The sequence below is a fragment of the Rhodococcus sp. MS16 genome (assembly GCF_013277795.1).
In the GTDB taxonomy this organism is placed as follows: Bacteria; Actinomycetota; Actinomycetes; order Mycobacteriales; family Mycobacteriaceae; genus Rhodococcus_F; species Rhodococcus_F globerula.
The window spans coordinates 1-42,812 of record NZ_VBTM01000028.1 but is presented as its reverse complement, the minus strand read 5'-3'; the positions used below and the strand labels follow the sequence as shown (position 1 = coordinate 42,812).

34 protein-coding genes and 3 pseudogenes are annotated in these 42,812 nt (G+C 61.3%); 13 read left to right on the top strand and 24 right to left on the bottom strand.

Annotation, left to right across the window (positions count from 1 at the left end):
- Positions 1-359 precede the first annotated feature (359 nt).
- Genes FEZ60_RS31795 through FEZ60_RS33235 form a run of 3 tightly spaced genes read right to left on the bottom strand, consistent with a single transcriptional unit; the run spans position 360 to position 4,118 of the window.
- Positions 360-1,937: an AMP-binding protein gene (locus FEZ60_RS31795; RefSeq protein ID WP_275942487.1), complete on the bottom strand. Its 1,578-nt coding sequence runs from the start codon at positions 1,935-1,937 to the stop codon at positions 360-362.
- Positions 1,930-2,973, bottom strand: a complete 1,044-nt coding sequence (locus FEZ60_RS31790; protein ID WP_172937906.1) for a hypothetical protein — start codon at positions 2,971-2,973, stop codon at positions 1,930-1,932. The genes FEZ60_RS31795 and FEZ60_RS31790 overlap by 8 nt, the downstream gene beginning before the upstream one ends.
- The gene (locus FEZ60_RS33235) at positions 2,973-4,118 is read right to left on the bottom strand and encodes an acyl-CoA dehydrogenase family protein (protein ID WP_172937905.1); all 1,146 of its coding nucleotides are present in this window, start codon (positions 4,116-4,118) and stop codon (positions 2,973-2,975) included. Before FEZ60_RS33235 ends, FEZ60_RS31790 begins: the two co-directional genes overlap by 1 nt.
- Positions 4,119-4,512: 394 nt before the next feature.
- Between FEZ60_RS33235 and FEZ60_RS31780 the strand changes: the two genes are divergently transcribed.
- The 3 genes from FEZ60_RS31780 (at position 4,513) to ltrA (ending at position 9,268) form a co-directional block, all read left to right on the top strand.
- Positions 4,513-5,676 carry an acyl-CoA dehydrogenase family protein gene (locus tag FEZ60_RS31780; protein WP_242484960.1) on the top strand — a complete coding sequence of 388 codons (1,164 nt, stop codon included), beginning with the start codon at positions 4,513-4,515 and terminating at the stop codon, positions 5,674-5,676.
- A 742-nt stretch (positions 5,677-6,418) separates the two neighbouring features.
- Positions 6,419-6,574 carry a helix-turn-helix domain-containing protein gene (locus FEZ60_RS31770; protein ID WP_172937903.1) on the top strand — a complete coding sequence of 52 codons (156 nt, stop codon included), beginning with the start codon at positions 6,419-6,421 and terminating at the stop codon, positions 6,572-6,574.
- A gap of 1,242 nt (positions 6,575-7,816) precedes the next feature.
- Positions 7,817-9,268, top strand: coding sequence for a group II intron reverse transcriptase/maturase (gene ltrA, locus FEZ60_RS31760; RefSeq protein WP_033237240.1), 1,452 nt, complete (start codon positions 7,817-7,819; stop codon positions 9,266-9,268).
- Positions 9,269-10,185: 917 nt separating this feature from the next.
- On the opposite strand, the gene FEZ60_RS31750 is transcribed toward ltrA, so the two are convergent.
- The 6 genes from FEZ60_RS31750 to FEZ60_RS31725 all read right to left on the bottom strand — a co-directional run bounded on the left by FEZ60_RS31750 (position 10,186) and on the right by FEZ60_RS31725 (position 15,437).
- Entirely contained in the window at positions 10,186-10,944 is a 759-nt protein-coding gene (locus tag FEZ60_RS31750; protein ID WP_242484965.1) for an enoyl-CoA hydratase/isomerase family protein, read from the bottom strand.
- 2 nt (positions 10,945-10,946) lie between these two features.
- Entirely contained in the window at positions 10,947-12,086 is a 1,140-nt protein-coding gene (locus tag FEZ60_RS31745) for a nitronate monooxygenase (RefSeq protein WP_172937899.1), read from the bottom strand.
- Positions 12,087-12,190: 104 nt separating this feature from the next.
- A complete protein-coding gene (locus FEZ60_RS31740) occupies positions 12,191-12,955 on the bottom strand; it encodes an SDR family oxidoreductase (protein ID WP_172937908.1) in 765 nt (254 codons plus the stop codon).
- Positions 12,956-12,963: 8 nt separating this feature from the next.
- Positions 12,964-13,725 (bottom strand): crotonase/enoyl-CoA hydratase family protein, encoded by a 762-nt coding sequence (locus FEZ60_RS31735; RefSeq protein ID WP_172937898.1) that lies wholly within the window; start codon positions 13,723-13,725, stop codon positions 12,964-12,966.
- On the bottom strand, positions 13,722-14,489 hold the full coding sequence (locus FEZ60_RS31730; protein WP_172937897.1) for an SDR family NAD(P)-dependent oxidoreductase: 768 nt from the start codon (positions 14,487-14,489) through the stop codon (positions 13,722-13,724). The genes FEZ60_RS31735 and FEZ60_RS31730 overlap by 4 nt, the downstream gene beginning before the upstream one ends.
- Before the next feature lie 192 nt (positions 14,490-14,681).
- Positions 14,682-15,437, bottom strand: a complete 756-nt coding sequence (locus tag FEZ60_RS31725; protein WP_172937896.1) for an enoyl-CoA hydratase-related protein — start codon at positions 15,435-15,437, stop codon at positions 14,682-14,684.
- A gap of 145 nt (positions 15,438-15,582) precedes the next feature.
- Between FEZ60_RS31725 and FEZ60_RS31720 the strand changes: the two genes are divergently transcribed.
- On the top strand, positions 15,583-16,701 hold the full coding sequence (locus FEZ60_RS31720) for a CaiB/BaiF CoA-transferase family protein (RefSeq protein ID WP_172937895.1): 1,119 nt from the start codon (positions 15,583-15,585) through the stop codon (positions 16,699-16,701).
- Positions 16,702-16,743: 42 nt separating this feature from the next.
- On the opposite strand, the gene FEZ60_RS31715 is transcribed toward FEZ60_RS31720, so the two are convergent.
- Genes FEZ60_RS31715 through FEZ60_RS31700 form a run of 4 tightly spaced genes read right to left on the bottom strand, consistent with a single transcriptional unit; the run spans position 16,744 to position 21,615 of the window.
- Positions 16,744-17,190 (bottom strand): OB-fold domain-containing protein, encoded by a 447-nt coding sequence (locus tag FEZ60_RS31715; RefSeq protein WP_172937894.1) that lies wholly within the window; start codon positions 17,188-17,190, stop codon positions 16,744-16,746.
- Complete coding sequence (locus FEZ60_RS31710) at positions 17,187-18,392, bottom strand: acetyl-CoA acetyltransferase (protein WP_172937893.1); 1,206 nt, start codon at positions 18,390-18,392, stop codon at positions 17,187-17,189. Before FEZ60_RS31710 ends, FEZ60_RS31715 begins: the two co-directional genes overlap by 4 nt.
- Positions 18,389-19,984 (bottom strand): AMP-binding protein, encoded by a 1,596-nt coding sequence (locus FEZ60_RS31705; protein ID WP_346343432.1) that lies wholly within the window; start codon positions 19,982-19,984, stop codon positions 18,389-18,391. Before FEZ60_RS31705 ends, FEZ60_RS31710 begins: the two co-directional genes overlap by 4 nt.
- A 26-nt stretch (positions 19,985-20,010) precedes the next feature.
- Positions 20,011-21,615: an AMP-binding protein gene (locus tag FEZ60_RS31700; RefSeq protein WP_172937891.1), complete on the bottom strand. Its 1,605-nt coding sequence runs from the start codon at positions 21,613-21,615 to the stop codon at positions 20,011-20,013.
- A 225-nt stretch (positions 21,616-21,840) separates the two neighbouring features.
- On the opposite strand from FEZ60_RS31700, the gene FEZ60_RS31695 reads away from it, so the two are divergent.
- The 7 genes from FEZ60_RS31695 (at position 21,841) to FEZ60_RS31665 (ending at position 31,123) form a co-directional block, all read left to right on the top strand.
- On the top strand, positions 21,841-23,304 hold the full coding sequence (locus FEZ60_RS31695; protein ID WP_172937890.1) for a hypothetical protein: 1,464 nt from the start codon (positions 21,841-21,843) through the stop codon (positions 23,302-23,304).
- Positions 23,305-23,395: 91 nt separating this feature from the next.
- Positions 23,396-24,553, top strand: coding sequence for an acetyl-CoA C-acyltransferase (locus FEZ60_RS31690; protein ID WP_172937889.1), 1,158 nt, complete (start codon positions 23,396-23,398; stop codon positions 24,551-24,553).
- Positions 24,554-24,561: 8 nt separating this feature from the next.
- Positions 24,562-25,266: a nitroreductase gene (locus FEZ60_RS31685; protein WP_172937888.1), complete on the top strand. Its 705-nt coding sequence runs from the start codon at positions 24,562-24,564 to the stop codon at positions 25,264-25,266.
- A gap of 96 nt (positions 25,267-25,362) precedes the next feature.
- A complete protein-coding gene (locus FEZ60_RS31680; protein WP_172937887.1) occupies positions 25,363-25,896 on the top strand; it encodes an acyl-CoA thioesterase in 534 nt (177 codons plus the stop codon).
- Between the two features lie 838 nt (positions 25,897-26,734).
- On the top strand, positions 26,735-27,091 hold the full coding sequence (locus tag FEZ60_RS31675) for a hypothetical protein (RefSeq protein ID WP_172937886.1): 357 nt from the start codon (positions 26,735-26,737) through the stop codon (positions 27,089-27,091).
- 95 nt (positions 27,092-27,186) lie between these two features.
- A complete protein-coding gene (locus tag FEZ60_RS31670; protein ID WP_172937885.1) occupies positions 27,187-27,351 on the top strand; it encodes a hypothetical protein in 165 nt (54 codons plus the stop codon).
- 436 nt (positions 27,352-27,787) lie between these two features.
- Positions 27,788-31,123, top strand: coding sequence for a protein kinase (locus FEZ60_RS31665; protein ID WP_172937884.1), 3,336 nt, complete (start codon positions 27,788-27,790; stop codon positions 31,121-31,123).
- Positions 31,124-31,428: 305 nt separating this feature from the next.
- On the opposite strand, the gene FEZ60_RS31660 is transcribed toward FEZ60_RS31665, so the two are convergent.
- From FEZ60_RS31660 to FEZ60_RS32790, 4 genes and pseudogenes are all read right to left on the bottom strand, one after another.
- Positions 31,429-31,671 carry a hypothetical protein gene (locus tag FEZ60_RS31660; RefSeq protein WP_172937877.1) on the bottom strand — a complete coding sequence of 81 codons (243 nt, stop codon included), beginning with the start codon at positions 31,669-31,671 and terminating at the stop codon, positions 31,429-31,431.
- A gap of 7 nt (positions 31,672-31,678) precedes the next feature.
- Positions 31,679-32,242 (bottom strand): annotated as a pseudogene (locus tag FEZ60_RS31655) (GMC oxidoreductase); the annotation flags it as partial.
- A 75-nt stretch (positions 32,243-32,317) separates the two neighbouring features.
- Positions 32,318-32,720, bottom strand: a pseudogene (locus tag FEZ60_RS31650) (hypothetical protein); the annotation flags it as partial.
- A 638-nt stretch (positions 32,721-33,358) separates the two neighbouring features.
- Positions 33,359-33,508 carry a hypothetical protein gene (locus FEZ60_RS32790; protein WP_242484958.1) on the bottom strand — a complete coding sequence of 50 codons (150 nt, stop codon included), beginning with the start codon at positions 33,506-33,508 and terminating at the stop codon, positions 33,359-33,361.
- A gap of 193 nt (positions 33,509-33,701) precedes the next feature.
- On the opposite strand from FEZ60_RS32790, the gene FEZ60_RS32785 reads away from it, so the two are divergent.
- Complete coding sequence (locus tag FEZ60_RS32785) at positions 33,702-33,917, top strand: hypothetical protein (RefSeq protein ID WP_242484957.1); 216 nt, start codon at positions 33,702-33,704, stop codon at positions 33,915-33,917.
- 285 nt (positions 33,918-34,202) lie between these two features.
- The gene (locus FEZ60_RS31640; protein WP_172937883.1) at positions 34,203-35,495 is read left to right on the top strand and encodes a hypothetical protein; all 1,293 of its coding nucleotides are present in this window, start codon (positions 34,203-34,205) and stop codon (positions 35,493-35,495) included.
- Between the two features lie 476 nt (positions 35,496-35,971).
- On the opposite strand, the gene FEZ60_RS31635 is transcribed toward FEZ60_RS31640, so the two are convergent.
- The 7 genes and pseudogenes from FEZ60_RS31635 to FEZ60_RS31610 all read right to left on the bottom strand — a co-directional run bounded on the left by FEZ60_RS31635 (position 35,972) and on the right by FEZ60_RS31610 (position 41,653).
- On the bottom strand, positions 35,972-36,769 hold the full coding sequence (locus tag FEZ60_RS31635) for a hypothetical protein (protein ID WP_172937882.1): 798 nt from the start codon (positions 36,767-36,769) through the stop codon (positions 35,972-35,974).
- A pseudogene (locus FEZ60_RS31630) lies at positions 36,769-38,332 on the bottom strand (hypothetical protein). Before FEZ60_RS31630 ends, FEZ60_RS31635 begins: the two are co-directional and overlap by 1 nt.
- A gap of 43 nt (positions 38,333-38,375) precedes the next feature.
- Positions 38,376-38,924: a PIN domain-containing protein gene (locus tag FEZ60_RS31625; protein WP_172937880.1), complete on the bottom strand. Its 549-nt coding sequence runs from the start codon at positions 38,922-38,924 to the stop codon at positions 38,376-38,378.
- 1 nt (position 38,925) lies between these two features.
- Positions 38,926-39,234 (bottom strand): helix-turn-helix domain-containing protein, encoded by a 309-nt coding sequence (locus FEZ60_RS33230; RefSeq protein ID WP_346343431.1) that lies wholly within the window; start codon positions 39,232-39,234, stop codon positions 38,926-38,928.
- The gene (locus FEZ60_RS32775; RefSeq protein WP_242484956.1) at positions 39,204-39,353 is read right to left on the bottom strand and encodes a hypothetical protein; all 150 of its coding nucleotides are present in this window, start codon (positions 39,351-39,353) and stop codon (positions 39,204-39,206) included. Before FEZ60_RS32775 ends, FEZ60_RS33230 begins: the two co-directional genes overlap by 31 nt.
- 651 nt (positions 39,354-40,004) lie before the next feature.
- A complete protein-coding gene (locus FEZ60_RS31615; RefSeq protein WP_172937879.1) occupies positions 40,005-40,937 on the bottom strand; it encodes a ParB/RepB/Spo0J family partition protein in 933 nt (310 codons plus the stop codon).
- The gene (locus FEZ60_RS31610; RefSeq protein ID WP_172937878.1) at positions 40,937-41,653 is read right to left on the bottom strand and encodes a ParA family protein; all 717 of its coding nucleotides are present in this window, start codon (positions 41,651-41,653) and stop codon (positions 40,937-40,939) included. The genes FEZ60_RS31615 and FEZ60_RS31610 overlap by 1 nt, the downstream gene beginning before the upstream one ends.
- Positions 41,654-42,812: the final 1,159 nt, after the last annotated feature.

The window sequence follows — 42,812 nt, the reverse complement described above, 5'->3', positions numbered from 1 at the left end:
ATCAGGCGATTATCGATGTCAGCGTCGCGTGGGCGTCCCCGCTTGGGAGTGGACTCGTCCGGCATGGCTCCTACTTTCGTCATTCGCGTTTACCTTTGTAGCCCGCACCAATACTGCTAACGCGTTGCAGCAGGCTGCAACGCATTAGCTGACGAGAAGGTTACCGAAAAGTAGGGCACGAGCTGCCGTTCGCGCCGAACGTGCCAGTCAGCGAAGGCGGCGCTGTTCGTCCGAAACCTGTAGTGGGGCAACGGCGCTACGTTTCCGACCACGACGCGAGTGACATCCAGTGCAAGCGGAAGAGCACAGGCTCCCGAGCCCCCGGCGTAGTGCGGACTTCGTCCGAGGAGCAGCGCGGGCTACTGGTTGATCGTGCTGCGAGTTGAATCTTGAGACCGATCCCACGTCTCCGTGCTTCGTCCGCGAGACCTCAGCACCGACTTCTGAATCTTCAGCGAAGGGGTCTTCGGCAGCTTGTTCAGGAACTCGACGAATCGTGGTACTGCAAAGGCTGGCACATGCTCCGCCATGAAGTCCGTCAGCTCCTCGGCCGAGACAGTGGCACCCTCTGCTAGAACCACGAAGATCATGACCTCGTCCTCAGACCACTCCGAAGGCACTGCTACAATGGCGCATTCGGCGACTGCTGGATGCTTCAGCGCCATCTCTTCCACCTCGGTCGATGAGATGTTCTCTCCCCGTCGTCGAAGAGCGTCCTTGAGGCGATCTACGAAGTAGTAGTAGCCGTCGGCATCACGCCGGAAGAGATCGCCGGTTTTGAACCAACCGTCCTTTGTCCAGGCCTGCGCTGTCGCATCGGGATCATTGAGGTATCCGAGGTTCAGTGCAGCCTTGTCGCCGCCCACCTGGAGCTCTCCGATTTCATTGTCTGCCACCAACGTGTCGTCGTCGCGCACGATACGGACGGGGAATCCTGCTTCTTTGCCACATGACTGGTAGGTCTGCGCGGTGACCGATGTTCCAGGCGGAGTGAGGAAGACGTTCACGATCTCAGACATGCCGTACGTCGCGACGACCCGATCGATGCCGAACCGTGCAGCGAAGTCTTCGATGAATGGAGGGACCGGGCCGCCAATGCACGCTCTGATCGGATTGTCTGCATCATCCGGAAGTGGTGAAGAGGACATCAGGAAGCTCATCATTGCGCCGATGAGCAACGTGTCGGTGCAACCGAAGCGTCGCACGTCGTGGAGCCACGCCGAGGTCTTAAAGCCTTCCCTGGTGACCAGTGAGGTTCCGCGCGCCGCCGCACGGTACACGGGGCCCCGGGCGGACCAATGAAAAGTAGGGAAAGGGTTGTAATAAGTCCCATTGCCATCGGGGTCGAGTGCCTCCGCCACCGGTAGGGTTCCGGCACATCGACCCCAGGGAACCACTACCCCCTTCGACCGCCCCGTTGTTCCCGACGTCAGGATCACACACGCCGGATCGCCCAGACCCCCGTCGATCATCGGAACGGTCCGGGTCGACTCGGCGAGCAGTTCCGACGCAGAAAGAAAGCCCGGCCGGCCCGCTCCCCCAGCGACGAGGACGGGGACGGTCAGCTCTTTGAGAAGGGGCTCCCAGGCGGCGCAGAAGCGTTCGTCAATAACTATCGCCCTTGGATCGATCGTCGACAACACTCGGCGGAGCCAGTCGCCTTTGAACGCATGGTTCAGCGGAGCCTCCAGAGCGCCGAGCCCGGCCGTTCCTATCCACGAGACAGCAGCTTGATCACCCACGCTCAGCATAGTGGCCACCACGTCGCCAGTGCCGACCCCCAGCCGGGCGAGCATCGCGCTCCACGCAGTCGAACGCAGGTGTAGGTCGGACCACGTATATCGACTTTCGTGCTCAACCACCGACAAGGCGACATCGTCGCCCATGCTCTCCGCTCTCTGTCTGACCAAACCAGGCAAGGACACCGACTTATTCATCCCCATCTCCGATCCCGTACTGGAAGAGTGACATCGTGGTCGAGCCGATGACCTCGTCGTTCTGGTTTTGATAAACCTCGTAACGGGACACGAAGTAACCGTCACCGAGCTTGGTCCGCCGGCGACTCGAGCAGTTGAGCAACTGAGCAGTGGAGCGAATCAGGTCACCCGGCCGGACAACTGCGCCGAATTCGGCGTGCCGGCGCTGGACGATCACTTCGCGCGCGCCCGGTGCGCGCCACTCGAATGGCCAGTCCGAGTCGACGGCATTCGGCCACGCCCTCTGATCGGGGACATCGATATCTGGGGCCGATGCCGTCACCCCAAGCTGTCCGGCTCTGCTCAGGTTCCAGATCGACATGGACGCCGCCGGCGCTATTACGTGGGCACCTGATCCATCAGTTCGCTGATACGCCGGGTGTGCGTCGCGGACCATATCGCACCAGTAGCCGATCTGAGCTTCACTCACCGGGAAGGGTGCGTGCCGAACTACCCGCTCGTCCAACCTCGTGCGCATCGCTTCGGGCATCTCGCTGTCCAGTTCCACCGACGGCGGGCTGACCGACATGATTTGCGGGACAGGGGCTACGTCGTCGGCTACCAGGTTGAGAACCATCCGCGCTCCCGCGACCTCCCGCCCCTGATCGGTCGCCACCTTGATATCGATCTCGGCCTTGCGCTTGTCTTCCTCTGCCCATGTCCGCACCACGGATCCGTGCACCCGAGCAACATCCCCCAGACACAGCTGGTCCTTCATATTCAAGCTCATACTCGTCAGCACTGCCCGCGGACCACTCCAGTCGGTGGCACATCGACTCAACAGCGCCTGGAGATACGCGGTGTTCACGAAGGCATCACGGATGCCCAGACGGTGGCAGAAGGCCTGGTTGTGATGATAGGGCATGACGTCCCGGGTGCCCATGACCGCCAAGACGAGTGTCTTGGCGGTGATGGGCAGAGCGAACCCCGCGATCGGCTGGCCCTCCGAAACATCTGCCCAATTCAGGTCGCTCGCATTGGCGGTGACCAAGGCCATCAGTATCCCCTCGGCAGTCCGAGCATTTTCTGGGCGATCTGACTCAGCACGATGTTGTTGTTAACCGGTCCCAGCTCAGACAGCTTTGCCTGCAGAAAGAACCCGATGATGTCCGTCTCCATGTCCGCGAAGCTGCCGCCATACACGTTCGCTGATGCGTTAGTCGCCTGGCTCACTGCCGTGCTGGCGAGATACTTCGTCATGCTCGCTTCGATACCGACCTTCTCACCGCGATCGAATGCTTCAGCGGTTTTGTACAGGTAGCAGCGCGCTGCCTCCGTGCTCGCCTTCGCTGCGGCGAGTGGGTGCTGGACGGCCTGATAAGAGCCGATCGGGACGTCGAACGGTGCCCTGGTGGAGGCATATTCCGAAGCCTTCTTCAAGACGTAATCGGCCGACCCGATGTTGGTTGCGCCGACAATGAGGCGCTCCGGGTTTAAGCAGTCGAACATGACCTTCAAGCCTTCACCATCCGGCCCGAGCAGGCTGTCGGCCGGGAGGACTACGTCTTCGAACAAGATGGAGTATTGCTTCTCCGCTTTGTGGATGCCTATGTCCATCGGTGACGCGGAGATGCCTGGCGAGTTGGGACGCACGAGGAAGACGCTGATCCCCTCGGTCCTGTTCTCGGGGTCGTAGGGTGTGGTCCGCGCAACGACGAGGCACCACTCGGACTCGAGGAACCCGGTGATGTAGTACTTCGAACCCGAAAGCTTGTATGTTCCGTCATCCTGCTTGATGGCACTCGTTCGAATCTTGAACGTGTTGGACCCGGCATCGGCCTCGGTAATGGCGAAGGAGAAGCGTGATTCCCCCGTGGCCGTCGCGGGGAGGATGGACTTGCGCTGCTCGTCCGTCCCGTACTTCACCACGGGGATGCGTGACATGAAATTGGGGATCGCCGACTGAAGGTTCAGCCCAGCGGACGCCTGCCAATCGATGGCGTGAACGAGATCCGACAGATCCCCACCGATCCCGCCGTACTCCTCGGGCAGACCGATACCCAGGAGACCCGTCTCAACCCATGCGTCCCAGAGTTTCTGAGGAACTTCGTTCGCCCTTCCAGCGTCAGCGACATGCCGACGATCGATCCGCTTGATGATCTCGTTGCAGATCTGACGAATATCCTCGAGTGCTTCACTCACCGGCGTTTCTCCTTATATATTTGCGATATCTTTGACGTCAACGTGAAAAGGGGTTCTGAGACGGATCTGGGTGTCACTACACCTCGAGTACCGGAGCGCGTTGCATTCCGTCATGCCGATTCGGATACCGGAGATGGACAACCCGGCCGCCCTATCTCACGGGTTGACCCGCGAATCTAGCCCTGCGTGCGTCAGGTCACTTATTCACCATAGATTACGTGTCGCTGACCGTCTAGTATTTCGCTGATTCCAAGTCCGGCAATTCTTCCGAACCTCAGCCGCCATAGGTACCTGAACAACCTCATAAGATGTCCCAGCTGGCTAAAGTATGCCAACCTGCGAGGATAGGTTAACATGACGGAATTCGTCAGTTAATGTCGCAAAGGGGTTGATCATGCCAATGCTTTCCCGCTCGATCTACGAGCACGACCACGAGGACTTCCGCGGCACCGTCCGCAGCTTCATCCAAAACGAGATCGTTCCCCATGTGGAGGGGTGGGAAGCTTCCGGCATCATCGAACGCTCGATGTGGTTGGCCGCCGGGAAGGCCGGCATTCTCGGCCTCAGCGCTCCCGAGGAACTCGGCGGCGGAGGTACCGATGACCCCCGATTTCATATGATCGTCCAGGAGGAAATGGCACGCTGTGGCCACGCCTCGGTAGCGGTGTCGTTCGCGATGCAGAACGAGGTGGTGCTGCCGTACATCCTGGAACTAGGTAGCGACGAGCAGAAGGGCCGCTGGATCCCGGGCATCTGCTCTGGCGAGATCGTCCTCGCCGTGGCGATCACCGAGCCTGGCACTGGATCTGACATGGCCGGAATACGTACGTCCTACCGACGGACCGACCAAGGTCTTGTGCTTAACGGGTCGAAGACCTTCATCTCCAACGGGATCAACGCGGATGTGGTCGTGGTCGCGGCAAAAGACGCCGACAGCGACGATCCACGCTCATTCACGCTCCTGGCTGTCGAACGAAACATGGCCGGTTTCGAACGAGGTCGCAACCTCGACAAGGTCGGCCTGCACGCCCAGGACACAGCCGAACTCAACTTCTCCGATGTCGTCGTGCCAGCATCTAATGTCCTCGGAGAAGAGGGCCAGGGATTCAGCTATCTGAAGCGCTTTCTCGTGACCGAGCGAGTCGCAACCGCGGCCGGGGCCGTGAACCACGCAGAACAGTATCTGTCGTGGACAGTCGACTACTGTCGCGACCGAAAAGCGTTCGGGGCCCCGCTCGCCGCGCTGCAAAACACCCGTTTCGTGCTGAGCGAATTGGCCACGGAGATCCAGATCGCGCGCGTGTTCGTGGACCGTTGCGTGGAGTTGTTGATGGATGGCGGTCTCGATGAGAGCGCCGCGGCGATGGCCAAGTGGTGGTGCACCGAGCTCCGGGTCAAGGTCGTGGACAAGTGCGTTCAGCTCCACGGCGGTTACGGCTACATGCTGGAGTACCCGATCGGCCGAGCGTTCATCGACTCCCGAGTCGAAACCATCTATGCCGGTACGACGGAGATCATGAAAGAGGTCGTGGCCCGATCTGTGATAGGCCGTCTGTAGGTCACCCCTCTCCTGCAACGGAGCAACGTGCCTGTTCAAATTTCACTGAACCGCTCCACCCCGCATGTAGAACTGGACCGTCACTCGCGGCGCAACGGCGTCGACTGTGAGATGACAAAATGACTGGAGGGCACACTGGATGCGCTCGGATTGAGCTACGGGAGTTACTGACCGAGGCTGGTGACATGCCGGTGATCTGATCCCGGTGGCGATTGAAACCTCGCGTAAATAGTAGGTCGCGGCGCTGCGGGGGGCAGCACGGGTGGTCCATGCGATCAACCCCATGGCCGTGGCCCGCTACCTCGATCGACACTCGATGGCACGCAAGAAGTTCGACCATATGGACGCGATGACGCTGGTAACGTCATGCGAATCGACGCCCCGCATGAGATCGCTGCCCCTCGACAGCGATCTCATGCGGACGATCACGGTGCTCCCCCGCGCTGCCCAGAACGCGATCTGGCGGCGCACTAAGGCAACCCAAGAATTGCGTGCACTTCCGCGCGAGTATTGCCCGGGCTTCCTCAGCGATTCGCCGGCACCGGTCATACAAACCTCGCCATGGCGGACGCCCGCGCGATACCCGCTATCGCACCGACACCTGCACAGGGTGCGCGATTGACCAAGTCCCGGGATCGTCACCGCTTTTCGGCGGGCTGGTGTTTATGACAGCTTGAGTCGAGACCATCGTGACGGGGCAAGGTCTAACAGTCGTCGCAACACCTGAGTATTTTCAGGAGTTATGTTGTCGTCAGCGCGGATCTCGCAGAAGATGCCCGGCGCAGCCGGGAAAACAGCCGAACGCGCCCGCTACATCCAATTGACGAGGCAGGGGCTGAACAACTCGGAAATCTGCCGGCAACTCGGGATCGGCCGCAAAACCGGCAGCACCTGGTGAAACGGCCATTACGCGCGTGATCCGTCGGGCGCACGGCGCTATTACCCGCCGATCGTCGAAGTCCGGGAATCGGTGATCTCAGCCCGGTTTCTGTCCGAGGACGAACGCGTCCAGACCGCGGACTTGCGCAAAACCGGGGCCGGTATCCTGCAGATCGCCACAGCGATGGGGTAGGTCGACCTCGACCGTGACCCGAGAATTGCGCCGCAACGCCACGAAGGCTAGCGGGTATCGGCCGTTTCACGCGCACCGGCCAGCCCGGAACCGGCGATCCCGCGAACGTCCGAGTAAGATTGCCGCCAATGCTGTTTTGCGGCAGACGATTCAAAGCCTGCTGGAACAGCGGTGGAGTCCAGCGCAGATCAGCTGGCACCTGGCAACGGAACACCCGAACCAGCCGGCGATGCGGGTGACACACGAGACGATCTACCGCGACCTCTACGACTGGCGGGGAGGTTCCCTCGATCGTGGTAGTTGCCGGATGCTGCGCACGAAACGTGATCGACGTAAACCCTCACGGCTGATGCCGCGGCGCCGATCGCGATTCTCCGGGAACGTGTTGATGATCAGCGACCGTCCTTTCGCGCCGACCGACCGCTCGAAAGCCGGTGCGTGGGAAGGTGATTTGGTGCGCCACGAGGCGCTGTGTAACCGAGCGGAGGTGAAAGACCTGCGCCGTTGTGCTGTCGCAGCAGCATAGCGAAGCTGGGGGCAGTCTGAACCGGGAGACGCCGGTGAGGACGGCAAGCAGCCCCGACAACGACGGGACAGGCCAGCACTACCGGATGGTCTGGGTCCGGCAAGCATGAGGAGAAGGTGTACGAGAGAAACCAGTGTTCTAACGCCTCTCAAGTCTCCCGCCAGCTCTAACCCGGTGGATTCGGGCTGGTCTGCGATGCGCACCAACACCACTCGCGTTTCGGTGTTGGGAACTCTGGTTGCGGTTTAGGTCGCTGCCGCTGGAGGCCACGGTGAATGCCTGCGGCGTAGCCGTGGCGATATCGCAGGGGCATAGCTGGGCACCTCACTCCTCGAGCGGTTAGCAGTGAACGTGGGAACCGCCATGAGGCTCCCGAACGCTGACCTTTTCCAGAGGTCAGCGGATCGGGTTGACGCGTCGTCTGTCGATGGCCTCGTGGTGGGGCGGAGGGGCCGTAGTAGTCCGAGCGAGGGAAAGCCTCGTACATGGCGAAGGGCCCCAGCGGAATTGATGCAGCGAACGAAACACGAACGGAGGCACTGGTGAATACTGGTGAGCTGTCATGGCCCGATCCCGATCGGGCGGCATGGCGGGTACGGCAGATGCAACGCAAGCTGCACCACTGGGCGGTCGATGATCCCGACCGTCTCTTTGATGATGTGTTCAACCTCGTTCACCACCCGGATTTTCTCACCGTCGCGTGGGACCGGGTGCGGGGCAACAAGGGCGCGCGGTCAGCCGGTGTAGATCGGCTGTCACCTGCGTCCATTACGGGGGACGCCGAGACGGTGGCTTTCCTGAGTCAGGTTCGAGTCGATCTGAAGTCTCGAACATTTGCTCCACTTCCGGTGCGGGAGATACTCATTCCTAAGCCGGGGAGCAGCAAACTCAGGCGACTCGGTATCCCCACGGCGATGGACCGCACAGTGCAAGCGTCGTTGTTGTTGGTGTTGGAGCCGATCTTCGAGGCGGATTTCAAGCCGGTCAGCTACGGTTTCCGCCCCAGACGTCGCGCTCAGGACGCGATCGCCGAGATACATGCTTTGGGGACCCGGACTTATCATTGGGTCTTCGAGGCGGATATTGCGGCGTGTTTCGACGAACTGGCCCACTCTGCGATCATGGAGCGGGTACGTACGCGGATCGTCGACAAACGTGTTCTGACCTTGATCAAGGCATTCCTGAAGGCGGGCATCATGTCCGGCGACGGAACGGTCAGGGAATCCGTTACCGGAACACCCCAGGGCGGCATACTTTCGCCGCTGCTTGCCAACATCGCTCTGACGGTGTTGGACGCACATTTCTGTGCGAAATGGGATGCCCATCTGACATCCCAGCGGCGAGATGCACACCGCAAACGTGGCGGGGCCACCTATCGGATCGTGCGTTACGCAGACGATTTCGCGATCATGGTGGCCGGAACCAAAGCGCACGCGGACGCATTGTGGGACGAAGTCGCGGATGTCATTGCCCCGCTGGGGTTGCGGCTATCCGTGGAAAAGACCCGAGTGTGTCACCTGGACGAGGGGTTCGACTTTTTGGGGTTCCGTATCCAGCGGCGGCGCAAAAAGGGAACCAACAAGATGAGTGTCTACACCTATCCGTCGAAGAAGGCGTTGCTTTCGATCATGGCGAAGGTGCGGGCGCTGACGAAGAAGGCACGTCATCATGGACTTGCTGATCTCCTCGGACGCCTTAATCCGGTGCTTCGAGGATGGTGTGCGTATTTCCGTCACGGTGTGTCGAAAGCGACCTTCGGATACCTCGATTCCTTTGCCTGGCATCGGGTTACCCAATGGCTGCTCAAACGGCACAAACGGATCACGTGGGCGGATCTCTATCGGCGTTTCCTGACCGGCAGGCCAGGTAATCGTCCGCAAGAGAACGGGATCATCATGTTCGATACCACCACCGTTCCGATTACTCGGTATCGGTGGCGGGCGAGCAATATCCCCACACCGTGGACCAGCGCGGGGGTTTCGGTCCCTGCCTGACAGTGGTAGTCCGTGGAGCGCCGGATGCGATGAGAGTCGCACGTCCGGTGCGGAGGGCGGGCCGGGGAAACGGGCTGGGAGTGATCCTGGCACCGCGCCCCGGTCCGACCCCTACATCATCGGACGGCACAACCGTTCCGCGATCGGCACCCTGGTCGAGCGAGCCAGCAGGTACACCATTGTGTTGCCCGTCACCGCCGCCAAACGGTCAGAATCGTTGCGCGACTCTCTCATTACTGCATTGGCGAATATTCCCGCGCAGTTGAGGACGACGATTCGGAATCATCCTGACTACGCGGTCATCACCAGCTTCCCCGGTCTGGGTGAGGCGACCGGCGCCAGAGTCTTGGCAGAGATCGGCGACGACCGCCGCCGGTTTGCCGACGTGCGCCGGCTCAAATCTTTTGCAGCGCCCGCACCCGCTACCAGGGCCCCGGGTCGGTGTATCCCGATCACTCATCGCCATGTGAAGAACACCAGGCTCGCCGCGGTGGGTTTTGTGCGCGTTCGCCGCCATCCCGAGACCTGGGCCCGATCAAAGGATCACTTCGACCGGCGCCGCACGGTGACCGGCACGCCGCGACGCTGCGCAACGACTTCAACCGGCTCCTGGGCCAGCTCGACGAACGTCTACAGACCAGCCAGACCTACGACGAGTCGAGGGCGTTGCTGCCAGTGCAGGCACACCGCAACCGGTGACGGCTTGACACTTAAACTGATCGCAGGTTTATCAGCGGTCCATAGATGCGGCGAAAGCACGCCAGAGCATTGATGACAGGGGACAAGAAGTCATACCGGGTCTGGCGACCGCGGCCCTCAACTTCAAAGACCTTCTAAAAGATAACGGGAATCGCTGCGGTCTTCGCTCGACACCCACCTCGGGGCACCCTTCGCGACCTTGCTGAAGTGAAGAACACCTACATCGAGTCGATCTTCTTGATGAACTCCGGGTCGACCAGGGAGAGTCGCTCCCACGCCAACGTGTACTCGACGATGGACCGCAACTGCTGCTCGTACTGCAGGTTGAATGCCCGCTTCGTCGACTGTGCTGCCGTCACCGGCAGCTTCGCCAATCTCTCCGCATAATTGCGAGCGGTCTTGCGCAATTCGTCACGCGGAACCACTTTGTTGACCATCCCGAGCCGGTAGGCCTCCGCTGCGGACAGCCGATCGCCCAGCAGAACGTACTCCTTGGCGATCTGCATCCCGACCGACATTGGCCACGCTACCCCGCCGTCGCCAGCGGACATCCCAAGCGCAACATGGGTATCGCGGTAGAAGGCATCCTCGCTCATCACGACGACGTCCGAAAGGATGCCGAGGCTCGCGCCGAGTCCCACGGCACCCCCTTGAATGGCAGTCACGACGGGCAGCCGGCAGCTCAACATCCGATCGAAGATGCGATACCCTTCGCGTAGTGCAGTCGCACGCTCGGCGGGATTCTGCATCTGTGACTTGAACCAATCGAAATCACCGCCCGCAGTAAATGTTTCGCCCTCCGCCTGAATCATCACGCAACGGGCGTCGAGGTCATCCTCCAGTCTCAACCATATCTCCGCAAGTGCCGTATGCATTGCGCCGTTGATGGCGTTCTTCTTCTCGGGGCGGTTGAAGGTGACGATGCGCAGAGATCCGTCGAGAGTCACCGTCACACCGGCAGGAAGGTCGGAATACATGCTCACTCGTCCACGCTCGCCAGGATCCGCTCGACTGCTTCGATGTACTCGTCGACCATGTCGGACATGACCTGGCGCGTCGACTTCGCCGACTGCATGAGGCCTACGCCCTGACCCACCCAGTACGTGCTCAAAGCCTGCGCACCCTTGTGACCGTTCGCGGCAAGAGTGTCTGCGTAACGAAGCGGTGGTTCGCTGACGTAGCCCATGAGGGGCATCGGAAGTGCGTCCGGTCCGCCCTCGGCTTCCCACGCTGCGTGCCACTCCGAGTGCAACTGGCGCGACGGCTTACCCGTTCTGAACTTCGAGCGCACCGTGTCACCGGACGACGCTGTGAGGAGTCTTTGCTTGGTATACGGCGCAGTCTCGGCTTCGTGAGTCGTCAACCACACGGATCCGGTCCATGCGCCCGCCGCGCCGAGCGCGATCGAGGCAGCGACCTGACCTCCGGTCACGATTCCGCCGGCTGCCAGCACCGGCATCGTGCTACCAAGTTCATGGAGGTGCCGTACGATCTCAGGCACCACGACCATCGTCCCGATTTCGCCAGTGTGACCACCCGCTTCCATGCCCTGGGCGACGATGAAGTCGACGCCCGCTCGCATCTGCGCCTCGGCATGCTTCGTCGTGCCGACGAGTGCTCCCACCGCCACACCTGCCTCCTTTGCCCGCTCCACCATGAATGCTGGCGGAGTGCCCAAGGCATTCACTATCAGGGCCAACGGGTGTTTGAACGCGACATCGAGCATGCGGGCCGAGTATTCCGCCGACAGAGTCTCCGCCGACGCCATGGGGGTGGCTGGGCTTTGATCCGGATCCATGTCGTGAGACCGCAGGATCTCATTCACGAAGTCGGTGATCTCCTGGGGAACCTCGACATCGTCTGGTGCCACGTGCTGACCCGCACCGTCATTCTTACCCTCGAATGCGTTCGGGACGATGAGGTCGATGCCGTAGGGCTTGCCCTTGACTTGCTCGTCGATCCAGGTGAGCTCAACGTCGAGCTCCTCAGGCGACATCAGGGCGACTCCCAGCACCCCGCACCCACCCGCTTTGGACACCTCCGCAACGACGTCTCGGCAGTGCGAGAAGGCAACAATCGGAACATCGATGTTGAGCACATCGCAGATGGCGGTTTTCATAGCCAATTCCGTTCACTAATTTTCCCTAAACGGGAAGGTTGAGGGAGCTCGATAGAACCCACCCTATCATTTACTGACGGTAGTCGTACAGATTTGAAACAAATTCAGTATGGGAACGTACCGCCGTCGACCATCAACACCTGACCTGTGATGAAGCTGCCGGCGTCGGATACGAGCAGCAGGGCCGGCGGCACCATCTCCTCTGGACGCCCCAAACGTCCAAGGAGGCTGGCTGCTTCCATCGCCTCGATGGCCTCTGCATCGTTGTTGCGCACCATGTCGGTGTCAGTCGCCCCCGGTGCCAGTGCGTTGACCCGAATGCCGTCAGCCGCGTAGGAAGCCGCCATGGCGCGAGTTGCCGCTACGAGGCCGTTCTTACCCATGGCGTACAGAGCGGCCTGGGGCGAGTACGTGAACGCCCACGGTGACACGATGTTCAATACCGCAGCTCCCGTCCCCTTCTTCAGGTAGGGCAATGCATGCTCGACCAAGAACACGGGGCCACGAAGGTTGACCGCGATCGACTTGTCGAAGGCCTCGGGCGTCAAGCTTCCCATTGGCTGGGTGAGGGAGTTCGCTGCGTTGTTCACGATGATGTCGATGCCGCCATGCTGTTCGGCCGTGTATGAAACCAGGGAGGCGATGCTGTCCAGATCGCCCATGTGACTGCTCACGCCGGACACGTCTCCGTGGACGGCGAGCTCGGCTGCCGCGGCTTCGCTCGAAGCCTGTTGGCGTCCAGTGATCACTACGTGAGCGCCCCTCGCGGCCAGCGCCGCAGCGATCTCCCGACCGATCCCACGCGTGCCGCCGGTGACGATGGCGGTCTTACCTGTGAGGTCGAACATGTCCGTCGAGTCCTGTGCCATTACGTCCGTCACTTTCCTGTCCAGTTGGGGGGCCGCTTCTCGGCGAACGCCCGCGGCCCTTCTTTTGCGTCGTCTGACCCGAAGACCGTCGCGATCAGCGGCTGCTGGAGGCCCCAGAAGGCGGACTCGTCCAGGTCGAGGCTCTGATACATGAGCTCGCGAGTTGCTTGGAGCGCTGCCGGCGCATGGCTTGCGATCGTCCGAGCAAGGTCGAGTGCTCCCTCCAGCGCTTCCCCAGCGGGGACGATGCGGTTGACCAGTCCATGCGTCTGGGCGTTCTCGGCCGTTATCGGTTGGGCAGTAAGTGCCATCTCCAAGGCGATCGAAATGGGCATGCGCCGAGGCAACCGGCAAAGCGCTCCTCCCGCTGCGAAAAGCCCGACTGAAACCTCTGGCACGCCGAATCGCGAGCCCTCGGAAGCAACGACCATGTCGCAGGTCAACGCGACTTCTAAACCGCCCGCCAACGCGAAACGTTCCACTGCCGCGATGGTGGGCTTGTGGCCCTCACGCGTCAAGAACGGCATCAGATCCGCCGGAGGACCGTGCTGCTCGAATGCCTTCAAGTCCATGCCGGAACTGAAGAAGCCGCCCGCCCCGGTGATGACGCCTACCTGAAGCGTGGGGTCGGCGTCGAGTCGCTCGACAGCCTTGAGCAATCCCGTTGCGACCGCGGCGTCGATGGAGTTGCGCGCTGCGGGCCGGTTGATGGTGATGACCAGCACCGTGCCATCGACGACATCGAGCACGACGCTTTCTTGGGAAGTCATTTCCACGGAAGTCGCACCCCACCGTCGACCCGCACGACCTCGCCGTTCATATAGTCGTTGAGAACCAGCTCGCGGACCACCGAGGCCAGCTCCTCCGGCTTGCCCAGACGCTTCGGGAAGAGCACGTCGCGGCCCAGCTTGGCTTTGAATTCCTCGGCCTCGGGACCCTCGCCGTAGATGGGGGTGTCGATAAGACCTGGGACGACCGTGTTCACACGCACCCCGAGCACCGAAAGGTCGCGAGCGAGAGGCAAAGTCATGCCGACCACACCGCCCTTCGATGCGGAATAGGACACCTGCCCAACCTGACCCTCGAATGCCGCGATGGACGCGAAGTTCACGATGGCTCCGCGTGAGCCGTCTGCCATGGCATCGAGTCCGCCCATCGCAGCCGCGCCGAGGCGGCAGACGTTGAACGTGCCGATCAGGTTGACGCGCACATGCGCCTCGAATTCGTCCAGCGGCAACGGTGTCAGGTCCCTGGCCACCGTGCGTGTCGAGCGGCTGATTCCGGCTGCGTTGACGATGACGCGCAACGGCCCGACCTCCTGAGCCGTCGCGATTGCCTCGGCGACGTCGGACTCGCTCGACACATCTGCGCGCGCGAATGTGAAGCCGTTCTCCCGGGCCACTGACTCACCCAGATCTGCGTTCATGTCGACGATGACCGGCCGCGCGCCTGCGGCGGCGAGCACCCGCGCAACGGCCAGACCGAGTCCAGAGGCCCCACCGGTGACGATGGCAGAAGTCGAGTCGATCTTCATCGTGTCACCGCGTATTCGGTCGAGCCTGAGAGGAGATTATGCAGCATGTTGAGCTCCTAGGATTGATTGGGAGAGTCGGGCGTCGCACGACTCCTCGGCATAATATAATGACGGTATACGTTCAGTAAATAACTTTAGCATCGGACCGCCCGCTCGCAGTAGGGATCCGAGCCTCGAGGCTCGATCTAGTGCTCAGTCCGTCTTCCACTGGGGCGTTCGTCGCTCCACGAAGGCCGCAGCCCCCTCTTGGGCATCCGGTGCTTCGCCTACCTCCACCATGAACGGGCGCTGCAATTCCCAGTACTCCTTGAACGAGGTTCCCCGCGCAGATTCCAACAGTCGCTTGCTCGAGCGGACTGCCAACGGAGAGTTCGACGCCATCCGGGCCGCAATCGACAAGGCCTGTTCGTGCAGTTTGATCTCGTCGTCTACGAGCACCGAGACGAGGCCCGCCCGTTCCGCGCGATCGGCGTCGATGGGGTCGCCTGTGAGAGCCATCAGATTCGCAAGTCCCTCACCGACTTTCCGAGGAAGTCGATACAGCCCGCCCGCGCCGGCGATCAGCCCTCTCCCCACTTCGGGTAAGCCGAACGAGGCAGATCGCGACGCCACGATCACGTCGCAGGCTAGAGCGATCTCGAGACCACCGGCATACGCCTGGCCGCGAACTGCCGCGACGATCGGCTTCGCACTGCCTCGCCGGACAAACTTGAAGAGTCCACGAGGCACACCCTGCGACGCAAAGTCTTTGAGGTCCATGCCCGCACAGAATGCGGGTCCGTTCGCGGTCAGAACGCCTGCCCGCAGAGCCGGGTCGGCATCAAGCCGCTCGACCGCCTCTACCAATAAGTTACCGAGCTCGGCATTTACGGCATTGCGCCTGTCCGGACGGTTCAGTGTCATAACCAGACAGCGGTCGACGACTTCGAGTTCCAAGGGTAAAGACATGGCATTCCTCCGCGAGACGTTAGGGTAATAACTTACGCTATTCGTCAGTATTATGACCCATACCTTGACCAAAAAAGAGCCATACTGACCACAACGGCCGGACTGAAGCACTTCACGTCAAGCCGACGAGACGCGGGAGACCGAGATGCAGACAAAATCCAACCCCAGGGGACCTCTGAACGGCCTTCGCGTTGTCGAACTCGGAGGTATCGGGCCAGGCCCCCACGGGGCCATGATGCTGGGTGATCTCGGGGCAGATGTCGTACGCGTGGAGCGCCCCGGCTACGGGTTCGACGCAGACAAAACCGACTTCGTATTGAGGAACCGCCGGATCGTCATCCTCGATCTGAAGCAGGAGAGTGACCTTCAAGATCTGCACGGCCTCGTCGCCGAGGCCGACGTCCTGATCGAAGGCTTCCGTCCAGGAGTGGCAGAACGGCTCGGGTTCGGACCTGAGGTGTGCATCGGAGCGAACCCTCGCCTGATCTACGCGCGGATGACAGGTTGGGGACAGTCGGGTCCTCTGGCTGCGCGAGCGGGCCACGATCTCAACTACATTTCCATCACCGGCGCGTTGAATGCCATCGGGCGCCCCGGTGAGCGGCCCACCGTCCCCATCAATCTCGTCGGTGACTACGGCGGAGGCTCCATGCTTCTCGTGCAAGGAGTCCTAGCGGCGCTGGTCGAGCGATCCATCTCCGGGCGCGGTCAAGAGATCGACGTCGCCATGGTCGACGGAGTAAGCATTCTGGTGCAGCAGATTCTGTCCCTGCACCAACTGGGAAAATGGAATGCAGATCGAGGAACCAACATGCTCGACGGAGGGGCACCGTTCTACGACACCTACGAGTGCGCCGACAGCAAGTTCGTAGCAGTCGGCGCACTAGAGCCTCAGTTCTACCGTGAGCTACTTCAGGGACTGCAACTCGACACAGACGACCTACCGAATCGCGACGACGTAGCTCAATGGCCAGCACTACGAAGCATCTTTGCCGCGCGGTTCCGGCAGCAAAGTCGTGACGAGTGGACCGCGCTATTCGAGACCATGGACGCGTGCGTCTCCCCGGTGCTCGACTTCGACGAAGCCGAACACCATGGTCACCTGACTGCTCGAGGCACCCGGATAGAGATCGACGGACTGAGCCAGGCCGCGCCGGCACCTCGTTTCACCAGAACGCCCGCGCCCGTGCCCACCGCACCACCGCGTCAAGAGGTTGCCGCGTCCGACGTCCAGGCCGAATGGCGGGCTGACTCGCCATCTTGATCCCACCGATCGTGGACCGGGGCGACTGCCCCGGTCCAGCAGTCAGGCTCCGACGTCGGTCGTCCACTGAAGCAATGTGTACTCACCGTCCGCGGAGTCCTCGAAGACGCCCGTCACCGGCATTCCACACTTGACCTCCTGCTCTCCGGGTCCCAGCAGATTCCCGATGAGTCGCACACCGCTCGCATGTGGAAGCTCGACGAGAACGATCAGATACGGAGCGTCGACTGCGAGCTCGGGCCGGGCCGGGTGCCACACACGCGTCCAGCTGTAAATCCGTCCCTCGGGCTTGGTTTCAGTCCACTCGAGCTTGAAGGTGTGGCAGTTCCAGCAGATGACGTCGGGCGGCCATGTCCACATGCCACACGCGCCGCAGTGCGGCAGAACCAGTCGATGGTCGCGAAGCCCCTCGTGGTGCGGGAGGTCGAAACCGTCCGGCAACGGCCTCGGCGTGACGAATGGCTGAGAGAGGTATGCATCGGTGCTCACAGGACATCCTTCGTTCCGTAGATGACAGAGGTGCTCACGGAAGTCATCGGACCACCGGCGCAGAGGCAAGTCTTGGCGTCAGGCACCTGATTGATCGCCGTTCCCCGGAGCTGTCGCACCGCTTCGACATGCATTTGCATGGACTGCACATACGCTTCGGCGAAGTTGCCACCTGAGGTGTTGAGGGGCAGCGACCCTCCTGGGGTCGTCAGGTTGTCGAACGTCAATACCGACGCGGCCTCTTCAGGTGTGCAGAATCCATGCTCGATGATGGCCATGACAACCCCGGCCGTGAAGTTGTCGTAGACCTGGAGGACGTCGATATCCTCTGGGCTCAGCCCTGCCTGCTCGAACAAACGTGACGCGAGGGTTTTGAACCCGCCGGTTACGTAATCCGGGACGTTCTCCTGCGCCGCCGAACGGAGCGGGCCCCCTCCGGCCGCCGCAAGCACATACACAGGATCGTCACGCAACGCCTCGGCCCGAGATCTGTGGGTGATCAGCACCGCCGCTGCCCCATCGCTCTCGGCGCAGCAGTCGTACAGGCGGAAGGGCTCCGAGATCCAACGTGAACCCCGATACGCCTCGGACGACAGCGGCCGCCCATGCATCACGGCGTGCTCGTTGGTCGCGGCATGATGGTAGGCCGCCCGAGCGACCGCCTCGAACGTACTCGGATCGACTCCGACGACGTCGAGCAGACGTTGCGCGCGCAGCGCGTACTTTTGCGCCGGGGTCAAGAAACCGTGGGCCGCGGTGATTCCACCCAGCCCGTGCCCCGAGACATCGGAGGACGACGAACTCGCACCGCCATACGCACCCAGCCCGAACCTCGCGGCAGACGGCTGGGTGATCGCGCGATAAGCGATGACATTGTCGGCCATGCCTGTCGCGACCGCCGCCGCAGCAAGACCGATGTGGCCGCTGGAACCACCGCCGCTGCCAGTAGCCTGCATTGCCGAGACCTTCAGATCTTTGACGCCGAGGGCCGCCGCGATCTTGGGCGGCTCGTTCTTGTCGGCCCCGAAGGAGACGAGCCCGTCGACGTCCCGGACGTCGATCTGCGCGTCCTCCGCTGCTGCAATCACCGCCTTGAGACACAACTCGAACTCCGAATCGGGCGACTTTCCTCGCTTGTAGTACGTGCTCTCGCCGATTCCGACGATGGCTGCACGACCGCGAAGACTCCTGTCCTCGCTCATGAAGCACCACTTCCCGTCGTTGTGGAAAGGTATTCAGTACGAAGTTTTTGCTTGAGCATCTTGCCTGAGGGGTCGCGCGGCAGGTCCCTCCGAAACTCCACACTGCGGGGACACTTGACGTCAGCGAGCTGCGACTTGCAGAAATCGATCAGCTCGCCCGCGAGAGCATCGCTCGCCTGACCGGGCTCCGGCATGGCGACAGGTTGGACGACCGCCTTCACCTCCTCTCCGAAGTCGGGATTAGGCACACCGAAAACAGCGACGTCGAAGACGGCCGGATGCGTGGACAAAACATTCTCGGCTTCCTGCGGGTAGATGTTCACGCCACCGGAAATGATCATGAACGCCTTACGATCGGTGAGGTAAAGGAATCCGTCCTCGTCGACGTGACCGATGTCACCGAGCGTGCTCCACCCGCGCGGGTGCCGAGACGTCGCGGTCTTCACCGCGTCGCCGTGGTACTCAAACTCAGGCCCTTTTCCGAAGAAGACGGCGCCGGTCTCGCCCGGCGCAACAACATCCCCGGCATCATCGCAAATATGGATCTCGCACCCGATGGGACGGCCGACAGTACCCGGATGGTCGAGCCACTCCACCGAGTTGCAGAACACGACTCCGTTGCTCTCGGTTCCTGCGTAGTACTCGTACACGACCGGACCGAGCCAGTCGATCACGCGCTGCTTCAGGTCTCGCGGACACGGCGCTGCCGAGTGAATGAAATAGCGAAGACTGGAGACATCGAACTTCTCGCGGACATCATCATCTAAGCGCATCATTCTCAACATCATCGTGGGAACCACCTGGCTGTGGGTCACCGCGTATTTCTCTACCAACTCCAGATAGGTGACCGCGTCGAACTTGTCCATGATCACTGCGGTGCCGCCGAGCGCCGTCGTCGCCATCACGAATCGGATGCCTGCTCCGTGGTACAGCGGCGCCGGACACAAGTACACCGTGCTGTCGTCGAAATCAAACAATTTGCGCGCCACGTACGACACCCCGACAGGGGCCGTCTCCAATGGCATCGGCTCGGCCGTGCGAACGATCGCCTTCTGTCGACCAGTGGTTCCCGACGAATACAACATGTCTCCGCCAGCCCACCGCGGCGCCGGCAACGGGGTTGCGTCTCTGCTGTCGACGACGGCTTCGTACGACTCGAATCCCTCGATCTCTCCACCTATCGCCAACCGGACATCGATAGTCGAAAGACGTTGTGCCGCCTCGGCTCCGACGTCGCCGAAGGAGGTACTGCAGATGATCGCGCGTGCGCCGCTGTCGGAGGCGATGTAGGTGACCTCGTCCGCCGTGAGGCGCGTGGAGCACGTCGTGTAGATCAACCCCGCGTAGTGAGCACCCCAGACCACCTCCAGGAATCGTTCGTGATTCTCCAGTAGGATCACGACGTGGTCCCCGGGCGTCAGCCCACGCTCCGCGAATGCCGACGACAGGCGGTTCGCCTGATCGTCCAACTCTCGATAGGTCTGTGTCCATCCGCTCGCGCCGTGAACGACGGCGAGGCGATCGGGTGAGTCTGCGGCGTATCTTCCAGGAAACCGCTCCACCGCTCGATCGAAAGTGCTGTGTTGGGTCACGTCATGATCCTTTGCCTGAGTCGTCATCAATACGCGCTCGCACGTCGTTGGTCGCGGGTCACGCCCAGTCCCATCTCGACGAGATCCTGGGTCGCCGAGTTGACGCCGATGCGTCGAAGCTGATCCTTCATCACTCGCCCCGCAGCATTGCGTGGCAGAGCGGGCATGAGCTCGACGAACTGCGGAACGGCGAAGTACGGCAGCTCCACAGCCATGTACGACGCCAAGCCTGCTAGATCGAACTGCTCCGGGTCAGCGACGACCAGGCACGCCTTGATCGCCTGGTCGAGCTCGCCGTCGAGTTCGACGCCGTGGACGGCGACCTCGACGACGCCTTGGGCTCGCATCAGGGTCCGCTCCAGCTCGAACGCGGAGACGTTCTCACCGCGCCGACGCATCGAGTCCTTCTTCCGGTCGACGTACTGAATCTCGCCGTCCACGAGCCGGCCCATGTCCCCGGTGTGGAACCACAGACCCTCGAAAGCCTTCAGGCTCCCGGCATCGTCGCCCCAGTAGCGCTCGAAGAGCGCATGCGGCACCCGCGGACGCACCACGATCTCCCCGATTTCACCACGCGGGACGCTGCGGCCCTGGTCGTCGTGAAACTCGACCTCGAGTTCGGGCGCAGGCTTGCCCGCGTAGGGGCTGACGCCCTGGTCCTCGAACCGGTTGTAGGCGATCGGGTAGCACTCGGTCTGTCCGTATTGTCGTGTCAGAGCCCGGATGCCGAACCGCTGCTCGAACTGCTCCTGCTCACCGACTGACAGCTGCACCGTCGACATTGCACGCAACGTGTGGTCTCGGTCAGCATTTGACGGCGGCTGCTTGAGCAGGGCCTGCGCGATCCAGCCGACTCCCACCGCAACCGTTGCCCCGACCTCCGCAGCGCGTGAGAGATATCGAGATGCCGAGAAGCCGGTCTCCAGCACGACAGGAATACCCATCGACAGTGCACCGAGGAGTGGTGTCTGCCCACCGACATGGAAAAGTGGTGCGGCCGTGAAGATGACGTCGTCGTCCGTCAAGGCAGACAACGATTCGGTATAGCGAGACCAGTGCTTGGTCATACCGTGGCTGATGACGCAGCCCTTCGGCAGACCGGTCGTGCCGGAGGTGTAGAGAATGGCGTACACATCGGCGTCGCTCGGATCGACCGGTGTGAGAGCCGCGGCCTCCGCCACGAAATCGGCGTAGGAGACGACGTCGATACCGTCAATATCGGCGCCGGCGCCGTCAACCTGCACGATCAAGCGTAAGTCGGTCAACTCCGCGGCGAGTCCGCGAACCATCTGGATACCGGCTTCATCCGCGACGAGCGCTGTGCACCCGCTGCTCGTCAGCTGGTGAACCAACGGCTCGCCCTTGAGGTAGATGTTCAACGGTACCGAGATCGCACCGAGGCCCGTCACTGCCAGCAGGCTCGTCACCGACTGGATGGACGTGGGTGCCATCACAGCGACGCGGTCGCCGACTGCAATACCCCGCGCAGCCAGGGCAGCCGCGAACCTCCATGCCTCGTCTCGCACCTCGCCGTAGCTTCGGTCTACATTCCCAACCGTAAGGAATCGGCGTTCCGGACCGTCATTGGCCCAGTGGTCCAGAAGTTGCGGGACCGTCTTCTCTTGTCTCACGAGGTCTCCTTGTTTCGACCGCTTGACGTTCAGCCTGCACAGAGTCGCATATGCGACTGATGCAATACTGACGGTCAACGTACGGTTAAACTTAGGGCGTTTCAACCGATGTGGCAAGCGCCTCCTTCGGCGCGACGGCACCCGACGCCATGCGAACGCCCGCGGTGGAGGCGTATCGGGTTGAGTTCGCACGCAGATTCGCACAGCACTGGGAAGGCCTCACTTATGAACAAGAAGATCGATCCTCGGAGCCCTGTGATCGCTGGCACGGGTCAAGTGACAGCCTCGTATCCCGCCGCCGAGCCGGCGCTGCTGCTGGCCGAGGCGCTCAGCGCCGCAGCGTCACCACGAGCACTCAACGTGATCGACTCGCTCGATGTAGTCGCGATCGGCACTCGCCCCTACACGAACCCGGGTAGCGTTACTGCCCGTGAACTCGGCATCACCGTCGGGAATTTCGCGTACACGACCCACGGTGGTCACTCACCCCAGGCTCTGGTGAACCGCGCGGCATGGGACATCTGGACCGGCAAGCGCTCCGTCGTCGCCGTCGGCGGCGCCGAGAGCTGGCGCACCCGGCGTCTGCTGCGGCGAGAAGGACGTCCGACAGGTTGGACCGTGCAAGATGCATCCGACCAGCCCGACGAGGTGATCGGGGCAGAACTTTCCATGTCGACCGCCCTGGAAGCGCTGCGCGGCTTCGGTGACCCTCTGGACGCGTACCCGATGCTGGAATCGGCACTTCGCTTCGAGGCCGGCCGTTCCCTGACCGAGCACGACAAGGTGATCGGTCAGCTTTGGGCTGATTTCAGCGCCGTTGCCACGACAAATCCGTACGCGGCGATTCGTCGAACCCTGAACGCGCGTGACATCGTGTCCCCCGGTGATGGCAACCGCCTCATCAGTCACCCGTATCGCAAGCTTGCGGTGGCCAACAACGATGTCGACCAGGCAGCCGCTCTGGTGGTGACATCGTACGAAAGGGCATTGTCGCTGGGCTTCTCCCGCGACGAGCTCGTCTTCATTCACGGTTTCGGCGAGGCGGTGGACTGCGACTCCTTCACAGCTCGCCAGTCGTACACGACGTCCAAGGCCATCGAGGCCGCCGCTCTCGACGCACTGGCGATGGCCGCCGCCACCATGGACGACATCGGCCTGGTCGACATCTACTCATGCTTCCCGTCAGCAGTCCAGGTGGGTGCCCGCGCCCTCGGCCTTCCGTTGTCGGGCGCCTTGACGGTAACCGGCGGTCTCACCTTCGCCGGGGGGCCGTGGAACAACTACGCCACGCACTCGATCGCAACCATGGTCACCCGGTTGCGGGAGCAGCCGGAGACACTGGGGATGTGCACGGCGAACGGCGGCCTACTGACAAAGCACGCCATCGGCATCTACGGCGCAACCCCACCGAGCCGGGCGCTCTCTACTCCTCGCGTTCGTCGCCTCGACGACCAACGAAAAGTCGTCGCGGAATTCAGCGGCACCGTGTCGATCGCGGCTACCACTGTCCGTTACGGACGCGACGGTACGCCCTCCCACGGATTCGCCGTCGCTGAGACATCTACGAGCGACAGGGTGCTGCTTCGGATCGATCAATCGGACCTGCTCTCGGAGTTCGAATCGACGGAAGTGGTCGGCCGAATTGGTACGGCCGAGGGGTCGCAGCTGGTCGACCTCGCCCGGGGCTGACTCGGCGGAGCCGGATGTCGGAACTGCAGAAGTCGCTTGTCAACTCTGATATTGTGACGCCTACCGTACAGAAAAGAAATGGGTAAGCATCGTGAACGAAGCAGTTATTATCGAAGCAGTCCGCACCCCCCAGGGCCGACGGAACGGAGCACTGGCGGACTGGCACCCCGTCAACCTGTTGGCCGAGACGCTTGCTGCGCTCATCGATCGGACCGGTATCGATCCCGCGATCGTCGACGACGTGATTAGCGGATGTGTCATTCAGATCGGTGAGCAGGCGGTGAACATCGGCAGGAACGCCGTACTCGCAGCCGGCTTCCCGGAAACAGTCCCGGCCATCACCATCGACCGTCAGTGTGGCAGCGCTCAGCAGGCCATACACTTTGCGGCGCAGGCGATTCGCAGCGGCGACTACGACGTCGCGATTGCGGCCGGCGTGGAGAGCATGACCCGCGTTCCAATGACGTCCTCCATCTCCAACGATCTCGGCCAGGATCCGTACAGCGACCGCATCGTGGCTCGTTACGCCGACAGGGGTGGCATTCAGGGGCAGGGTCTTGCTGCCGAGCTGATCGCGCAGGAGTGGGGCTTCTCCCGAACCGAGCTCGACGTGTTCTCGCTTCGCTCACATCAACTCGCTGCCGCCGCGACGTCCGAGGGACGGTTCGCTCGCGAAATCATCCCACTGAAGGGCTCGAACGGCGTACTGGAGTCGGACGAGTGCATTCGGCCGGACACCAGCCTCGAAAAGCTGGGAAGTCTCCGAAGCGCCTTCAAGCCTGACGGTGTCATCACCGCCGGCAATGCATCACAAATTTCGGACGGCGCAAGTGCCGTTCTGCTGATGAGCGACAAGAAGGCGGCCGAGTTGGGCCTAAAGGCCCGCGCACGGGTCCACACCATGTCCCTTGCCGCCTCCGACCCCATAAGGATGCTTACCGCACCGATACCCGCCACCCGCAAAGCGCTCGAGAAGTCCGGGCTATCGATGAGTGACATCGACATCATCGAGATCAACGAGGCTTTCGCACCCGTCGTGCTCGGATGGCAGCGCGAACTCCAGGTCGATCCCGACAAGGTCAATCCGAACGGCGGAGCCATCGCGCTCGGACACCCGCTCGGCGCATCGGGAACCCGCCTCATGACGACCCTTCTCCACGAGCTAGAACGCCGTGACGCGACATTCGGCCTGCAGACGATGTGTGAAGCCGGTGGCCTCGCGAACGCGACGATCATCGAGCGGATGTGAGCGACCCGATGTCGGACAACGAAACCGCCCTAGACAGCCTCGAGGCCGATAGCCTCGCATCGGTAATAAAGCGGCGTCACAGTCGTCGCGCCTTCCTACCGGAGCCCGTACCGCATGCGACTATCGAGCGAATGTTCACCCTGGCTCGGCAGTCGCCCTCGTGGTGCAACACTCAACCGTGGCACGCCTACGTCACCGAGGGCGCGCAAACAGAGAAATTCCGGACGGTCCTTCGAGAATTTGGACGAGAACACGGTGGTGCAGTCGCACCCGACATCGCAATGCCGCGCGAGTACAAGGGCGCCCACCTTGAGCGACGTCGCGAAAGCGGTTGGCAGCTGTACGAAGCGGTCGGCGTCGCCAAGGGTGACCGAGTAGCATCTGCGCAGCAATCGGCGAAGAATTTTGAGTTGTTCGGTGCGCCACACGTCGCGGTGATCACCGTCGATGCGGCCCTCGGCACATACGGCGCCCTCGATGTCGGCGTCTTCCTAGGGCACCTTCTGCTCGTCGCCGAGTCCTTGGGTGTGGCGACCATCGCCCAGGCGGCGATCGCCACGCGCGCCCCCGCCGTGCGCGAGTTCTTCGGCGTGCCGGACACAGAGTCAGTACTCGTTGCGATCTCGTTCGGTTGGTCGGACGAGGAGCATCCCGCGAACAGTTATCGGACGAGTCGGGCCGACACCGACGCGGTCGTCCGGTGGCATTCGTAGGCGACAGCCGTGAACGCGGGGCAATCAAATGATGGACTGCGCGGGGAGCTTTCAGCGAAACCATCTTCGTCCGGTACTCACCAGGACATACCCTCCATGCTTGAGATCTCCGGAGTACACGCAAACGAGGTTGACTTGAATCGGCCCGCCGCACTTACCCTTACAGAGATCACGCAGATCACTCCGGCGCTCGACTCTACTGTCACCGATGACCTCGTCGATCCCAACGGGCACATGAGCCTTCCTCATTACGTCACAGCAGCTGTCAGAGCGGTGTGGGCACGTAAGCGGTCACTGGGTCTCGACGAGGCTTTGGAGCAGGGCATGACCTTTTTCGTCACCGAACAACATGCCCGCTATCTGGGCGAGCTGGTCCGTGACGACCACTTCACGGTCTACCCCAGGTTCCTGGCTCGGTCGACACGCGCCCTGCACACGATCACCTACATCGTGGACGTGACGCGGCAACGCCTGGCATGCAGTATCGAAAGCGTGAGCGTCTCCGTGTCGAAAGAAACCCGTCACAGCGTCGACATGACCCAGACACTCGCCGACAACCTGGACGCCGCCATTCGCCACGATGCGGCACTTCCGGGCAGACCGTCGCTCTGTGCCGGTCTGTGGCGCTGAACGGCCGAACCGCGCCTACCGGCTTCACCGATCGATGCGGCTCCCGGACTTGCCGAGTCGCGATCCTGGAACGCCTTGGCACGTAGCGGTCCGGCGCCTCTCCCGGGGTGATTCACGAGTACGTGCCCGCCAGGACAGGTCGATACTCGGCTGCCCTGGCGGGCATCGGCGGCATGCCGGGACGTCCACTATCGGCGCCGCGCCGATGGTCAACCGATCTTTTCATCCCGGGCACCGCGCTCGTTTAACCCGTCGGCGGTGCACTCGACCTGTCGAGCATGACGATGGCTACCTCAGAGGTCGCCTGAGAGCCGCTACAGACAGCCGCTTCGTGTCGAAGTACTAGATCCTGGCCTCGACCGCTTGGCCATCCTGAAACTCCCAGATCTCGCTCAGCATCGTATCGACGGCCCTGGAAACTCGGTCAGATGGGCCCTGAAATACACCACCGCACAGATTCTCATTCCATCCGGGGCTGCCACTGGTACTGCGGCTCGAAATGGGCGCCGTCCCAGGTCGTCCAGACTCTATTGATGAGACTCATGAACTCGTCGGGGCCACGATAGGTCCCGCTGTAGGCAATTCCACCAACCTAATAGGGAACGGGTCCGGGGGCGATGAGCCCTCGCGTCGCGTCATCGTCGACAGGCTCAGATGGCATCAATCAGCTTAAAAATGGGCTCGACATCGTCGCCACAGCCTTTTCCTGGACCTGCTCGTCGATCGGCGCCGCGTGTGTAGGTCAAATGCGCGCAGCCTTCGACTACGCCTACGAATTGCCAAAACCGACCACCGGTCCCGACCTGTACCTGTCATCGACTACCAGAACGCCGGCTACGTGCTCGCCGACATCACAACCCGCATCGAAGCCGTCCGTTACTTCTCCTGGAAAGTCGCCGAGCGGATCGACCGCACCGACGGGAAAGACCGCAACCGGCGGCTACAGGCTGCCACTCGCGCTCATCTCACGCCAACACCCCAGGACATCAACGATTCAATGGGCGAGCGCGATGGCAGCCTCGGACGTGTCGTCATCCGAGCATTCGCACACATGCCGACAGTCACCGAAGTCGCTCTCGCGTGGAACGTCAACCTTTCCGACCAACCCATCCCAGAGCCACAGCCGAAACCGACGCTGCTATGTCTTCCCTTTGCGCCGAAGGACTTTCAGCCCTTCACAGGCCAACGCAGATGAAGAAGATGTGAGGGACCTCGACGCCGTCCGCAAGACTGTCCTCAACACTGCGCAGTCCCTCCACCCCGGTTCGGATGTGCACCGGGGCGAAAACGATGTTTCGACAGGTCCCACGCCAACAGCTGGTCAGCCCCAACTCCATCACCAGCCAACCGAACTGGTCCACCGACATGGCCGGCGCATGCCTGGCTGGCGACGACAACGAGGTCCTCGTCCACGAAATGCCGCCGGGAGGCTTCACATTCGTAGTCGACGACTGACTTAGCTTAATCGCATCGGCGAAATCCCGCATTAGAGAGAACGTGCTGTGTTGATTCACGCAGCCAGTCGGCCCTGCCGGGAGATTGGCATCGCCCGGTTCGCCGACGGCGGAGCCCGGCAGCGAATGCCAGACCCGCTTCGGCAGCCTGGGCTATCCGAACCAACCCGGGGGCCTGGCATCGCCGCAAGATACACGAGTTGACCGTCACCGCGGTGTCCACGCGGCACATGTCGTGTGGTTGACGTATTCGCAGCCCCCTAGAGGCGGTGATCGCAGCGAGGCACGGGCCTTCTAACGAGATACCTCGTTGCGAGACGAAAGACGCGATACCCTGAGGTCACATGCCTGAGGTGAGTGTATGTTGCACATTCCACGGTCGCGCGGCTGCGATGCTGCGCTCGGGGCCTTTGGGCTGCGACAAGGCGGAAGCTCCGATGACCGACTATGACCCGCACAGGACGCAACATGACGTGACCCCTGCACTCACAACGGAGCTTAGCGCGGCGGGCTTCGCAAACTGCCATGAAATTGGGAGTGGCGGATTTGGCGTGGTATATCGCTGCGCACAATCTTCGTTGGAGCGCACCGTGGCGTTAAAGATCCTCACCACCGACCTCGACGACGAAAACCGGGCACGCTTCTTCCGGGAACAACAAGCAATGGGCCGTCTAACCGGACACCCGAACATTGTGGACATCCTGCACGTCGGCACCACCGATAGCGGCCGCCCCTACATCGTAATGCCATACCATCCGCACGGTTCGTTGGAAGAACGGATCAGACGAGAGGGCCCGCTCGATTTGGACGAGGCACTTCGAATCGGCGTGAAGATCGCCGGCGCTCTGGAGACCGCACATCGTCTCGGAATCATCCATCGCGACGTCAAGCCGGCGAACATCCTGCTCACGGAATATGCCGGGGCTGCGCTCACCGACTTCGGGATCGCCCATATCTCCGGAGGATTTAAGACCGCCGCCGGCACCGTCACAGGATCGCCCGCGTTCACTGCGCCAGAAGTACTGAAGGGGGAGCCCCCGAGCCCTGCCTCGGACATCTACGGACTCGCCGCGACATTGTTCTGTGTCCTTACCGGACATGCCGCTTTCGAACGCCAGAGCGGAGAGCAAGTGGTTGCACAATTCCTGCGGATCACTACCCAGCCTGTTCCGGATCTACGCGATCAGGGCATCCCCGACGAGGTTAGCGCGGTCATCGAACACGGGATGTCCTTCGATCCCGCAGAGCGTCCTCACACCGCTGCAAACTTCGGTGACGAACTACGCCAGGTTCAGCTCGCCAAATCGTTTCCTGTCGAGGAGATGGCCCTGCCCGCTGCGCCGGGCGAGCAAGATCGAAAGCGGGATCCGCTTCGTGGCCATACGCCTTCAAAGGGGAACTCGTCAGTGCGCCCGCGCCCGTCGACGGCGTCGCCTGTGTGGATTTCAGCCGGAAAGTTGCCTGTGGAGCTCACCAGTTTCATCGATCGCCGACGCGAGCAGATCGAGGTTCGGGAGAAACTGTCGGTTTCGCGACTGGTGACCCTGACCGGAATCGGTGGTGTCGGGAAAACGCGTCTCGCGCTCCGAGTAGCTGCGGGCATGCAGCGGGGGTTCAGCGACGGAGTCCGCCTGGTCGAACTGGGCGAGATGGGCGAGATGGGCGAGATGCAAGACTCATCGCTGCTGGTGGATTTGGTGGCCGCAGCCCTGGGGATCCGGAATCAGTCAGCGCGACCGCTCGAGGACGTGGTGATGGATTTCCTCGCCTCGCGGCATCTCCTGCTGGTGCTGGACAACTGTGAGCACATGGTCGACGCGGTCGCCGATCTGGTCAGGACACTGCTGCGTCACTGCCCGGAGCTACGGATCCTGGCCACCAGCCGCGAACTCCTGGGCGTCGGTGGGGAGTCGGTCTCGCGTGTTCCCCCACTTACTGTCCCCGACCCCGAACATCTACCGTCCATGCGAGGAGTGCCACAATACGATGCGATGACCTTGTTCGCGGAACGAGCCACTGCCGTTGTGCCAGGATTCGAACTGACAGAAGATAATCGGGAAACGGTAGCCCAGATCTGCCACCAACTCGATGGCCTCCCCCTTCCTATCGAATTAGCGGCGGCACGGATGAGGGCCATGTCTGCCGAGCAGATCCTGGCGCGGCTCACCGACCGGTACCAGCTCCTGACCCTGAGCCCCCGCGGCGCTCCGACACGCCAACAGACGTTGCAGCTATCCGTGGACTGGAGTTACGAACTCTGCGATCCCCGGGAACAACAAATGTGGGCACGACTGTCGGTGTTCGTCGGCGGATTCGAATTGGACGCGGCGGAGGGCATCTGTGCCGGAGATTCAGGTCCGGGGATGTTGCTCGACGTGGTGACGTCGCTGGTCGATAAGTCGATTCTGATCAGCGAACAGGCGGGTGACGTGGTGCGGTTCCGGATGCTCGAAATTCTGCGCGACTACGGCCGGAAGAAGTCCGAGTTGAGCGGCGAATACTTGACGTTGCGTCGACTGCATCGCGATTGGTACCAGAAGTTCGCACTTGACGCGGAGTCCCAGTGGATCAGTCCCCACCAGTTGGAATGGATCGCACGCATCGAACGGGAGCTACCGAATTTGCGGGCGGCAATGAAGTTCGGCCTGACTTCAGATAGTGATTCCGAGTCCGAGTCCGGACTGCAGATCGCTGCCGCCCTGTTGCCCTACTGGATGTCGCGGGGACCGCTCCGCGAAGGACGACACTGGCTCGACAGCGCCCTCGCCCGTCACCCCCGCCGGCCGACTCCGGAACGTATCAACGCCCTGTACGCCGGCAGTGCACTCGCCGGACTGCAGGGCGACTTCCGGGCGGCAACCAGCCTGGTCGTAGAGGGGCAGGAACTGATTCGTGACATGACCGATCCCGCGAGCCACGCGCGCATCGCCCAAGCCGATGGAGTCCTGGCGCTCTACAGCGGCGATCTTTCCCGCGCCTGCACACGACTGCAGGAAGCTCGCGGGGGGGTCGGCGCCCCAGAGCGCGTCCTACTGACCGAAGTCAGTGTTCTGCAAGGACTTGGATGGGTCCATGAATTACAAGGAGAACCCGAGCGAGCCGTTGCATGCTACGAACGCGTACTGGAAATTACGGAGTCCCACGGTGAATCCGTGTATCGGTCATACGCACTATGGGCCATGGCGGTTACTGCCTGGAGGCAGGGCGACGTAGCTCAATCTATTGGCAAGCTGAAGCAAGGACTTCGGTTGACGCGATTGGTGGATGATCCGCTCATGGCCGCAACGTACTTGGAATCACTGTCGTGGATCGATGCACGCACGCACGACGCGCAGCGTGCGGCAATACTGATGGGGTCCGCGGAGTCACTGCGTCGGGCGGTGGGCAGTTCCACTGTCATGTTTTCCCACCTCATCGTTTACAGGGAGGAGTCCGAGCGCGCGGTCCGACATGCACTCGGGGACAGAAAGTTCGAATCGGCGTACAAGATGGGCCGAGCTCTGAGTTTCGACGAAGCCGTTGCCTATGCACTCGGAGAGCAACCCTCGACCCCGTCATACTCTGCTGCTGTTGTGACGACCCTGACCAAGCGTGAACAACAAGTTGCCGATCTAGTAACCAAGGGCATGACAAACAAGGCGATCGCCTCCCAGTTGGTGATCTCGCAACGCACCGCCCAAGGCCACGTGGAGCACATACTGGTCAAACTTGGATTCACCTCGCGAGCGCAAATCGCAGCCTGGGTTGCAGAGCAGAAGCACGATACTGCCTGACGACCCACGTAATGCTTCCATTCAGTAATTCAGCATCCCCGGAGCAGTGAAACCGCAGGAGGCAGCCACATCGCGGCGGCATCGGGTTGCATAGGTCGGGTTCGCGCAGCGCGCCGCGGAGTAGCTGTCGAGGCACTCGCCGGCCATCGACAACACGTTTGTAGGGCATCCTTCGATGAGGTCTCGCGGCAATGCCACGCGAAGTCCAACATCATGTCTGTAGTGACCGATTCAATGTCGAAGGTCTGGAATCGAGCCATTCGTTTACCACGAGCATTGCCGGCGGCGGGCCCGGGCAGCCGACTTCAGTAGAATAGCCCACTGCCGCCTTTACCCGGAGCCGAAGGACTGTCCACGTCGAGCCGCTCTTTGCCGAGGATTTGTCCACACTTTGATCGCACGGACAGCACCGGTCCCGACGGGACCTTGCACAGCGCCACCATATCCGGAGCAACGCCCTCCCTACGACAGAACTCGATCGACGTATTACCGCCGCCGAAGTTCTTCAGGTGTGCCGTTCGTGTGGCCTCCAGAAGAGTGTTCCTCATCGTCATTCACAATGTTTTCCAGCGCGCGCTCCGCCACGGCGGCGATCGTCATCGACGGGTTGCATGCGGCGGAGTTGCCAGGCAGCAGAGCGCCGTCGAGCACGTACAACCGCCGCTGGCCGAGAACCTGCCATCGAGGTCGCACACCGAGTTCATGCAGGCACAGCCGAGCGGATGCCGCGTCGACGGCAGCAGCGCGTTCGTGTCGGTGAGCAGGCCTCCTGCCGTGATCTTGTGGGCCCCCGGCACGATATGGCCTTGTTGGATCGCCGAATCCCCGTCCTTCGGCCAACGGAGATTGCCTCGGCGCGCGCCGAGTCGTAGGTGAACCGGCCTCGGTCACCACTGACACCGAACCCGACCATCACAGTGCTGCGAGCATCGAACGCCACCGGCGGGAACGACGCCAGAATGACGGTGAACGCGTTGTGCGGGTTGTCCCAGTTCCGGCTGCCGTAGACAACAGGACCGCCCTGGGTGGCTCCGAAATTCTCGGCGAGAGCCGACCAGATGTAGATCCGGTCGGCATTGGTCCCCAGCCTGCGCCGAGTTCGTCGGGCAGATCGGTGATGGCATTGTCACATTGACGTGAATACTCGGTGGCCCAGCATGATCGGAAACGCGTTGACGCAACAGCCCTGTCGCCGTCCCACGTTCCCGCGAGCATGGCCGGTTCGGTCAGCGTTGCAGTCAGTTTCGGGTTTGCGGGATCCGAAGCATCGATAACCTGCACACCTTGCGCGGGTCCGAGGAGATTTCCCGGGAAGAAGCTGCCGACGTACGCGCAGTTCTCGAAACTGGTGGATGTGATCCCGCCGGCCGCGGCCTTCGTACCCGCCCAACCGAGAAATGTTGCAGCTGTAACCCGTTCGGCTGCGTCCACTGTTACGGTCTCCAGCTGGTACATCGCCCTGCAATCCGGTTTCCGGCTGAGAACCCTCATTGCAGGTCGCGCGCTCGACCGCATCGCTGCCGACGGCATGGGATTCGTACACCGTACCTGGACTGGATTCCGGCGCCGCTGCGGCGCCGACCACCGGCAGTAGCATGACAACAGCCACGGCAATGGCTGCCGAACGGATCGGATCACAAGAAATGGTGTCATGGTCTTTAAACCCTTTGTCAGGGTAGTCCTTTCGGTCGAATGAACATAGTCGGCTAGTTCGGTTATGGCGGCGATACTGGGCAATCTCGCAAATCTAGATCTCACCGGACCGGCGGCCACGGTTAATGTATTTCGACCCACTGCTGGCGGCGAAACTCTCACTGAACTCCGTCCACACGTAGATCCGATCCGCGTTGGTCCCCCAGTCGCCGCCGAAGTCGTCCGGCAAACACTGATCCATCTGGTTGCTTCCGCGGCGGCGATGTACGCAACGTCCGCCGAATACTTGCCACCGTTGTTGACCCCGAGTGCGCCATCCCCGTTCATGTGCAACGGCTTCACCTCCCTCGCAGTTCGGCCAACACGTAACTGCAGTCGGTGGGCATCGGCATCCTCGACGCGGAAAGTCCGGAACATGTTGCGTTGCGCTCGAATATGCGTGCCGCCTCGTAGTTCGTACTGAAAATCAGCTCATCGGTTGCCGTGGCCAGTTGCAGCATCCGCGCCCAGGTAGTGAACGCGGTCCATTCTCGTTTTAGTCGAGGTGCGTTTCGAACACTTCTTCCGCCGGCTACAACGTCATCACTTGGTATACAAGCGATCAACCGCCGGCTCGACGCCCGCATCGACGAACTCGTGCAACCGTATCGCCGCAAGATCGAACTGCTGGCCACGGTCCCCGGCATCAGCGAACACCGCCGAATCGATCCTCGCCGAAATCGGGGCCGACATCACACAGTTCCCCACCGCAGTGCACCTGGCATCCTGGGCCGGGGTGTGTCCGGGCAACAACGAATCCGCCGGCAAAAGCTCATCCGGAACAACCAGACCGGGTAATCCCTGGCTCAAAGGCGTTCTGGGACAGGCATCAAACGCCGCATCTCGATGTAGAGGCAGCTACCTCGGTGCGCGCTACCGGCGGGTGATGACGCGGCGTGGGCGCAAACGTGCACTCGTCGCACTGCAGCATTCGATCCTCATCACCGTCTGGCACATGTTCACCCAGGACACCCTCTACCGAGATCTCGGCGGGAACTACTTCCTTGAACGAACCGGGAAAATCCGGGCCACCCGGCGCTTGATCGGCCAACTCAACCACCTCGGCTACCAGGTCACACTCGATCCGATCACCACCATATGACCCGACTTACCAGCGCACCTCACCCCAATTTTCGTATCAGCGGTCGAGTCGTCGAGAACACCGGGCGGCCATTCTCCTTCAACCATGCGCGCAGCAAAAACAAAACGAGCCATACCCAGCGTTCCCAGGCAGCTCCGAACCTACAAATATTCGGCCAGCGCCGCCCGGCAAAAACGGTAAGGAAACAAATCAAATCACTTTCCGAGCGGAGCGCAGCGGAGTTCAATTCAGGGACACTGAAGGTGGCCGAATGCCACACGTGTCACGAGGTGCTTCACTTAGCGCATGACGTTCAATGCGCTTGGCGTAACTGTGATGATTTCTGGCCCAGGCGATACCTCGGAAGAGGTTGAGGTTGTTCGTAACGTGATCAGGACTTGGAATAGTAACCACGCCGAAGACGAGGGTGTGGTGTTCGTTGCGAAGCATTGTTCGACTGATTCGGTTCCGATTTACCGTGAGGGCCAAGATGGACAGTCGGTGATCAACGATCAGATCACCAATAAGAGTGATGTGATCGTGGCGTTGTTCAAGTATCGGCTTGGCACACCGACGCCACTGAACGAGCATTCGGGAACCGTCGAAGCGGCGGACCTGCTCGCCCCCAATATTCCTGTTCATTTCTACTTCTGGGACTCCGAGAGCCTTCCTGCTGCACTGTCGCGTGAGGGGTCCCCAGAGCGGGATCAGTGGGGGCGTCTTTCAGCCTTCCGCGAGAAGTTTCATGAGAACAACAGTGGATTATACGCGACGTTTAACAGTCACGACCACCTTGTCCGACAGGTTGAATCCGCACTGTGGGCCGACGCTCGTAAGTTTGCGGCGTCTCGGCTGACCTCTACACCGGCGCCATCAGTAGCTCCTCCTACGAAGCCTGGTCTGACCGTTAATCTTGTGGGTGAGGTGTGGCGTGGGCCGGCAGTGAAGAAACTGGTCGACCTATACATCGACGGCGATACCAAAAGAGAATATGAGCGCGTAGCTGATGGACCACTAAGCCTCTCCAAGACCGAGAAACTCCTCACCGAATGGGCAGATGGTGTCCGAAAAGAGATGCACAAGTTCGATGAAGACGTGGCCGCTGCGGTGGCTGCACCGATTTCGGCTCATGTCACGAGCGATGCGTTGATCGATGGTTTGGAGATTGAGATCACCTTCGAGGGCGTAATCGGTCTCAACCCAACTGACGACAGCTGGAAGAAGATATGGACACCGCTCCGTGCCCCCAAGGCTCGGGACACTCTGTTCCCGTACCTAGACACCGACATACCTCGTATTGATTATCGCGACGTAGGGCCGATCCGTTCGGCCTGGGGATATGACGACGACGATGTTCTGATTTTGACCGTCGAGCTGGACGAGGCACGGAAGCGTAGTAGGCCTGTTGTTGTTGAGGACATCGCCATTCTGACCTTGCCCTACGATTCTGATGCGGTCAGGGAAGTCAAATATGCGTGGAGCGCTACCGTGCGCAACCTAGACGCTGAGTGGAGTGGTAGCGGGACGATTTCGGTGCTGGGCGAAGAATTTACGACGCAGCGCATTGGCGCATGGTTAAAATCGCCTGGTCGTGATTGATCGGCCTGGCTAAGGAAGCTTACGGGCCATGAGTTGGTGGCATTCCAGTCTGCAATTAGTGCGCGACTGACGGAGGATTGTCCTACGCCAAGGGTTGATGCGATTGCGTCGAGGCTCTTGCCTTGGCCTCGCAGTGTCGGGGCAACTTCGATCTCGTCCATTCTCATGACGGTGGGAGTCCTCCGAAGCGTCCTTGTCTGCGTGCGGCCTCGAGTCCGGCTTGGGTTTGGCATGACCCGCCATCAGGTGACCCGCCGGTTATGAGAATCCTTCCGCCCTGATCACCGCCCGCCCAGTCAATGCTGCTGCCCATCCAGGTGGTCGTCCCATCTGACACCTCCGTAGTTGGGGTGTTGCGTCCACCGGTTGAACCTGGTCAATACACATGGCATGGCCCCCTTGTGACCAAGACGATGCCGGAGATGTTAACTGAACCAAGCCGAACAGAACCGTCAACAGCCAAACGTACTGCCCATCTATGTCCAGTCGATGTGGACGGATTCGATGGAATCGAAGTGGAATCCGAAGGCGTCGTTGTATTGGTCGAAGCCTTTGTTTTCGGGGTAGTCCATCGTGGCGTGGCGTTCGAGGATTGCGACGACACGCGCGTGGTCGTCGTTGGCCAAAGCTGCTGCGAGTTCTCGTGTTTCGTCGAGACTGAAGGGGCTGTCGGAGTTCGCGAAATCGAGGGTTCGTACGCGGTAGTCGTAGCCTTCCTCGGATCCGTTGCGGACGGAGACTCCCCCGCGGACTCTGATGGTGGCTTTTTTGGGTTGTCCGTCGGGGCGTAGGACGCCGGCGCGGTCCATGATGTCGCGGGCTTTGACGTTCTTGAGTTTTTTCTTCGCATCGGCCCGTAGTTCGTTCGTCTCTCCGGATCGGTAGCGGGAGACTGCGGAGCGGGATCGGCCGATTTTCTGTGCGACAGCGTCGATTCCGCCGAGGCGTTCGATTGCGGCTCTGCGTTGGGCGCGCTCGAAGACGTCGGGGTGCGGGATGCGGCCTTGTTGTGCCCAGCGGCGTAGGGTTCGGTCCGACGGCGGTGTTCGGCCGGCGTCGATCGCGGCTTGGCGTAGGCCGTCGTTGCCGATTTCCGTGCGGATTTGTCGGATGGATACTTTGCTGGTCAGACCCGCGAGGCCGCCGCTTTTGACGGTTTTGGACTTTTCGATGCCGCTTGTTGCGGCGGTGGAGACGGAAACCTTGAGTCCGTCGAGCCCGACCGTCTTCTGCGCGGGCTGCTTCGTTCGTGGCTTCGGAAGGTGCAGTGCCACTATAAGTTTCCTTCATCTTCGTCAGCGTCGTCGCCGGAGAAGGCGGCTTTGAGCGCGAGGTTGATCTCGTGTGTGTCGCGGGCGTCGGTCAGCATGGCTGTGACGTCGCCGGTGAGCGGGGCGCACTTCTCCAAGGTCATCTTGCCCAAAGCGTCACTGTCGTCGGCGATGTCGAGTCCGTCGGGTAGTGGGTAGACCCAGGAGTCGGTGACAGTACGCACAGGCCACTGGCCGGTGTCGCGGGCGATGCGCATTGCGACCCGGCGGCCACGCCAGCGGCAATGCGCGATAATTGCCGCACGCCACAACGGCTGATGATGGTGCTGCATCTGCTTGGCAGTCCACATGTCCGGGTTGACCATTCGGCCGATATATCCCTTGTAGCAGGCCCCGAGGAACCGTTTCATCGCGCCGTCGCCGGTGTCGACCGCGACTTTTCGGGCTTCACGCAATATTTTTGCCCACTTGTCGAGCGCGCGACCTTGCTCCGGGTACACCCACGCTTCGGCGATGTCGAGATCATCGAGTTCGGCGCCGATACCGCCGTCGGCGACCGGGGCGCACAAGGCGTCGAGACTGACCGAGGTGACCCACGTTTCGACGGGTTGGTCGTCGAGCATGTGCGGGTGCGGCAGCGGCATTTTCTCTGGGAGGGCGAGCATATTTGCTGCCGGCAGCGTGACGTGCCATAGCCCGAACGGGGTTTTCGTTTCCTTCGCGGCTGCGCGCGCGGCGTCGGCGCGGAGATGGCGTGGTTTTCCGTAGCCGAAATCGAGCATGCCGGCCGAAGCTAGGTATGCGGCGCGCTGATCGATGGAAACAAGCACAGCGGCGTCGTCGAGTTCGCTGCGTTCGGGGACGCGTGTCCATCCGAGGGCGGGTTCGAGATCGCCGCGGTGCTGACCGTCGAGCGGTGGTACCGGGCCTGCGGCAGTGACGACGATGCCTTTGCCGCTGCGGGTGCGTTCGCGTTTGATCTTGTCGACGACTGCGGCCCCGGTACGAGCCGGAGTGGGACCGGGTAGGACACCGAGGTGCTGTGCACACCAGGCAAGTCTGCGTCCGAGTTCGCGCGCGGCGGGGAGGTCGTCGTCGGGGAGATATGTTCCGGCAGTGGGCGATCCGAGGATTCCCATGTCCCCCACACGGTTTCCCCACCCGAAGTCTTTGTTCCAGTACGTCCACACGTACGGTTCGATGACGATGTCGACCATGGAGGTGAACTTCCCTGTCGTACGAGAGAGATGCACGACATGGCCGGGGTCACCTCGCAGTTCCCATCCGGCGGTCAGCATCGGATTCAGACTGGCAGCAAGGACACCGGTGAGTTCCTCGGCGGCGCGGGTGCGGAGGACTTCCATGTCATCAACGTCGTCTTCGCTACCTGGATCGATGATCCAGCCGAGCATCTCACAAGCATCGAAGCCGACAACCCAGATCTGTGCCGGAGCCCCCCAATGGGGTCAAAGTTGCCCAGCGGATCAGCTTGTCGAGCTTCTCAACCGAGTCCGTGCCCACGGGAGGGTGCAACCGTCGTCCGTGACGGTGACATGGAGCAGACATGTTCGTGGCGCAGTCAGCAGAGAGACTCGCAGTAGCTGCCAGCTCAGCGGCGAAGCGCCGCCTGAAATCGGAAGACCCGCCGCCACCAGACGTTCCACACATCCGCCGGCGTCCCCGGAGGATTACGCCATCCCGCCGCCGTCGCACTGACCGCCTGATGAACCCGCACCCCGTCGAGATTGAACAAATCCATCGCGAACTCGTCCGGAGGCTTCGCCTCGACACTGAACTGCGCAGACTCCGAATCGGGAAAGTCCCGCAAATTCGCGGTCACTATCACCTGAGCTCCTGCTCCAACTGCTGCGGCAAGCACATGCCGATCATCGACATCGGGCAATGTCAGTGCGGGGATCAGTTTCTCGTAGCCGGTGACCAAGCAGTCCGGAACCGCGGCATTCATCAGCTCCCGCAACTTGTCCAGCTTCACGGTCGGGATGTCCGGGCAGTCCTGTGCCAAGTTCCCGAAAGTCTCATCGAGAAAGCGATCCGTCCACCAGGCATGGACAAGACCGGTCTGCGCGAGCCGGATCAACACATCTCGTAAAACATTGGGGTACAGCACATTGGCGTCGTACAACACAGTGAAGGTCACGTCAGTACAGCCCGAGATCTTCCGTGAGAGCTGCCAACTCGTCGGCAGCATTGCGCGCGCCACCAAGCTGAGAGCGTTGATAGGCAATCAGCGACGATGCGAGGATCCGGCGATGACGGCCCACCAACCGAAACTCGATGCGTCCCTCGTCGAGCAGCTTGATGACATGTGGGCGAGAGACATTGAGCATCTGCGCAGCCTGCTGCGTGGTCAACTCCGCATGTGCCGGGACGACGGTGATGCCCTGCCCCGCGGCCATGTTCGCCAACACATCGCGGATCAACTCGAATGCCGCGCGAGGTAGATGCACCGACTCCGCAGTCCCTGCGACCGTACGTCAAGAGTCTGACCCACATCGGGTTTGACACCGCGCAGCACCTGACGTGCCTGCTCCTGCTCGATGACACTGGGCTGTTCGCCGGCGGACATGGCGCTACCTCCTACACACAAGAATCCTGTAACCGAAACATACGCAATAATCGAAACAAACGGAACGTAGGCGATCTGCCGATGGCTGACAATCGCCCGAGAGGCGCCAGCACACCAGTTCACCGCGCGAGAGTGCCGCATCAACCAGACCCACACAACAATTTCCTGTCGGCACCAGCATTTACACACCGCCAGTGTTTCTACGCGTTTCCATCGCTCATGGCCCCCGCGTGCACGGGAGACGACCTCGCGAGTCGGCGTTCGCCCCATTCCTTCAACGCGAGCTACGCTGTGCCCGTAGACGTCTCGGACAACAGACCGACCCCTCGACCGCGGGAGCGGCACCCGAAGATGGTCGAACCGGTATGCCGGCACATCCGGTTCGCGCAGAATGGGAGTCAGCGTACACACGGACGAACCCCGGGAGCGCTGCAATGATCCGACGACGGCTCGGCCAAGCAGTGATAGTGATCGCGCTCGCCTCTGCGGTCGTCTCGACCGCGCCCAGCGCAGGTGCCGTCGCCAGTCACGGCGCCGGGCACGGTGACCGCGAGAGATCCCCTGCCACGATCCTTCTGGATCCCCGGCGCCGTCAACGGATCAAAGCTCACCTATTGGTCCACGAGACCGCTGAACCGGCCCGCGTTGCTGTTATTGCCCGAGTGCGTCGCGCAGTGACCGCTGTTCCTCGGCGGTGTAGATCTCGCGCAAGGCTTTCGCCAGCACTTCCGGATTCACACCGCCCTTACGCAGCGAACGCAGTGAACGGACAGCCTTCGCCGTAACAATTGTGCTACTACTTGAAGTCTCGGTGGTCGGCTCTGCATCCTTGGATTCTTCTTGCGCAGACTGTTTTTCGGCCCGCTCCTGCGCGGCGCGCCAGGCCTTGACCTGACCTTCCAAGGGAACTTGCGCGAGAGAACGTGCCAATCTGATGGCGATCTCTCCCCCACGAAGCTTCTCCTGAAGTTCAGGGGAAAGCTTGAGCAACGCGCGCCGCTGAGATACCCAACCTTTGGATCGACCGAGTCGCTGGGCTGCGGCGTCGGCACTGCCGCACTCGGCAACGAGCGCTTGGACTGCTTCTGCTTCTTCCAGGACATCGAAATCGCTGCGGCCGATATTCTCGATGATCGCGGCTTCGAGAATCGATTCCGAGCTCGTTGCGATACTGTCGCGGACAACGACGTCCATCCCAGTGCGGCCGAATTCTTTCGACGCCGCAAGTCGCCGGTTACCGTTGACGACGATGTAACGTGCTGCACCGATGAGCTTTTCGTCAGCAGGAAAGATCTTCAGCCAGGTGGCCCTGGTGATGGCGACGCCTGGTTGGAGCTGTCGTTCGGCGATCGTCGACAGATCTGACAGGTCACCGATCCGGCGCCGCGGGTTACGTGGGTTGCCGATCAACTCCCCTAAGGGAACATTCGCGAGGAGCTGGCCATCGATGTACGTGCTGACATCGGAAGGAAAGTCTGTGGGTGCGTTCTTCCCGGGCGTTACAGGCTTACTATCGACGGAAGAGTTGTCGCCGACGGAACCGGCCAGCGACGCCAAGTCGATCCTGCCGCCCCTGCGCGCCATCAGTGTCCACCAGCTTCCAACTCGAGGCTCAGCTTGTAGAAATCTTCGCGGGCCTGAAGAGAAACACGATTGGCGTCGTATTCGGTCACCACACGGCCGTCCGCGGCCGCACGTGTGTGAACCTTGTAGTGGCGCACCACAGTCCGGGCGAGCGGCCAACCGTGAGCATTGACGAACGCGCGAGTCTGCTCCAGATCAACCTTGCCGTCTCGCGGGTCCCAGTTATTGATGACGACAACAAACTTCTTGCCGAGGGGCTCGATGACCTTCTTGATCGTGCGAGCCGTCGGATCAAAGCACAGCGGCTCGGGTTCGATCGGAACGATGACCAGATCAGCAATCGAGAGGACTGCGCGCAATGCGTCACCGGAAGCGCCGGCACCCAAAGAGTCTGCACCGTCGCCGTTGCTGGAGAAATCGATCCACCCCGGCGTGTCAACATAGACGTGACTGATACCGGGAAGATTGTGAAGCTGGCTCAGAATTTTTGGATTGTCGTGTGCCTGAGCGATTTTGAAGGGAAGTTCGTTGCCGGAACCTTCGACACGATCGGCCCACCACACCGCCGACCCCTGAGGATCAACCGAGATCGCCGCCACAGGCGATTCGACATCCGCATCACCGGTCAGCGCGTGAGCCTTCACCGCCGCGAGATTCATTGTCAGGGTGGATTTTCCCACTCCACCCTTCTGATTCAAAACCACGTGCACAGCCATATACAACCTCCGTATACTTCGCTCCCCTAGACAGGGAGCTACTTCGGACTTTCGCCGCCGCAACCACTTCGAAGCAGCGGGCGTGTCAAGTTCACTCTACGGGGTCCACACGTGAATCCGTAAATCGACATGCAGCAATCACCATAAGCCACAAAGGGCTTCGAGGCAACAGACGTCGAAACGCGCTCACACGATCCACTTACTGCCAACACACGTGGAGGCCAACTGACCTACCGGTCAACAGTTCTGCACTACCGGCGCAATCGAACGCGGAAACAATCCGCGTGGGCCAACACCAATTATGGCAGACTGGTTGCCGCAATCTCACAGTGGAGAACAAGCCTGATTGCTCACCGGCGCAGCAACTATGGGGATTGACCTATCAATCCAACTTCTTATCGAAAAGTGCCCTGCTGCAGAGTGATTCACGCATTCGACTACGTCTTTTCAGCTTCGAAACGCTCAGCCGGAGTTCGCCACATCTGTCCTGATTCATTGACGACCTTTCACAAGGGGACATTACGTCACTGTGACGATATGCTCGCCCATTGGCATGCCGAGAAATTTCTATACCCATTCTGGCAGCTGGACCTTCATTCCTATATCTGGCATCGCGCTACAAAGCGCACCACGATCTACATCTGCAATTACAAACGGCGTACGGTTCAGGTTGCACACATGCGAGAGCGCGAGGACGGAGTTCAGCGCTCCCATTCTCAAGATAGGATGATCTCCGATTATCAGCACTTCCGAGAACCGACTCGACCGGTTTACCGCGGTAAAATCCTCTGCCGACGAACCGAAGCACACCGCATGCACGGTTTACCGCGGTAAACTCCCCCACTCCGCCATATCTGGCGGATTGCTCGGTACACTGGTTTACCGCGGTAAACTCCCGAAGGCGGCCTCGCCGGAACATGATCCACCCGGTTTACCGCGGTAAACGTCCGTACTCTTCACATCCGAATGTGCCGCCGGCACACTGGTTTACCGCGGTAAAATCCTCTGCCGACGAACCGAAGCACACCGCATGCACGGTTTACCGCGGTAAACTCCCCCACTCCGCCATATCTGGCGGATTGCTCGGTACACTGGTTTACCGCGGTAAACTCCCGAAGGCGGCCTCGCCGGAACATGATCCACCCGGTTTACCGCGGTA

Bases quoted from the DNA above. Each gene is read 5' to 3' on its own strand.
- FEZ60_RS31795 (WP_275942487.1), bottom strand. From the start codon at position 1,937: ATGAATAAGTCGGTGTCCTTGCCTGGTTTGGTCAGACAGAGAGCGGAG.
- FEZ60_RS31790 (WP_172937906.1), bottom strand. From the start codon at position 2,973: ATGGCCTTGGTCACCGCCAATGCGAGCGACCTGAATTGGGCAGATGTT.
- FEZ60_RS31780 (WP_242484960.1), top strand. From the start codon at position 4,513: ATGCCAATGCTTTCCCGCTCGATCTACGAGCACGACCACGAGGACTTC.
- FEZ60_RS31770 (WP_172937903.1), top strand. From the start codon at position 6,419: ATGTTGTCGTCAGCGCGGATCTCGCAGAAGATGCCCGGCGCAGCCGGG.
- FEZ60_RS31750 (WP_242484965.1), bottom strand. From the start codon at position 10,944: ATGTATTCCGACCTTCCTGCCGGTGTGACGGTGACTCTCGACGGATCT.
- FEZ60_RS31745 (WP_172937899.1), bottom strand. From the start codon at position 12,086: ATGAAAACCGCCATCTGCGATGTGCTCAACATCGATGTTCCGATTGTT.
- FEZ60_RS31740 (WP_172937908.1), bottom strand. From the start codon at position 12,955: ATGGCACAGGACTCGACGGACATGTTCGACCTCACAGGTAAGACCGCC.
- FEZ60_RS31735 (WP_172937898.1), bottom strand. From the start codon at position 13,725: ATGACTTCCCAAGAAAGCGTCGTGCTCGATGTCGTCGATGGCACGGTG.
- FEZ60_RS31730 (WP_172937897.1), bottom strand. From the start codon at position 14,489: ATGAAGATCGACTCGACTTCTGCCATCGTCACCGGTGGGGCCTCTGGA.
- FEZ60_RS31725 (WP_172937896.1), bottom strand. From the start codon at position 15,437: ATGTCTTTACCCTTGGAACTCGAAGTCGTCGACCGCTGTCTGGTTATG.
- FEZ60_RS31720 (WP_172937895.1), top strand. From the start codon at position 15,583: ATGCAGACAAAATCCAACCCCAGGGGACCTCTGAACGGCCTTCGCGTT.
- FEZ60_RS31710 (WP_172937893.1), bottom strand. From the start codon at position 18,392: ATGAGCGAGGACAGGAGTCTTCGCGGTCGTGCAGCCATCGTCGGAATC.
- FEZ60_RS31695 (WP_172937890.1), top strand. From the start codon at position 21,841: ATGAACAAGAAGATCGATCCTCGGAGCCCTGTGATCGCTGGCACGGGT.
- FEZ60_RS31685 (WP_172937888.1), top strand. From the start codon at position 24,562: ATGTCGGACAACGAAACCGCCCTAGACAGCCTCGAGGCCGATAGCCTC.
- FEZ60_RS31680 (WP_172937887.1), top strand. From the start codon at position 25,363: ATGCTTGAGATCTCCGGAGTACACGCAAACGAGGTTGACTTGAATCGG.
- FEZ60_RS31670 (WP_172937885.1), top strand. From the start codon at position 27,187: ATGTTTCGACAGGTCCCACGCCAACAGCTGGTCAGCCCCAACTCCATC.
- FEZ60_RS31665 (WP_172937884.1), top strand. From the start codon at position 27,788: ATGACCGACTATGACCCGCACAGGACGCAACATGACGTGACCCCTGCA.
- FEZ60_RS31660 (WP_172937877.1), bottom strand. From the start codon at position 31,671: ATGAGGAACACTCTTCTGGAGGCCACACGAACGGCACACCTGAAGAAC.
- FEZ60_RS32790 (WP_242484958.1), bottom strand. From the start codon at position 33,508: ATGTCGGCCCCGATTTCGGCGAGGATCGATTCGGCGGTGTTCGCTGAT.
- FEZ60_RS32785 (WP_242484957.1), top strand. From the start codon at position 33,702: ATGACGCGGCGTGGGCGCAAACGTGCACTCGTCGCACTGCAGCATTCG.
- FEZ60_RS31640 (WP_172937883.1), top strand. From the start codon at position 34,203: ATGACGTTCAATGCGCTTGGCGTAACTGTGATGATTTCTGGCCCAGGC.
- FEZ60_RS32775 (WP_242484956.1), bottom strand. From the start codon at position 39,353: ATGTCCGCCGGCGAACAGCCCAGTGTCATCGAGCAGGAGCAGGCACGT.
- FEZ60_RS31615 (WP_172937879.1), bottom strand. From the start codon at position 40,937: ATGGCGCGCAGGGGCGGCAGGATCGACTTGGCGTCGCTGGCCGGTTCC.
- FEZ60_RS31610 (WP_172937878.1), bottom strand. From the start codon at position 41,653: ATGGCTGTGCACGTGGTTTTGAATCAGAAGGGTGGAGTGGGAAAATCC.